General features: G+C 67.9%; 57 protein-coding genes and 1 pseudogene (1 of these 58 cut by a window edge). 36 read left to right on the top strand and 22 right to left on the bottom strand.

Annotated elements, in window-relative coordinates; genetic code table 11:
* The first annotated feature begins 502 nt into the window (after nt 1–502).
* From A3ES_RS0127860 to efeO, 6 genes are all read left to right on the top strand, one after another.
* Entirely contained in the window at nt 503–1,270 is a 768-nt protein-coding gene (locus A3ES_RS0127860) for a polysaccharide deacetylase family protein (RefSeq protein ID WP_020390128.1), read from the top strand.
* A gap of 41 nt (nt 1,271–1,311) precedes the next feature.
* A complete protein-coding gene (gene thpR / locus A3ES_RS0127855) occupies nt 1,312–1,875 on the top strand; it encodes an RNA 2',3'-cyclic phosphodiesterase (protein WP_026163264.1) in 564 nt (187 codons plus the stop codon).
* A 94-nt stretch (nt 1,876–1,969) separates the two neighbouring features.
* The gene (locus A3ES_RS57205; RefSeq protein WP_202806603.1) at nt 1,970–2,131 is read left to right on the top strand and encodes a hypothetical protein; all 162 of its coding nucleotides are present in this window, start codon (nt 1,970–1,972) and stop codon (nt 2,129–2,131) included.
* Nucleotides 2,064–2,414 carry an FTR1 family protein gene (locus tag A3ES_RS55600; protein ID WP_051084824.1) on the top strand — a complete coding sequence of 117 codons (351 nt, stop codon included), beginning with the start codon at nt 2,064–2,066 and terminating at the stop codon, nt 2,412–2,414. Before A3ES_RS57205 ends, A3ES_RS55600 begins: the two co-directional genes overlap by 68 nt.
* Nucleotides 2,415–2,466: 52 nt before the next feature.
* Nucleotides 2,467–2,673: a hypothetical protein gene (locus A3ES_RS55595; protein WP_020390126.1), complete on the top strand. Its 207-nt coding sequence runs from the start codon at nt 2,467–2,469 to the stop codon at nt 2,671–2,673.
* 66 nt (nt 2,674–2,739) lie between these two features.
* Complete coding sequence (efeO, locus tag A3ES_RS48715; protein ID WP_020390125.1) at nt 2,740–3,471, top strand: iron uptake system protein EfeO; 732 nt, start codon at nt 2,740–2,742, stop codon at nt 3,469–3,471.
* An 89-nt stretch (nt 3,472–3,560) separates the two neighbouring features.
* Here efeO and A3ES_RS56305 read toward each other — a convergent pair.
* The 5 genes and pseudogenes from A3ES_RS56305 to A3ES_RS0127820 form a co-directional block, all read right to left on the bottom strand.
* Nucleotides 3,561–3,797 (bottom strand): annotated as a pseudogene (locus A3ES_RS56305) (ABC transporter permease subunit); the annotation flags it as partial.
* Nucleotides 3,798–3,968: 171 nt separating this feature from the next.
* Entirely contained in the window at nt 3,969–4,160 is a 192-nt protein-coding gene (locus A3ES_RS55590) for a hypothetical protein (protein WP_020390123.1), read from the bottom strand.
* A 21-nt stretch (nt 4,161–4,181) separates the two neighbouring features.
* Complete coding sequence (locus A3ES_RS48705; RefSeq protein WP_026163262.1) at nt 4,182–4,724, bottom strand: extracellular solute-binding protein; 543 nt, start codon at nt 4,722–4,724, stop codon at nt 4,182–4,184.
* Nucleotides 4,724–4,900: a hypothetical protein gene (locus tag A3ES_RS56300; protein WP_020390122.1), complete on the bottom strand. Its 177-nt coding sequence runs from the start codon at nt 4,898–4,900 to the stop codon at nt 4,724–4,726. The genes A3ES_RS48705 and A3ES_RS56300 overlap by 1 nt, the downstream gene beginning before the upstream one ends.
* Before the next feature lie 63 nt (nt 4,901–4,963).
* A complete protein-coding gene (locus tag A3ES_RS0127820; protein ID WP_020390121.1) occupies nt 4,964–5,986 on the bottom strand; it encodes a LacI family DNA-binding transcriptional regulator in 1,023 nt (340 codons plus the stop codon).
* Nucleotides 5,987–6,029: 43 nt separating this feature from the next.
* On the opposite strand from A3ES_RS0127820, the gene A3ES_RS0127815 reads away from it, so the two are divergent.
* The 5 genes from A3ES_RS0127815 to A3ES_RS0127790 all read left to right on the top strand — a co-directional run bounded on the left by A3ES_RS0127815 (nt 6,030) and on the right by A3ES_RS0127790 (nt 11,465).
* Nucleotides 6,030–7,649, top strand: coding sequence for an acyltransferase (locus A3ES_RS0127815; protein ID WP_020390120.1), 1,620 nt, complete (start codon nt 6,030–6,032; stop codon nt 7,647–7,649).
* Between the two features lie 40 nt (nt 7,650–7,689).
* A complete protein-coding gene (locus tag A3ES_RS51610; protein WP_157630777.1) occupies nt 7,690–8,541 on the top strand; it encodes a hypothetical protein in 852 nt (283 codons plus the stop codon).
* Between the two features lie 180 nt (nt 8,542–8,721).
* A complete protein-coding gene (locus A3ES_RS0127800) occupies nt 8,722–9,087 on the top strand; it encodes a hypothetical protein (protein WP_020390117.1) in 366 nt (121 codons plus the stop codon).
* Between the two features lie 51 nt (nt 9,088–9,138).
* Nucleotides 9,139–10,359, top strand: coding sequence for a class I SAM-dependent methyltransferase (locus A3ES_RS0127795; protein ID WP_020390116.1), 1,221 nt, complete (start codon nt 9,139–9,141; stop codon nt 10,357–10,359).
* A 32-nt stretch (nt 10,360–10,391) separates the two neighbouring features.
* Nucleotides 10,392–11,465 (top strand): hypothetical protein, encoded by a 1,074-nt coding sequence (locus tag A3ES_RS0127790; protein ID WP_169501810.1) that lies wholly within the window; start codon nt 10,392–10,394, stop codon nt 11,463–11,465.
* A 9-nt stretch (nt 11,466–11,474) separates the two neighbouring features.
* Here the strand turns inward: A3ES_RS0127790 and serC are convergent, their stop codons facing one another.
* Entirely contained in the window at nt 11,475–12,599 is a 1,125-nt protein-coding gene (serC, locus tag A3ES_RS0127785) for a phosphoserine transaminase (protein WP_020390114.1), read from the bottom strand.
* Between the two features lie 104 nt (nt 12,600–12,703).
* Entirely contained in the window at nt 12,704–13,537 is an 834-nt protein-coding gene (locus tag A3ES_RS0127780; protein WP_020390113.1) for a phytanoyl-CoA dioxygenase family protein, read from the bottom strand.
* Between the two features lie 91 nt (nt 13,538–13,628).
* Here A3ES_RS0127780 and A3ES_RS0127770 point away from each other — a divergent pair, with 91 nt between their 5' ends.
* Nucleotides 13,629–14,438 carry a helix-turn-helix domain-containing protein gene (locus A3ES_RS0127770; protein ID WP_020390112.1) on the top strand — a complete coding sequence of 270 codons (810 nt, stop codon included), beginning with the start codon at nt 13,629–13,631 and terminating at the stop codon, nt 14,436–14,438.
* Here the strand turns inward: A3ES_RS0127770 and A3ES_RS0127765 are convergent.
* The 4 genes from A3ES_RS0127765 to A3ES_RS48695 all read right to left on the bottom strand — a co-directional run bounded on the left by A3ES_RS0127765 (nt 14,389) and on the right by A3ES_RS48695 (nt 16,893).
* Nucleotides 14,389–15,051 (bottom strand): DUF2293 domain-containing protein, encoded by a 663-nt coding sequence (locus A3ES_RS0127765; protein ID WP_020390111.1) that lies wholly within the window; start codon nt 15,049–15,051, stop codon nt 14,389–14,391. The two genes, A3ES_RS0127770 and A3ES_RS0127765, sit on opposite strands and share 50 nt — an antisense overlap.
* Nucleotides 15,048–16,160: a citrate synthase 2 gene (locus A3ES_RS0127760; protein WP_020390110.1), complete on the bottom strand. Its 1,113-nt coding sequence runs from the start codon at nt 16,158–16,160 to the stop codon at nt 15,048–15,050. The genes A3ES_RS0127765 and A3ES_RS0127760 overlap by 4 nt, the downstream gene beginning before the upstream one ends.
* 88 nt (nt 16,161–16,248) lie before the next feature.
* Entirely contained in the window at nt 16,249–16,377 is a 129-nt protein-coding gene (locus tag A3ES_RS54340) for a dsRBD fold-containing protein (RefSeq protein WP_020390109.1), read from the bottom strand.
* Nucleotides 16,378–16,386: 9 nt separating this feature from the next.
* Nucleotides 16,387–16,893 carry a universal stress protein gene (locus A3ES_RS48695; protein ID WP_020390108.1) on the bottom strand — a complete coding sequence of 169 codons (507 nt, stop codon included), beginning with the start codon at nt 16,891–16,893 and terminating at the stop codon, nt 16,387–16,389.
* 155 nt (nt 16,894–17,048) lie between these two features.
* Here A3ES_RS48695 and pdxH point away from each other — a divergent pair, with 155 nt between their 5' ends.
* On the top strand, nt 17,049–17,687 hold the full coding sequence (gene pdxH / locus A3ES_RS0127745) for a pyridoxamine 5'-phosphate oxidase (RefSeq protein ID WP_237745072.1): 639 nt from the start codon (nt 17,049–17,051) through the stop codon (nt 17,685–17,687).
* A gap of 548 nt (nt 17,688–18,235) precedes the next feature.
* Here the strand turns inward: pdxH and A3ES_RS0127740 are convergent.
* Nucleotides 18,236–20,407, bottom strand: coding sequence for an MMPL family transporter (locus A3ES_RS0127740; RefSeq protein ID WP_020390106.1), 2,172 nt, complete (start codon nt 20,405–20,407; stop codon nt 18,236–18,238).
* Nucleotides 20,408–20,513: 106 nt separating this feature from the next.
* On the opposite strand from A3ES_RS0127740, the gene A3ES_RS0127735 reads away from it, so the two are divergent.
* The 4 genes from A3ES_RS0127735 to A3ES_RS0127720 all read left to right on the top strand — a co-directional run bounded on the left by A3ES_RS0127735 (nt 20,514) and on the right by A3ES_RS0127720 (nt 23,406).
* Nucleotides 20,514–21,245 carry a TetR/AcrR family transcriptional regulator gene (locus A3ES_RS0127735; RefSeq protein ID WP_020390105.1) on the top strand — a complete coding sequence of 244 codons (732 nt, stop codon included), beginning with the start codon at nt 20,514–20,516 and terminating at the stop codon, nt 21,243–21,245.
* 266 nt (nt 21,246–21,511) lie between these two features.
* Nucleotides 21,512–21,805, top strand: a complete 294-nt coding sequence (locus tag A3ES_RS0127730) for a hypothetical protein (protein WP_237745070.1) — start codon at nt 21,512–21,514, stop codon at nt 21,803–21,805.
* The gene (locus A3ES_RS0127725) at nt 21,805–22,776 is read left to right on the top strand and encodes an SPFH domain-containing protein (RefSeq protein ID WP_020390103.1); all 972 of its coding nucleotides are present in this window, start codon (nt 21,805–21,807) and stop codon (nt 22,774–22,776) included. Before A3ES_RS0127730 ends, A3ES_RS0127725 begins: the two co-directional genes overlap by 1 nt.
* 3 nt (nt 22,777–22,779) lie before the next feature.
* A complete protein-coding gene (locus tag A3ES_RS0127720; RefSeq protein ID WP_020390102.1) occupies nt 22,780–23,406 on the top strand; it encodes a CGNR zinc finger domain-containing protein in 627 nt (208 codons plus the stop codon).
* 9 nt (nt 23,407–23,415) lie between these two features.
* Here A3ES_RS0127720 and A3ES_RS0127715 read toward each other — a convergent pair whose 3' ends face one another.
* Together A3ES_RS0127715 and A3ES_RS0127710 are read right to left on the bottom strand one after the other, a co-directional pair.
* Nucleotides 23,416–23,829, bottom strand: coding sequence for a hypothetical protein (locus A3ES_RS0127715; protein ID WP_020390101.1), 414 nt, complete (start codon nt 23,827–23,829; stop codon nt 23,416–23,418).
* Nucleotides 23,830–23,890: 61 nt separating this feature from the next.
* Nucleotides 23,891–24,613 carry a hotdog family protein gene (locus A3ES_RS0127710; protein WP_020390100.1) on the bottom strand — a complete coding sequence of 241 codons (723 nt, stop codon included), beginning with the start codon at nt 24,611–24,613 and terminating at the stop codon, nt 23,891–23,893.
* Nucleotides 24,614–24,805: 192 nt separating this feature from the next.
* On the opposite strand from A3ES_RS0127710, the gene A3ES_RS0127705 reads away from it, so the two are divergent.
* The 6 genes from A3ES_RS0127705 to A3ES_RS0127680 all read left to right on the top strand — a co-directional run bounded on the left by A3ES_RS0127705 (nt 24,806) and on the right by A3ES_RS0127680 (nt 30,616).
* Complete coding sequence (locus tag A3ES_RS0127705) at nt 24,806–25,420, top strand: TetR family transcriptional regulator (protein ID WP_020390099.1); 615 nt, start codon at nt 24,806–24,808, stop codon at nt 25,418–25,420.
* An 84-nt stretch (nt 25,421–25,504) separates the two neighbouring features.
* Nucleotides 25,505–26,458: an ROK family protein gene (locus tag A3ES_RS0127700; protein ID WP_237745069.1), complete on the top strand. Its 954-nt coding sequence runs from the start codon at nt 25,505–25,507 to the stop codon at nt 26,456–26,458.
* The gene (gene nagA, locus A3ES_RS0127695) at nt 26,455–27,585 is read left to right on the top strand and encodes an N-acetylglucosamine-6-phosphate deacetylase (protein ID WP_020390097.1); all 1,131 of its coding nucleotides are present in this window, start codon (nt 26,455–26,457) and stop codon (nt 27,583–27,585) included. The genes A3ES_RS0127700 and nagA overlap by 4 nt, the downstream gene beginning before the upstream one ends.
* Nucleotides 27,573–28,493: a 1-phosphofructokinase family hexose kinase gene (locus A3ES_RS0127690; protein WP_020390096.1), complete on the top strand. Its 921-nt coding sequence runs from the start codon at nt 27,573–27,575 to the stop codon at nt 28,491–28,493. Before nagA ends, A3ES_RS0127690 begins: the two co-directional genes overlap by 13 nt.
* 17 nt (nt 28,494–28,510) lie before the next feature.
* The gene (locus A3ES_RS0127685) at nt 28,511–29,347 is read left to right on the top strand and encodes a class II fructose-bisphosphate aldolase (protein WP_020390095.1); all 837 of its coding nucleotides are present in this window, start codon (nt 28,511–28,513) and stop codon (nt 29,345–29,347) included.
* A 6-nt stretch (nt 29,348–29,353) separates the two neighbouring features.
* On the top strand, nt 29,354–30,616 hold the full coding sequence (locus A3ES_RS0127680; protein ID WP_026163259.1) for an APC family permease: 1,263 nt from the start codon (nt 29,354–29,356) through the stop codon (nt 30,614–30,616).
* Here A3ES_RS0127680 and A3ES_RS0127675 read toward each other — a convergent pair.
* From A3ES_RS0127675 to A3ES_RS0127665, 3 genes are read right to left on the bottom strand one after another with little or no spacing between them, the layout of a single operon-like run.
* Entirely contained in the window at nt 30,597–31,643 is a 1,047-nt protein-coding gene (locus A3ES_RS0127675; protein ID WP_020390093.1) for an ABC transporter permease subunit, read from the bottom strand. The two genes, A3ES_RS0127680 and A3ES_RS0127675, sit on opposite strands and share 20 nt — an antisense overlap.
* Nucleotides 31,640–32,530, bottom strand: coding sequence for an ABC transporter ATP-binding protein (locus A3ES_RS0127670; RefSeq protein WP_020390092.1), 891 nt, complete (start codon nt 32,528–32,530; stop codon nt 31,640–31,642). The genes A3ES_RS0127675 and A3ES_RS0127670 overlap by 4 nt, the downstream gene beginning before the upstream one ends.
* Complete coding sequence (locus A3ES_RS0127665; protein WP_020390091.1) at nt 32,527–32,919, bottom strand: GntR family transcriptional regulator; 393 nt, start codon at nt 32,917–32,919, stop codon at nt 32,527–32,529. Before A3ES_RS0127665 ends, A3ES_RS0127670 begins: the two co-directional genes overlap by 4 nt.
* Before the next feature lie 92 nt (nt 32,920–33,011).
* Between A3ES_RS0127665 and A3ES_RS0127660 the strand changes: the two genes are divergently transcribed.
* The 9 genes from A3ES_RS0127660 to A3ES_RS0127620 all read left to right on the top strand — a co-directional run bounded on the left by A3ES_RS0127660 (nt 33,012) and on the right by A3ES_RS0127620 (nt 40,494).
* Entirely contained in the window at nt 33,012–33,725 is a 714-nt protein-coding gene (locus tag A3ES_RS0127660) for an iron-dependent transcriptional repressor DtxR (protein ID WP_020390090.1), read from the top strand.
* A 45-nt stretch (nt 33,726–33,770) separates the two neighbouring features.
* The gene (locus A3ES_RS0127655) at nt 33,771–34,544 is read left to right on the top strand and encodes a class I SAM-dependent methyltransferase (protein WP_020390089.1); all 774 of its coding nucleotides are present in this window, start codon (nt 33,771–33,773) and stop codon (nt 34,542–34,544) included.
* A 13-nt stretch (nt 34,545–34,557) separates the two neighbouring features.
* Entirely contained in the window at nt 34,558–35,928 is a 1,371-nt protein-coding gene (pabB, locus tag A3ES_RS48690) for an aminodeoxychorismate synthase component I (RefSeq protein WP_020390088.1), read from the top strand.
* Nucleotides 35,925–36,617 (top strand): aminotransferase class IV, encoded by a 693-nt coding sequence (locus tag A3ES_RS0127645; protein ID WP_020390087.1) that lies wholly within the window; start codon nt 35,925–35,927, stop codon nt 36,615–36,617. The genes pabB and A3ES_RS0127645 overlap by 4 nt, the downstream gene beginning before the upstream one ends.
* A 174-nt stretch (nt 36,618–36,791) precedes the next feature.
* The gene (locus A3ES_RS0127640) at nt 36,792–37,151 is read left to right on the top strand and encodes a GntR family transcriptional regulator (protein WP_020390086.1); all 360 of its coding nucleotides are present in this window, start codon (nt 36,792–36,794) and stop codon (nt 37,149–37,151) included.
* A complete protein-coding gene (locus A3ES_RS0127635; RefSeq protein WP_020390085.1) occupies nt 37,148–38,041 on the top strand; it encodes an ATP-binding cassette domain-containing protein in 894 nt (297 codons plus the stop codon). The genes A3ES_RS0127640 and A3ES_RS0127635 overlap by 4 nt, the downstream gene beginning before the upstream one ends.
* Nucleotides 38,038–38,793 (top strand): hypothetical protein, encoded by a 756-nt coding sequence (locus A3ES_RS0127630; protein WP_020390084.1) that lies wholly within the window; start codon nt 38,038–38,040, stop codon nt 38,791–38,793. Before A3ES_RS0127635 ends, A3ES_RS0127630 begins: the two co-directional genes overlap by 4 nt.
* A 49-nt stretch (nt 38,794–38,842) precedes the next feature.
* Entirely contained in the window at nt 38,843–39,769 is a 927-nt protein-coding gene (locus tag A3ES_RS0127625; protein ID WP_020390083.1) for an ABC transporter ATP-binding protein, read from the top strand.
* A complete protein-coding gene (locus A3ES_RS0127620) occupies nt 39,766–40,494 on the top strand; it encodes an ABC transporter permease (protein ID WP_020390082.1) in 729 nt (242 codons plus the stop codon). Before A3ES_RS0127625 ends, A3ES_RS0127620 begins: the two co-directional genes overlap by 4 nt.
* Nucleotides 40,495–40,892: 398 nt before the next feature.
* Here A3ES_RS0127620 and A3ES_RS0127615 read toward each other — a convergent pair whose 3' ends face one another.
* From A3ES_RS0127615 to A3ES_RS0127600, 4 genes are all read right to left on the bottom strand, one after another.
* Complete coding sequence (locus A3ES_RS0127615; protein ID WP_202806601.1) at nt 40,893–43,508, bottom strand: glucosidase family protein; 2,616 nt, start codon at nt 43,506–43,508, stop codon at nt 40,893–40,895.
* 17 nt (nt 43,509–43,525) lie between these two features.
* On the bottom strand, nt 43,526–44,536 hold the full coding sequence (locus A3ES_RS0127610; RefSeq protein ID WP_051084823.1) for a LacI family DNA-binding transcriptional regulator: 1,011 nt from the start codon (nt 44,534–44,536) through the stop codon (nt 43,526–43,528).
* Between the two features lie 467 nt (nt 44,537–45,003).
* Nucleotides 45,004–45,789, bottom strand: coding sequence for an LLM class flavin-dependent oxidoreductase (locus A3ES_RS0127605; protein ID WP_026163256.1), 786 nt, complete (start codon nt 45,787–45,789; stop codon nt 45,004–45,006).
* A gap of 31 nt (nt 45,790–45,820) precedes the next feature.
* Nucleotides 45,821–46,561 carry an SDR family NAD(P)-dependent oxidoreductase gene (locus A3ES_RS0127600; protein ID WP_026163255.1) on the bottom strand — a complete coding sequence of 247 codons (741 nt, stop codon included), beginning with the start codon at nt 46,559–46,561 and terminating at the stop codon, nt 45,821–45,823.
* A gap of 179 nt (nt 46,562–46,740) precedes the next feature.
* On the opposite strand from A3ES_RS0127600, the gene A3ES_RS0127595 reads away from it, so the two are divergent.
* The 4 genes from A3ES_RS0127595 to A3ES_RS0127580 are packed head-to-tail and all read left to right on the top strand — an operon-like array spanning nt 46,741 to nt 49,891.
* Entirely contained in the window at nt 46,741–48,201 is a 1,461-nt protein-coding gene (locus A3ES_RS0127595) for an AlkA N-terminal domain-containing protein (protein WP_020390077.1), read from the top strand.
* A 1-nt stretch (nt 48,202) separates the two neighbouring features.
* Nucleotides 48,203–48,775: a GNAT family N-acetyltransferase gene (locus tag A3ES_RS0127590; RefSeq protein ID WP_020390076.1), complete on the top strand. Its 573-nt coding sequence runs from the start codon at nt 48,203–48,205 to the stop codon at nt 48,773–48,775.
* 8 nt (nt 48,776–48,783) lie between these two features.
* Nucleotides 48,784–49,257 carry a methylated-DNA--[protein]-cysteine S-methyltransferase gene (locus tag A3ES_RS0127585; RefSeq protein WP_337587772.1) on the top strand — a complete coding sequence of 158 codons (474 nt, stop codon included), beginning with the start codon at nt 48,784–48,786 and terminating at the stop codon, nt 49,255–49,257.
* Nucleotides 49,258–49,303: 46 nt separating this feature from the next.
* Entirely contained in the window at nt 49,304–49,891 is a 588-nt protein-coding gene (locus tag A3ES_RS0127580) for a YdeI/OmpD-associated family protein (RefSeq protein WP_020390074.1), read from the top strand.
* Nucleotides 49,892–50,005: 114 nt separating this feature from the next.
* Here A3ES_RS0127580 and A3ES_RS0127575 read toward each other — a convergent pair whose 3' ends face one another.
* A protein-coding gene (locus tag A3ES_RS0127575) for a cation:proton antiporter (RefSeq protein WP_237745068.1) crosses the window boundary here: on the bottom strand, nt 50,006–50,955 show its 3' portion. Its footprint extends 262 nt past the window's final position; only the last 950 of its 1,212 coding nucleotides appear in the window; the start codon falls outside the window, past its right edge — the gene reads right to left on this strand; its stop codon occupies nt 50,006–50,008.

Below are 50,955 nucleotides of genomic sequence, written 5' to 3'. Positions count from 1 at the left end.
CTCGTCGGGCACGACCGCATCATCGTCCAGCCCGTCATCGACCTGCACGATCAGATCAACGAGAACTCCTACGAAATTCCCGCCCGACTCCGGGAACGCATCAAGCTCACCTACCCCGTCGAACAGTTCCCCTACGGCCCCGGCGAAACCACCAACCGCACCGANATCGACCACGTCGTGCCGTTCGATCCGGCCGGACCGAAGGGCCAGACCAGCACCGCCAACCTCAGACCTCTCCGCCGCCGCAGTCACCGCGTCAAGACCTTCGCCGGCTGGAAGTCCCGGCCAGTCGACGGCACCGCCACGGAATGGACCACCCGCCACGGCTTCAAGTTCCGCGTCGACCACACCGGCACTCACCCCATCGCCGACGACAACCCATCAGGGTGAGGAGGTTGACGCGTTTTCCCAACTAGATCGGGAGTTGTGGCGTCTCATCTCCTGAAGCTCCTGGAAGAGGGGCTCCGCAGGAGAACGTCCGTCTGATCCATGGGGGAGTGTCATGTCCGGCAAGCTCGGTGCCGTCATCAATACCGGCATCGGTATCTCAGCGGCCTTCGTCGTCGCCGGGGTGGCAGCCTTCGGGTTGGCAGAGGCGGACCACGCATCCGCCAGCGCGCCGAGCAGTGTTGTGTCGCCGACGCCGACGCCGACGCCAGCACCGGCCACGGCGCCGGCTCCTCAGAGCTCAACCAGTACTACGCCCAGCAGCTATCCGACGACGGTTGCCAGTGGCAAGAAGCAGCTGTTCCTCACCTTCGACGACGGCCCTGACCCGGTCTGGACACCGCAGGTCCTGGCCGTACTGGCGAAGTACGACGCCCACGCGACTTTCTTCCAGCTGGGCAGCATGCAGGCGGCACACCCCGGGATCCGCGACCAAGTCCTTGCTGCAGGCAACACAATTGGCAACCACTCGATCTCGCACGCGCAGTTGACCAAGCTCTCGGCGGCCAAGCGCCACCACGAGATCTTCGACGGCCCGCGGTCGAGTTGCTTCCGGCCGCCGTACGGCGCGGCGAACGACAAGGTGCGCGCCGACATCAAGGCAGCCGGCATGGTCCCGGTGCTGTGGGACATCGACACCCTCGACTGGCAACGCCCGGGCAAGCAGGCGATCGTGAACCGCATCCTCACCCAGGCCCACAGCGGCGCCGTGATCCTGATGCACGATGCCGGCGGCGACCGCGGTCAGACCGTCGCTGCCCTCGACCAGGCGCTGGAGACCTTGACGGCTCGGGGCTACACCTTCCCGGCTATGGACTGCTGATCGATTCCAATTCGGTGGACAGTGACCTCTAATCTCGAAGGATGCGACTTTTTGTGGCGGTGGTGCCGCCGGTGGAGGTTGTCGAGCATCTGGCTGAGTTCGCGGACCCGCGGCGGGAGTATCCCGACGAGGACATCCGCTGGTCGGCGGACGAGACCTGGCACATCACGTTGGCGTTTCTGGGCGAAGTACCGGAGTACAAGACCGATGAGCTGGCCGAGCGGCTCGAAGTGGCGGCGAAGCGGCAGAAGCCGTTCGATCTGAGTCTGGGCAGGGCGGGAGCCTTCCCGGGGGTGGCCGATGCGCGGGTGCTGTGGACCGGTGTCCGGGACGAGTCGGACGCGTTGCCGCATCTGGCGATGGTGAGCCGGTCGGCGGCGAACAAGGCGGGAGTGACCGTCGACGGGCGCAAGTTCACCCCGCACCTGACGCTGGCCAGACTTCGCCGGCCGATGGACGTGGTCCGCTGGGTGCGGATCTTCGACACCTATCAGGGCCCGGCCTGGACCGCGGAAAGTGTCCAGCTGATCTCATCGCGTCTCGGCGAGGGGCCGAGCCGCGGAGCGGCGTACGACACAGTGGGCGAATGGGACTTCTTAGGTTAACCTTCGGAAGGTTAGCCGTACCTAATATCTGGAGTTCCCGCCATGCTCGCCAACTACCTGAATCGGTCTTCGTGAAGGCCTCGAAGCGTCGTTGGTGGTCAGCATTCTCGCCACTTTCCTGGTGAAGTCGGGACATCGCGATCGGCTCAAACTGGTCTGGATCGGTGTGGGCGCCGCGGTCGCGCCGGATGGGCCAGGCGCTCGAGATCGGCTCCCGTGCGGTGGTGCTGCTGGCGTTCCTGGCGGTCTTCCGTGAGGGCATCGAGACGGCCTTCATCGTCTACGCGTCGGCGGCGACCGCGACCACGGCGACACCGTTCGTCGGCGTACTGCTCGGCCTGGGCTCCGCGGTCCTGCTGGGCTTCGCCATCTACCGCGGTGCGGTGAAGATCAATCTCGGTGTCTTCTTCAAGTGGACCGGAGCATTGCTGGTCCTGGTCGCGGCCGGCATCTTCGCCTACGGCTTCCACGACCTGCAGGAAGCCAACCTCCTGCCCGGCCTGCACACCCGCCGGACAGCTGGTACGGCGTACTGCTGAAGGGGATCTTCAACTTCAACCCGGCCCCGACCGTGAGTCGATCGCCTGGCTGGTGTATCTCGTGCCGGTACTCGTGCTGTACTTCCGGCCGCTCCCGAGCGGAACCGGCGTGACCCCTCAACCCCGTCCAGGAGACAACGAACCCACCATCGCGGCCCGCCGGGCCACCGCCGTCGGCGCGGTACTGCTGCTGGCCGGTCTGACCGGTTGTGCTGATGACAAGTCGGCTGCCTCCGATGACGGCACCGGCGTGACCTGATCGTGGAGCTGCCGACCGGCAGGTACCAGGCGGTCCGCAAGCCCGGCATGATCGGCGACGGCATCCGTGGCCCTGCTGAAGGAGGCGACCGAGAGCTACCAGCGCTACGTGAACTCGCAAGCAGTCGCTCTGGAGCAGAAGGCGACCGAGTTCGTCACCGCGGTGAAGGCCGACGACGTCGCCAAGGCCAAGGAGCTCTTCCCGGTCTCCCGGACCTACTGGGAGCGGATCGAGCCGGTCGCGGAGTCGTTCGGCGACCTGGACCCGAAGATCGACGCCCGGATCAACGATGTCGAGCCTGGCACCGAGTGGACCGGGTACCACCGGATCGAGCAGGCCCTGTGGGAGAAGAACACTACCGCGGGGATGGCGGAGTACGCCGACCAGCTGCTGGTCGACGTGAAGACCGTTGTCGCCAAGGCCAAGGTTGTGAAGCTCAACCCGCTGCAGCTGGCCAACGGCGCCAAGGAGCTGCTCGACGAGGTCGCCACCGGCAAGATCACCGGTGAGGAGGACCGCTACTCGCACACCGACCTGTGGGACTTCCAGGCCAACGTGCAGGGATCCCAGGCTGCGATCCAGGCGCTCCGGCCGGCCCTGCAGAAGCGGGACGCCGCCCTGGTCACCACGCTGGACACGAACTTCAAGACCGTCTACGCGTCGCTGGACAAGTTCCGTTCCGGTGACGGCTTCAAGCCGTACCTGCCGACCGATGCCGAGCGCAAGGAACTCGGCCGGGTCGTGGACGCGCTGGCCGAGCCGGTCAGCAAGGTCGCCGGAGTGATTGCGAAGAAATGACCGACCAGCGAGGAATCTCCCGTCGCGGTCTGCTGGGGGCGGCCAGCGCTGGCCCGGGTCGTCCTGCCGGCTGCACCCGCGGGCGGCTGCCCGGTCCCGAACAGCACGTACGGCGTGTTGAAGTCGCTGAACGTCCACAGGAACAACACCAGCACGAGCACCAGGTTGACCGGCCGCAGCGACGGCAGGGTGATGTTGCGCCACTGCCGGATCGATCCGGCGCCGTCGACCGACGCCGCCTCGTAGACATCGCGGGGGATGCTCTGCCTGAGCCCGAGGTTGTCGACCAGCACGTGGTTCACCGCTCCGGTGTCGCGCTGGAGCATGAAGTTCCAGGTCAGGATGCCGGCGTACGCGGGCAGTGCGTACGGCACCAGGAACAACGTCCGTACTACGCTGCGCCCCCGGAACGGTGGTTGCAGGGCGACGGCGGCGGCCATCCCGAGACACCAGGAGATCGCCAGCGTGCGAGAAGGCGATCGTGATGCCGAAGGACTTCAACAGGCCTTCGCCCACGGCGCCGACCAGTTCGCGATGAAGAACTTGGTCAGCTTGACGAAGCTCATCCAGATCCCGACCAGCATCGGGACGATGTGGATCAGCAGTTCCAGCAGCACGGCCGGGGCGAGCAGCAAGTACGGAAGCTTGCGGCTCAGCCCCGGGCGGTGCTCCGTTGTGGTGCGGGTCAACTGCTGGCCGCCACTTGATCCTCAGCCGTCTTGAGCGCCGCCTTCACTTCCTCGGCGCTGACCGTGCCACCGGTCGCGATCTTGGCGAACATGGCGTTCATCGCCTTGCCGACGGTGCTCTCGAACTGGTCCTCGGCCGGTACCAGCGGCAGCGGCTTGGACTTGGTGTTGTAGATGGAAGATCGCTGCCTCGGCCGCGTCCGTGGTGAAGACCGGCTTGGCATCCTTGAGTACCGGCAGCGAGGCGAACGGCTTGCCCAGCGTGGTCTGGGTGGTCGCATCCGTCATGTACTTGACGAACTTCAGCGCAGCGTCCTTGTTCTTGGTGTTCTTGAAGATCGACAGGTTGATACCGGCCACGTGGCTGGCCACCTGCTCGCCGCCGGCCGGAGCCGGGAACGGTACGACGCCGTACTCGCCGGCCTTCATCCCGTTGGCGACGATCGAGGAGTCGGCGTTGTTCTGGTTGATCACCATCGCGACCTTCTTGGTCGCGAAGTCGTTCACCGACTTGGTGCCGTTGTCGTACTGCGCGTTCGACGGGTTGGCGACCTTGTCCTGCATCAGGTCGAGGTACCGCAGGACACCCTGCCGTCCTTGTCGAACCAGTCCGCCTTGTTCTGCGCGCCGTTGATGAACGCGAAGTGCACGTTCTCGGTGTAGCTGCCGGCCGCCAGCGCCATTCCCCAGAGCGGGACCGAGGTCGGGATCCGGGTCTGCAGGTCGTTCCAGCCGATCACCTCGAGGTTGACCTTGATGCCGGTGTCCTTGGTGAACTTCTCCAGGACCGGGGGTCAGCTTCGTTACTTCACCGTGACCTGCGCCGTCGAGTCCCGCGCGCGCAGTACTCCGGCCGGCGTCTCCCAGTGCAGCCCAGACTCGCCCGCCGCGATCCGGAAGAGCAGATCAGCCGCCATCCGGCCGCGTTCCATCGTCTGCTGGTCGATCGCGGTGATCCCGGGCAGTGCCAGTTCGCACAGTGGTGAGTCGTCCCAGGCAAGGATCGACAGCTCATCCGGTACTCCGGTGCCGAGCTCCACGGCTACCCGCAAGGCAGCGACGGCCATCAGGTCGTTGCCCAGTACGAGTGCGGTCGGCCGGTTCTTGCTCGCGAGTGCCTTCCTGGTCATCGCCGCGCCGTCCTCGTACCGGTAGCTGCCCTCGAAGTGGGTCACCCGGATGCCGCGCTGCTCGGCCTGCTCCCGCAGCAGCCGGACCCGCAGTTGCTCGTGCACGAAGGTGAACGGCCCGCTGACGTGAACGATGTTCTCGTGTCCCAGCTCGGCCAGGTGGTCGAGCAGCAGCGTGACGGTCTGTTCCGGCGAACTGATCAGCCGCCCGACGCCGTCGTCCGGCGCGTTGGAGCTGACCACCACGCAGGGGACGCCGAGTTCCTTGAGCAGCGGGATCCGGGGGTCGTCGTTGTGCTCGTCGAACAGGATGAACCCGTCCACCCGGCCCTGCTGGCTCCAGCGACGCAGTACGTCGAGGTCTTGGCCTTGCTCGCCGGTGAGCCGGAGCAGTAGCGACGAGTCGACCTCGTTCAGGTACTGCTCGATGCCGACCAGGGTGCGCATGTAGAACGCCTCGGTCGAGATCAGCTCCGGGTCGCGGGCGATCACGATGCCGATCGTCCGGGTCCGGCTCGCGGACAGCGCGACGGCGGCGGAGTTCGGGTGGAACCCGAGTTCGGCGGCCAGGCTGAGCACGCGTTGCCGCGTCTCCTCGCTGACGCCCGACCGGCCGTTCAGTGCGTAGGAGACCGACGCCTTGGAGATGTCCAACCGGCGAGCCAGGTCGCTGATCGTGACACGCTGTCCCCGCATGGGCCGAACGTTAGCAGCGGTCAGTGGTGGATAGCGTTATCCCATGACCTCCTCAGGATCGCCGGCCACCGTCCGCCGTCTCGACTTCCTGCCTTGGGAGTACGCCGGGGGTGCGTCGGCAGAAGAGCGCGAACGGCAGGCGGAGCGCCAGCGCTCGTTGACCGGTACGACGTCGCTCGCGGCGGATGCGTACATCGCGGAGAGCGCGGCGGTGTTCTGTGGTGAACTGCGGATGGGGGAGCGGTCGTATATCGCGGCGCACGCCTACGTGACCGGCGAGGTAAGCATCGGCGCGGACTCGACGATCAACCCGTTCACTGTGGTGCGCGGCAAGATCACGCTTGGTGACGGAGTCCGGATCGGCGCGCACGCCTCACTGCTCGCCTTCAACCACGGCACCGCCCCGGACCAGCCGATCTTCCGCCAACCCCACACCTCCCGGGGTATCACGGTCGGCGACGACGTCTGGATCGGCTCCAACGTCCTGATCCTGGACGGCGTCACGATCGGCTCTCACAGCATTGTCGGTGCGGGCGCGGTCGTCACCAAGAACGTCGACGAATGGTCCGTCGTAGCAGGAAACCCAGCCCGCAAACTCCGCGACCGCCGGGAGGCGTCGTCGAAGTCGGACCTGGCTGGTCGGGCTGCCGCACTTGCGGGGCGCGCCCGGGAGCAGGCGGATGAGCTCCTGAGCAGGTGCTTTGACGGAGAGCAGTTTCTGGATCGGCCTGGGGGTGAGCCTGCGATCCGGCCGTGGTGTGATGCGATCGAATTGTCCGATCTGCTTCTTCGGCGTGCTCCGGCGGGGCACTCGACGGCTGACCTGGTACGCCGGTTGCGCGGGGCCGAGTTGGCTGTTCTCGAAGGGCCGGCGAGCTATCACGTGCTCTGCGCCGGCTATGCGCTTCAGTTGCTGGGTAGTGGCTTCGAGCATCCAATTCCTCTCGACCTGAGCACGGAGCAGTTCGACAAGTTGCCGTGGGCAAGAAATGCCTGGAGTGCGGGTGCGGGGATCGACTCCGTCGGTACCGCGATCGCCCGAAACCTCAAGGATCACGGCGATTCCAGCCAGCTCTTCCCGCTGATGGGATGGCTGACCGCCCGCGCCGATCCGGAGACCGGCATGTGGGGTACGCCGCACCCCGACGACGGCTGGCTCCAAGTCGTCAACGGGTTCTACCGCCTGACGCGCGGCACCTACGCGCAGTACGGGCTCCCGCTGCCTTACCCAGAAGCCGCGATCCGTACGCTGCTGTCCCACTCCCAGGATCATCGCGTCTTCACCGGCGACGGCTTCAACGCCTGTAACGTTCTCGACGTCATCCACCCGCTCTGGCTGGCCGGAAAGCAAACCGGCTTCGGTCGCGTCGAGGGCCGTCGCTGGGCAGAGCGGATGCTCGACGCCATCCTCGACCGCTGGGTCGACGGCGCCGGCTTCGCGTTCGCGCCCGACGGCACCGACGACCGCGCGATCCCCGGCCTGCAAGGAACTGAGATGTGGCTGGCGATCATCTGGCTACTGACCGACTACCTCGGCTTCTCCGACGTCCTCGGCTACCACCCCCGCGGCGTCCACCGCCCGGAGCCACTGATCGCAGTAGCGTCCATTAACCTGGGCCGGTGGACCCCCGGACCCGACGGCTCGTCACCTCGCTCGTACTAGCGGCGCTAGTCGCGATCGTGGTGATCGCGGCGCTGGTTCGATGAACAGCCCCCGGTCGCCGTACTTGATGCGCGCCGGGCTGGTCCGCAACGTCCGGACCGGGGAGCACCTGACCACCTTCGTGGTGTCGGGCGTCTCGACCGTCCTGATCACCCGGCTGATCCTCGGGCTCAGCGGCTATCCGCAGATCGGCGGCAAGGGCCTGCACATCGCCCATGTCCTGCCCGGCGGCCTGCTGATGCTGCTGGCGATCTACCTGCTGCTCTCGTACGTCGGCCCGGTGGTGCGGCCGGCCGCGGCGCTGGTGGGCGGCGTCGGCTTCGGGCTGTTCATCGACGAGGTCGGCAAGTTCGTCACCTCGGACAACAACTACTTCTACCAACCGACCGCGGCGATCGTGTACGTCGTGTTCGTGCTGATCGTGCTCGGCTCCCGGTTCGTCAACAACCGGCGGCCGATGGACGAGCGGGAGCAGTTGGCCAACGTGGTCGACCACGCGGTCGAGGGGGTCGCCGGTGGGATGTCCCGGCGCCGGCGGGCTCAGGCGTCCGAGCAGCTCCGGGCGGTGGGTCAGGATGTCGTCGGGCGGCCGGAGGCTCGTGCGCTGCTCGCCGCCTGCCCATCGGATGAGGTGGAGCTCATCGCGCCGGTGGATGCCGCGTGGCGGGCGATGCGGCGGGGATTCGATCGGTTGGCGACGCATCCGCTCGCTCCGGCCGTGGCGGTCGGAGTACTGGCGGTGCAGGCACTTGGTGCGCCTGCGATCGCGGCTGGGATCCGGTTGGATGAGGGGCGGCTGCTGACGGATCTGCCGGTACTGGGGGTGGCTGCCGGGAGTCTGTTGTCGGCAACGTTCACGGTGCGAGGTGGATTGCGGCTGTCGGCGGGATGACGCTCGACCTGGTGCTGCTGGGCCTGCTCGGCGCTGAAGCCGAGCGGTTGCAGCGGCAGGGTTTTCCACAGGCTGCGAAATCGGTCGGCTGATTGGCGGTGGTTCACGGCATCTTCTCTGGTGAGGGCACGGACGCGGCTGCAGTGGCCGGGCGGCCCGCCGACACTAAGGAGATTGACCATGGTCCGGGTGATGCTCGAGGACGCCGACTACTGCGACGTCCCGTCCGACCTGATGACGTTCGACGAAGGCGTCATCGTGTTCTGGCGCGACGGCGAAGAGGTCGGCCGTCACCGCCAGGTCCGCATCCGCGCGCTCGAACTCCCCGCCGCCCGCTCGTTCGGCCGCCGGATCGAAGAAGCCCGCAAGACCTACCCCAACGCCTACCGCAGCTGGACCACCGAACAGGAGGAGACCCTCACCGACCTCTTCCACAAAGGCGCCGGCCGAGACGAACTGGTCCAAGCCCTCGGCCGCCAGCCAGGCGGCATCGAAACCCGCCTCCGAGCCCTCAACCTCCTCACCGAAGAAGAAAAACTCAGATAGCCCGGCGAGACCGTTTTGTGATCTCGTGCGGGGGTCGGGGACAATGGCGCGATGCAGGGTGAGCAGGAAGCTGATGAGCAGGCGCGGGCTGTGGTTCGGGCTGTGCTGCTGGAGGCTGATGGGCTGGTGCGGGCGGTCGGGTCTGGGCGGCGGCGCGGGGCGGAGGCGCCGGAGTATCAGCGGGTCGAGCTGCGGTATGTCGATCTGAAAGGCGTCCGGCATCTGCAGGTGAGCGAGTTCGACGAGCGGCAGGCTCACACCCGCAACGTGGCGGCTGCGGACGCCGGGCCGGTGGTCGACGAGTTGCTCCACGTGCCGTACGGGAATTGGCATGTGGAGACGACGACCGAGACCTTGCGGATGCGGTACACCAAGAAGGGCAAGTCGCTGCTGCACCGCCAAGCGGACAGCCGCGAGCAGGAGACTGCGCACGACCGGGTGAAGCAGCGGGTGCTCGATCCGGCCGCGCCGTTCCTGGTCGAGCTCGGGATCAGCGACCACCAGGGCCGGGTCAAGCCGTCGCGGCAGTCGAAGTACAAGCAGATCGAGGAGTTCTGCAAGCTACTGGAGCCGGCTCTGGAAGAGGCACTGGCGGCGGGGCGGATCAAGTCCGGGCGGCCGCTGCAGGTGGTCGACCTCGGGTGTGGGAATGCCTATCTCACGCTGGCCGCGTATCACCTGCTGAGCGCGGCCGGGCATGACGTGCGGATGACCGGTATCGACCACAACCCGCAGGCCCGCGAGCGCAACACCAAGCGGGTGGCGTCGCTGGGCTGGCAGGACCACCTGCGGTTCGTCGACGCGACCATCGCCGACGCGCAGCTCGACACCCAGCCGGACGTCGTACTCGCGCTGCACGCCTGCGACACGGCGACCGACGACGCGCTGGCCCGGGCGGTCGGCTGGGAGGCGCCGCTGATCCTCGCGGCACCTTGCTGCCATCACGACATCCAAAAACAACTCAAGAGCGTCGAACCACCGGCGCCTTATGCACTTCTCACAAGATATGGCATCGTTCGTGAGCGGTTCGCCGACGTTCTGACGGATTCACTCAGGGCGGCGGTGCTGCGACAGGTCGGATACCGGGTAGAGGTGGTGCAGTTCGTGGACAGTGAGCACACGCCGCGCAATCTGCTGCTCCGTGCTGCCCGGACGGGGGCGACGGCCGGCCCGGAGGTGCGGTCGGAGTACGAGGCGATGACCAGGGAGTGGCAGGTTGAGCCACGCCTGGCGACGCTGGTTCTTGCCCCCGACCGCGAGGCGGTGCTTTGAGCTTGTTGCGCAATGCCCTGACCCTGACTGCCGTGACCCTACTGAGCCTGGCCGGAGCCGCGGTCCCGGCCGGTCCGGCCACGGCAGCGGATCCGACGCCGGGAGCGCCGAAGAAGCTGTTCTCGATCGATGACCCGCGCGTGGACGAGTCCTCGGGGCTGGCCAAGAGCAGGAAGTACGACGGCATCTGGTGGACGGTGAACGACTCCGGTGACACGGCCCGGGTGTTCGGTGTCGACGCCACCGGCAAGGTGCGGGTCCAGCTCAAGTTCAAGGCGCCGGTCAAGGACGTCGAGGCGATCGGGGTGGACTCCGAAGGGACCATCTACATCGCCGACATCGGCGACAACACCCGCAACCGCGACATGATCGAGGTCTACACCATCCCCGAGCCGGCCCAGCTCGAGGACGAGGAGAACGTCAAGTTCCACCGGTACGACTTCGAGTATCCCGACGGTGCCCACGACGCCGAGACGCTGCTGATCGAGCCGCAGACCAACCGGCTGTACTTCGTCACGAAGGTGAAGTCGAAGCCGGGCGCCTTCTACGCGGCGCCCGAGTCCGCGTCCCGGGAGGGCACCAACAAGCTGACCAAGCTCGCTGACGCCCCGTCCTCGCCGTACGGCGTGACGGACGGGACCTTCATGCCGGACGGCAAGACCGTCGTACTGCGGACCTACATCGACGTCGCCACCGTGACGTGGGGCGAGACCCCGACGCTGGTGGCCCGGACCGGTACTCCGGTCGCGCAGGGCGAATCGGTCGCGGTGGGGCCGGCGGGTACCGACATCCTGGTCGGCAGCGAGGGCAAGAACTCGCCCGTCTACCAGATGGCGCCGCCGGGCAAGAAGGCGGTCGCGAAGCCGCCGAAGGCCTCGACGCCGGCGGCGACGCCGAAGCCGGCCGCGACCGGTAGTTCGACCGAGCCGAAGAAGAACCACAGCCTGCGCTGGATCATCGTTGGCGCCGCCTTGCTGGCGCTCATCATCACCTTCGTCACGTTCCCGGCCGGCCGCCGCGAACGCCTCGACCGAATGGCCGAGAACGCCCGCCTGACCGGCCAGCCCCCGCCCAACCCCCACGGCCGCCGCCGCTCCAACGTCTGACAGCAGGCCTCAGCGCAGCTTCTCGACCGTGTAGTCGATCGCCTGGGTGAGCTTCTCGACGTCGTCGGGGTCGACCGCCGGGAACATCGCGACCCGGAGCTGGTTGCGGCCCAGCTTGCGGTACGGCTCGGTGTCGACGATGCCGTTGGCGCGCAGCACCTTGGCGACCGCCGCCGCGTCGATCGAGTCGTCCAGGTCGATGGTGCCGATCACCAGCGACCGGGCGTCCGCGTCCTCGACGTACGGCGTCGCGTAGTCGGACTTCTCGGCCCAGGTGTAGAGCCGGTTGCTGGAGTCGGTCGTGCGCCCGACGCTCCAGTCCAGGCCGCCCTGGCTGTTGATCCAGTCGGTCTGCTCGGCCATCAGGAACAGCGTCGCCAGCGACGGCGTGTTGTACGTCTGGTTCTTGCTGGAGTTGTCGATCGCCGTGGCCAGATCCAGGAAGGCGGGGATCCACCGGCCGGAGGCGGTGATCTCCTCGACCCGGGCCAGCGCGGCCGGGGACAGCAGCGCGATCCACAGGCCGCCGTCCGAGGCGAAGCACTTCTGCGGCGCGAAGTAGTAGACATCGACCTCGTTGAGGTCGACCGGCAGGCCACCGGCGCCGGAGGTGGCGTCGATCGCGACCAGCGCACCCTCATCGGCGCCCTCGACCCGCTTGATCGGCGCCATCACACCGGTCGAGGTCTCGTTGTGCGGCCACGCGTACAGGTCCACGCCGACCTCGGCGACCGCGGCCGGGCGGGTGCCCGGGTCGGCCTTGATCACGGTCGGCTCGCCGAGGTGCGGTGCCAGCTGGGCGGCCTTGGCGAACTTCGACGAGAACTCACCGAAGCTCAGGTGCTGGCTCTTCTCCCGGATCAGGCCGAAGGTGGCGATGTCCCAGAACGCGGTCGAGCCGCCGTTACCGAGCACGACCTGGTAGCCGTCGGGAAGCTGGAAGAGGTCGGAGACGCCCTGCTGGACGCGAGCCACCAGGTTCCTCACCGGGGCCTGGCGGTGCGAGGTGCCGAGCAGCTTGACGCCTTCGGTGGCCAGGGCCGCGACGGCCTCCGGGCGCACCTTCGACGGACCGGCACCGAACCGGCCATCGGCGGGCTTGAGCTCTGCGGGGATCACAATGTCGCTGGTCACCAGCGGTTCCCTTCGTCGTCTGGCGGAAATCCTTGCCGACGACGCTGTCAGCAGCTCCAGTCTTCCATATCGACCCGCGGCGCCCACCGCGGGTCTCAGCGGCGCTACTCGTGCTTGCGGCTGATCGTCTCGTGCCCAGTCAGTACTGCGACCGGCCCGTCCGCCGTGCTGACCCACTCGCCACAAGCACCGCCGCCCTCGGCCACCCCGAGCTCCAGGGGAGTGCCGTCCATCCGCAGCGCCGGGTGGTAGTACTCCGCGACCTGCTCGGCCGCCCCCTCGATGTAGTGGCCGATCAGTGCCCGCCGGAACCGGTCAGAGCTGACGTTGGGCGCGCTGCCATGCACCAGTGCGCCATGGAAGAACAGCACGTCGCCCGGCTCCATTTCGACCGGTACTGCGGCGTCCGGCTCCGGCAGTGGCACGGTGACGTCCGTGAAGCTCACCTTGGTGTCTGCCTTCTCCGTGCACAGGATCGGCCAGCGGTGACTACCAGGCACGACCTCTAGACAGCCGTTCTCCACGTCGACCTTGTCGAGCGCCATCCACGCCGCCACGCAGGTCCCCGGCTCGGCCTTCAGATAGAAGTTGTCCTGGTGCAGCGCCTGCCCACGAGACCCGGGCGGCTTGAAGTAGATCATCGTCTGTACTGCGTACGGCGACCGCCCGAGCAGCCCCGTCATCACCTCGTCGAGGCGGTTGTCGACCAGCCACTGCAGCGTCAGCTCGTCCCACCGGTGCATCTGCGCCATCCGCGGATACCGCCGCAACGGATCCCGGCTGCCGGCCTGGACACCGACCACGTCACCCGGGTAGGAGCCCCGCTGGCGCAACACCATGTAGTGCTCCCGGAGCTGCTCCACCTCGTCGGCGGCGAACAGGCCACGGACCAGCGTGTACCCCGCAGTGTCGAACTCTTCCTTGAACGAAACGCTCACCGATGTCTCCCCGCTGAGTAAGCTGATACCCAGATTCTCCGCTCCTGAGCCGTGGCGGAGCGACGGGCAATCGACGCAAGGACTTGAGCTTTTGACGCATCGCCCAGTTCTCGCCAACCCGGTCGACCTCCAGCTGCACTCGCCACCGACCTTCTGGCGGTGCGAGCCGAGCTGGTCCTGGGTGTCGCCACCGCTCCAAGACCACCTGCTGTGGTGCGTCCTCGACGGCATCGGCCGCTTGGAGCTCAACGGCAACACCCGTGAGCTGGGCCCCGGCATCTGCGCCGTCTTCGCTCCGGGAGACGCCCCCACGGCAAGCCACGATCCACGCCGCCGCCTGCTGGTCTTCGGGATGCACTTCGCCGTCAGCCCGACGGGCGTAGTACCGGGGGAGCGCTGGGCTGAGATACCTGATCGGGTGCTACTCGGTGCCCTCGCCCGCAGCTCAGACACGGCGTTCCGACGCGGTGATCCGCTGGGCCTCAGACAGGCCGAGCTGTGCCTGGAGCAACTACTGGGGTTGATCTGGGAGGCGGCGCATAGCCCACGGAGGACGGCAGTCGACACAGCGATCGAGGAGGTCGCCCAGAGCATCCGGCAGGACCCGGGCCGCGACTGGAGTGTCCAGGAGCTGGCGGCCGCAGCCGCACTGTCCCGTGCGCAGTTCACCCGCCGCTTCATCGCCCAGCACGGCATAGCACCCGCGCAGTACGTGATCCAGGCACGCATCGACCGCGCCCACCAGCTCCTCGCCGAGACGGGTATGTCCGTCACCCAAATAGCCGCCGCCCTCGGCTACACCGACGTCCCCTACTTCAGCCGCCAGTACAAACAACGCACCGGCCACTCCCCTAGTGAGGACCGCGCCACTGGTCGAGCACCTCGTCAACCTGCGCCCTGATCCGCTGCCGAGCCTCAGCACGAGGCACGCCGGCCATCAGCAACTCGTCGTACGGCGTGTCCAGGTGGCGGATGGACGCCACCACCGCGAGAGTGACGGCGCTCTCCTCCAGAGCCCGCCCGGCGGCTGACCGGCCGACGCGCCCACTGCTGCGGGTGCCGGCATGCTTGGCGATCTCCTCGGCACGGTCGGCGCTGCAGTTGGGGAACAGCCGGGCGATCTCAGCGGCCATCCGCTGCTGGAAGGAGACATCCTCGACCTCCCGTTTCCCGCGAGCGCGCTCCCGCTGCCGCGCCCGGACATCCTCGTCGGCCAGGCACTGCTCCTCGGCGAGTTCCAGCGCGGGCGGCTCAACGAGCACGCCCTGCCGCTCGTACCGTTTGCGAGCCCGGCTCCAGCGGACCACGACAGCCGATAGCGTGCTCGCCTTGCGGGCCCGCCGGGTCAAGGCGGTGTTGCCGGACGGCAGGAAAACCAGGTGGTCCAGGTCAACGCATTCGAGGCAATGCGGCGCATCGTCCTCGAGCCGCATCAGTTCCGCCTCGGTCGTCCCACAGTCAGCGCAGGTGAACGCCTTCGTCGGCGAGATCACCAGCAGATCGTCGGCTTTCATGTCCAGGCGTCGTTCCAGCCTTCGATGGAGGTGGCGGGGCGGGTGGAAGGGCCGGAATAGATGGCTGAGGGGCGGATCAGGCGGCCGGTGCGCTTCTGCTCGAGGACGTGGGCGCTCCAGCCCGCAGTACGGGCGCAGGTGAACATCGAGGTGAACATCGGCGGCGGGACCTCGGCGAAGTCGAGCACGATCGCGGCCCAGAACTCGACGTTGGTCTCCAGCACCCGGTCCGGCCGGCGTTCGCGCAGCTCGGCCAGTGCGGCCTGCTCCAGCGCCTTGGCGACCTCGTAGCGCGGTGCGTCCAGCTCCTGCGCCGTACGCCGAAGTACGCGGGCGCGGGGGTCCTCGGCCCGGTAGACGCGGTGGCCGAAGCCCATCAGGCGTTCGCCGGAGTCCAGCAGGCCCTTCACGTACGAGCGGGCGTCGCCACTCTTCTCGACACCCTCGATCATCGTCAGTACGCGAGCCGGTGCGCCACCGTGCAGCGGGCCGGACATCGCGCCGACCGCACCCGACAGGGCGGCGGCCACGTCGGCGCCGGTGGAGGCGATCACCCGGGCGGTGAAGGTGGAGGCGTTCATGCCGTGCTCGGCGGCGGAGGTCCAGTAGGCGTCGACCGCCTTGACGTGCTTGGGATCGGGCTCGCCGCGCCAGCGGATCATGAACCGCTCGGTGATGGTGCTCGCCTTGTCGACCTCGCGCTGCGGCACCATCGGCTGGCCGATGCCACGGGCGGCCTGGGCGACGTACGACAGCGCCATCACCGCCGCGCGGGCCAGATCGTCGCGGGCCTGGACGTCGTCGATGTCGTAGAGCTGACGCAGGCCCCAGGCGGGTGCGAGCATCGCCAGCGCGGACTGTACGTCGACCCGGACGTCACCAGTGTGCACGGGGAGCGGGAAGGGTTCGGCGGGCGGCAGACCCGGGGTGAACGCGCCGTCGACGAGCAGACCCCAGACGTTCTCGAACGGCACCCGGCCGACCAGATCCTCGATGTCCACCCCGCGATAGCGAAGCGCCGAACCTTCCTTGTCCGGCTCAGCGATCTGGGTGTCGAACGCGACGACACCTTCTAGACCGTGCTGAACTTCGGTTTGCGGATCTGACATCCCTGGAGACTCCCTTGTCCGACGTAGGCGCTCAGGCAGCATAGTTCTCCGCCTCGCCACACGGACAGATCTGTGACCGGTTCGGCGTTTACGCTCGACGTACTCCGCCACCCTCCAGTTTCTCCACGTCGCTGATGTTCAGCCGGGCTTCGGCATTGGTCTCCCGGTCTGCCTCGGTGATCTGGATCTCGACCGTCCAACGTTTCGTGATGGACATGAAAGCTCCTCAGAACATCGGTCCCGAGCCCGGCGAGGTCGCGTCGCGCCGGGTACGCACCCGCTTGAGCTCGCGCTCGACATGCCGCGGATCGGGCAGGATCACCACGGGGCAGGTCGCGTGCCGGATGACGTGCTGGCTGGTCGAGCCCACCAGCGTGTCGTGGATGGCGCCATGACCGTGGCTACCGAGGACCAGCAGCTCCGCGTCGAGCCCTGCGAAGCAAAGCCGTTCGCTGGGCCGCCCCTCGACGGCCAGGCGTTCCGTATCGGGCGGATCGTCGAGCTCCGAGAGGGCCTCGTCCATGACCCGGTTCAGCATCGATTCGGCGCGCTGCCGGGCTTCTTGCGGGCTGGTGGTCGAGACGCCGGTCTCCAGCCCGTCCCACCACCACACCGCGACCGCGCGCAGCCGGCGGTTCCTGCGACGCGCCTCGTCGAGTGCCCAGTCGAGCGCTCTTCGTCCAGCGGGGGAACCGTCCACGCCGCAGACGATGACATGTTCCCGTGCGTCCATCGGGTGCACCTCCCAAAGGCTGTTTCCTCCAGCGTGCGCCTGCCCAGCGTGGGAGTCCAGACGCCGGCCTGCCCGCCAGCGGGGGACGGCTTTCCCGGCTGCCTCCGGGAAGGCCTGGCGCGCCGTGAAGAGGTGAGCCTCGTAGGCTCGGCCCTGTGGATCTTGGAGAGATGCGGAAGACGTACGGGCTGGGCGAGTTGCTCGAGAGCCAGCTGGATCCCGATCCGGTGAAGCAGTTCGGGGTGTGGCTGGCGCAGGTCACCGAGGCCGGACTGCACGAGCCGAACGCGATGGTGCTGGCGACCGTCGACCGTGACGGGAAGCCGTCCGCGCGAACCGTGCTGCTGAAGGGTCTCGACGAGCGCGGGTTCGTCTTCTACACCAACCAGCAGTCCCGCAAGGCCGACGACCTCGCCGCCAACCCGGCCTGCGCACTGGTCTTCCCGTGGCACGCGATGGAACGCCAGGTCCGGATCGAAGGCACCGCGAGCAAGCTGCCGGCGGAGGAGGTCGACGCGTACTTCGCCAGCCGTCCGCGCGGCTCACAGCTCGGTGCCTGGGCCTCCCAGCAGAGCCAGCCGGTGGAGTCCCGCGAGGAGCTCGACCTGCAGTACGCCTCGTACGAACGGCAGTGGCCGGAGGGCACCGAGATCGCGACGCCATATTTCTGGGGCGGATACCGGATCGAGCCGGTAGCGTTCGAGTTCTGGCAGGGCCGCACCGAGCGGCTCCACGATCGCCTGCAGTACCTGCGGTCCGGCGACGCGTGGCAGGTCCAGCGCCTGCAGCCTTGAGTCGTGAGGAGTTTTTGTTGTCTGAGGCAATCGATCGGGTCCCGTCCGGCCTTCGCCCGCTCGCGGACGGGGTGATCGCGGCCGCCGCGAAGGACCCGACGCCGACGCCCGGGAGGTGCTTGCGCAAGGCAAGGAGTTCGCCGCGCAGGCCGGCCCGTTGCTGGTCGCCTTCACCGGCGAACACGTCGGTGAGCCGCGGCTGCTGATCGCTCTCTACGGTCCGCCGGTCAACCACATGGACCTCAAGTTCATCGGCCTGAGCGAACTCGACCAGCGGGTCGAGGACCGCTTCTGGGTCTGGATCCACTATGTCGCAGTGAAGATCGGCCGCGGTGAACTGTTCGAGGCGATCGAAGCGCTCAGCGCGATCCGGGGTGTCTCGATCGTGCCGCTGATCGTCAGTGGACGGACCGACCGCCCGGCCGGAGTACGCCGGATCGAGCAACTCGCACCTGAGCTGGTTCCGCAGCTGAAGCAGACCGTCGCCGCCCCTGATCGCGCCCGCCAGACCTGGTACGCCGTACCGAGGCCGAGCGGGCCGTCGTCGACTACGTCGTCAAGCTCACCTGATCGGTCCGGTCTGGTTCATCGACACCTGGTTCGGTCTCGCGGAATCCGTGCTGCTGCCACCACCGGGCCAGCGGTGCGGGTGCCCACCAGTTGGCGCGACCGAGCAACCGCATCGTTGCCGGTACCAACAAAGCGCGGACGACGGTCGCGTCGATGGCGATCGCGATCACCAGCCCGATGCCGATCATCTTGACGAAGACGATGCCCGAGGTGGCGAACGCGCCCACCACGATGATCAGCAGCAACGCGGCGCTGGTGATGATGCCGCCGGTGCGTTGCAGGCCGAGGGCAACGGCCTGGCTGTTGTCGCCGGTCCGGTCGTACTCCTCCCGGATCCGGCTGAGCAGGAACACCTCGTAGTCCATCGACAACCCGAACAGCACGGCGAACAGCAGTACCGGGTTGGTCGCGTCGAGGAACCCGGCCGGGGTGAAGTCGAGCAGCCCGGACAGGTTGCCGTCCTGGAAGATCCACACCATCGCACCGAACGACGCCGACAACGACAACACGTTCATCAGCAAGGCCTTGGCCGGCAGCACAACGGAGCCGAAGGCAACGAACAGCAGGACGAAAGTCACCAGCACGATGAACCCGGCCATCCACGGTGCTCGCTCACCCAGCACGTGGAGCAGGTCGACGAGGGCCGCGGTGTCGCCACCTGCTTCGATCGAAACCCCTGGCGGCGGCTCCACCGCACGAACAGCCGTCACGACGTCACGAGCGGGTAGCTCCTGCGAGGTGTAGTGGGTGTGCACGACGACAGACGCAATGCCGTCCTTGAAGCCGGCCAACTGCACCCCCGTGACGTCCTTCACCTGCTGAAGCTCAGCGATATAGGGCGCGAGCACATCGGCGGATGACGCCTGAGCAGCGATCAATACATCGGAACCGCCCGCGCCGGCGAAGTCGCTCTGCAGCACCTCAGTGACGGTCCGGCTGTCCGCTCCGGCCGGCAACGCCCGGTGGTCGACCCCACCCAATTGTGCTTGCAGGAAAGGGATTCCCAGGACGAGCAGCAACGGAACCAGCACGACGACGTACCGGATCGGGCGGCGCATCACGCTGTGCGCCAGCTTGTACCAGCCGCCGTGCTCGCTGGAGCCGAGGCCTCCGCCACGCTTGAGGAAGGGGATCCGCAGGCTGTTCACCCGATGGCCGAGCACCGCCAGCAGCGCGGGCAAGGCGGTCAGGGCCGCGATCATCGCGACCAGGACGGCGGCGGCACCGCCGTACGCCATCGAGCGCAGGAACATCACCGGGAACAGCACCAGGCTGGAGATCGCCACCCCGACGGTGACGCCGGAGAACGCGACGGTCCGGCCGGCCGTGCGCATCGTCACCGACAGTGCCGTCTCGACATCGTTGCCGAGCGCAAGTTGTTCGCGGAACCGGGTGACGATGAACAACGCGTAGTCGATCGCCAGCCCGAGGCCGATCATGGTCACGATGTTGATCGAGAAGACCGACACGTCGGTGAAGGTGGTCAGCGCGCGCAGGACGACGAAGGCGCCGAGGATCGCCAGACCGCCGACGAACAAAGGCAGGCTGGCCGCGACCAGGCCGCCGAACACCACCACCAGCAGGATCAGCACGATCGGCAGCGAGATGGTCTCGGCCTGGACGATGTCGTGCTCGGTCTGGGTGTTCACCTCGTCGAACACGGCGACTTCGCCACCGACCTTGACGTCCAGCCCGGCGGGGGCGCTGCGGACCTGATCCGCGATCTTGTGGAAGGTGGCCAGCCGCTCCTCGGGATCGGCGCCGGCCAGCGTCAGTACGGCGTACGTGGAGTGCTGGTCCTTCGACACGAACGCGGGGGATCTGGTGTTCCAGAAGGTCTTCGTGCCGAGCACTTCGGTTGCCGGCAGCGTGGACAGGTGTGCTTCGACGGCTTGGCGTAAGGCTGGATCGGCGACGGTCTGCGAGTCGCTGCGGTAGAGCACGATCACGTCGGTGCCGGTCCGGCCGACGGTCTGCTCGATCGTCCGGACGGCGCGGTACGCCTCGGTGTCGGGGGCCTCGAAGCCGCCGTTCGCGAGCGACCCGAAGACGCCGGTGCCCCAGGCGACCGCGGCGATCACGAACGCGCCGGTCAGCGCCAGTACCAGGCGGCGGCGCCGGTAGGTGAACCTGCCGAGTGTCTCGAACACGAAGCCCTCCCGCGGGCGTAAATTGAACAGTGGTCGCCGGAGTGAACACCGTTAACAGTTAACGGTGTAAACTCTAAGCGGCCCTAGGGTGTGCCTGTCAAGGAGGATGTTCGTGAATCTCAAGACGGGGGAGACCCGGCGCGACCGGCAGCGGGCCGCGACGGTCGCCGAGATCAAGGCCGCGGCGCGCAAGTTGCTGCTCGAGGGCGGTGCGTCGGCGGTCGGCCTGCGCGCGGTCGCCCGCGAGCTCGGTCTCAGCGCCCCCGCGCTCTACCGGTACTTCGGCAGCCACGAAGACTTGATCTCCGCCCTGATCGCCGACCTGTACGACGAACTCACGGACACGCTGATCGCCTTGCGCGACGGCGACCCGGAGGCGGATCTCGGCGGCAAGCTGTTCCTGATCGCCGGTGGACTGCGCGACTGGGCGCTGGCCCACCCGGCCGAGTTCGGGCTGCTCTTCGGCGCCCCGGTGCCGAACCCGCTGGCCGGCGATCACGACCTGACGCCAGGCCACCAGGCGGCGATGCGGTTCGGCGCGGTCTTCAAAGACCTGGTCGCCCAGGTCTATCGCCAGCAGCCGTTCCCGCATCCGTCCGACGAGGCGCTCGGGGCGGAGCTCGTCGCGCAGTTGCAGCAGAAGTCCGAGTTCTTCGACGGGATGCCGGCCGGGGCCGTGTACCTCTCGCTGACCTACTGGACGCGGCTCTACGGGCTGATCTGCATGGAGGTCTTCGGCCAGTTGCACTGGGCGCTCGAGGACGCCGGTGCTTACTTCCAGGCGCAGCTCTTCGAGATCGGCGAGGCACTCGGCCTGGACTGCCCGCTTCCAGAATAAAGGAGACCCGCGGGCGCTTCCGGAGACACGGCCGGGTGGCCGAACTCAGGGTCAGGCGGACTTTCCTGACTACCCGCGGATCCGGTGGCAGACGTCGTACTGACTAGCCACTTGCCCACTTGTCAAACAGTGGGTGGCGGGTTAGCCCGCCGCCACCTCACGAGTCCGAATGCAAGTCATGCGTTGGACCACCTCCCTTCGCGTGTACAAGAAACCTACGTCGCCTCGATGCCGGGTTCAACCAGTTTTCGAAGACAATGGGGACCATGGTGTTCAGGCTCGGATTACCCGTCATCTTGCTGCTGGTCGGAACCGCCTGGTTCGCGTGGTCGTCGTACCGCCGGGCCGCCCTCGCGGAGCGCGCCGTGACCGAGTTGACCGGCGAGAGCTTGGCGCTGGTTCAGGAGGTCCGGCGGCTGGAGAAGGCGGTCGCGGCTGCGGAGCAGGGCCTGCGTACGCTCAGCTCGCATCCGTCGGTGCCGCGCGACGTCGCGGTCACCGCCGATCTGACCCTCGCCGACATCCGGCGATTGACCGAAGGCAAGGAGCTCGAGAGCTGATGGCAAAGCTGGCCAACGCGACCGCGACCACACAGAATCGGTTGGTCAGGGGTGGAAGCAAGAAGGGCAAAGTAATCGGTGTCCTGATCGCGATCGTGGTGTTGCTGATCATCTTGTTCAACCTGTTCAACTTCGCCAGCACCGACGCGAACCGGATCGGGCTGCACTACGGCGGCGGCGTGATCGAGGACAAGAAGTTCAAGTCGATCGTCCCGCCGGGCTCGACGAACAAGCTGGTCGGCCCCGGGGACAAGATCTACAGCTACCCGATCGACCAGCGGTCCTACATCATCGGCGGCGCCGGCGCGGACACCGAGAACGCCGACGAGGTGACGGTGGTCAGCAAGGACAACGTCCGGCTCGGCGTACGGGTGCAGGTCTACTTCACCCTGAACCGCGACAAGGCCGTGATCCAGTCGTTCCACGAGCGGATCGGCCTGAAGACCGAGGCCTACGAGGACGACGGCTGGTCCACGATGCTGCAGTCGTACTTCCGGCCGCAGATCGACCGCGCGCTGGCGGCCGTTGGTACCAACTACGCCTGGGCCGAGCTCTACAACAATGAGGCGAAGAAGGCTGCGTTCCAGACTGCCGCGGCCAAGGAGTTCACCCGGCTGCTGCCGGCAGCGGTCGGTGGCGACTACTTCTGCGGCCCGTCGTACACCGGCAACAACGGCTGCGGCGAGCTGTCATTCACGATCCAGAAGCCGACCCCGCTGGACAAGGGCATCATCGACGGCCTCGAGGCCAAGCAGCGCGCCGAGCTCGCCCGGCAGGCCCAGGAGCAGAAGAACCAGCAGGTCAACGTCGAGCTGCAGTCGGTCAAGCAGCAGGTCGCGATGCTCGGTGCGAACGGCTACCTGCTGAAAACCGCGATCGAGTCGGGCAAGATCCAGTTCATGGTCATCCCGCAGAACGGCAACGTCAGCATCCCGATCCCGACCCAGGCGCCGACCACGACGCCCCGCTGACCGTTGTCCGCGCTGCCGTCCCACCTCGAGCTGGTCCAGGGCGTCGTGCTGCCGAAACCGGTTGGCGCGGATCCCGTCCTGGACTTCCTCAACACGCGCTCGGACTTCGCCGGCCGGGGCCCGGCGGTGAACGACTGGCTCACGTCGTACGAGGCCTTCGTGATCTGGAACGGGTACGTCGGGCTGCTGTCTGACGCGAGCGTGTTCCGGCTGATCGAGCAGGCGTCCGTCAAGCCGACGGACGCCGCTCGGCGGCTGGATGCGGTTCGGGAGTTCAGGGCTGACCTGTACGACGTACTGACGGATGAGGCGGCAATCGGGTCGTTCGAGGCTGTTGCGCGGGCCGTGGGTCGCGCTGGCGGGCGTCGTCGTTTGAACGCGGTGCCGGCTGAGGGGCTTGGCGTGGGGGCGTCATGGGAGTTGCCGGAGGATCTGGGGCTGCCGCTGGATCAGCTGGCGTTGCTTGGGGCGGAGCTGCTGACGGGGGCGTCGCGCGATCACGTTCGGGTGTGTCCGGGGGATAACTGCGGGTGGTTGTTTCTGGATCCGCGGGGGCGCCGCCGGTGGTGCTCCATGTCCACTTGCGGCAACCGCGCAAAGGTGCGGGCTCACGCTGCCCGCACGCGCTAGCACTACTCCCTACAACAACGGCATCCGTCGCAGCGCCTTCTGGCGTGACACCTTCGGTCGCATCCCCGATGACACCTCCACGACCTTCTCCCGCCAAGCCCGCAGCAGCGTCAGCAACTCCTCAGCCGGTACCACGTCACACAAATCGTCATCCTCGACGCCAAACTCGTACCGCGCCTCCACCAGCCCATCGCGCATCTGCAGATACGTACAGCACCCCGAAGCAAGCGGTTCCTTGCCGCCATCTTCCAGGCGGTACTCCAGATACTTCACCGCGCGATCGATCCAGTACGTCGACCACGGTGGATGCGTGCTGATGCAGTCCGCGAGGGCTTCTCGCAGGACCGGTAGGTCGTCGGTGAGGAGGAGTTCCACCGAGCAACCGGGAATGACGACGAACTCGTACTTCACGGGCAACCACATCCCTCTCGACCCACCATTGCCGGTGGAGCGGGAGCGCACAAGACCGCGTTGCCTACAACCATCAGTTGAACAGGGCCGGATCGACCAGGATCCAGGTATGCCGGGCGCGGGCAAGGACACGCCCGTCTGAGTCGTACAGCGTGCTCGCCGTATGCGTCTTCCGCCCGTCTTCGCCCAGCATCCGGCCCATCACCACACAGGGCTCACCCGGTTGAGGCCGCGCGTCGATGCAGGCGCTCATCTGGCCGAGGACCGACGGGCGCCCGTCGAGGTCGATCGACCAGCCGCCCGGGCAGTCGAGCGCCGACCAGAGGAATACCGGGTCGATCAGCCCGTCAGCGCCGACCAGATCGGCCGCGGGGTGCCAAGTGCACGCCGTCCGGCCGTCGCCCAGCGGGCCGGGCTTCAACTGCAGCCCTTCCGGGTTCTCAGGACCACAGACGAAGCACCCCGGGAACGGGTGGTCGACCAGACCCTTGTACTTCGCTTCGGCGGCCAGCGCTTCATCCGGCTGCACCGGGTCGATCGTGGCGTCGTCGAGCGTGTCGGCGGGAACGGCCACTGCCTCCGCGATCGGTGCGTCAGACGTCAGCCGGGCGGACGCGGGGCCGGCCGTCAGTTCCAGGTCGAGCTCCATCGGCGGCGGCAGCAGCAACCGCACGCGCGGCACCGTGCCGTCGGCGGCCTGCGCGGCGAGCGCAGTACCGACCAGGCCCGCGACATAGCCCCCGTTGCCTGATTGGGCGGGCCCCCTGAAACGCGGTGCGATCCGCAACGTGGTCATGGCTGACGACCCTAACCGGCGCCGATTGTGCGCCGGAGAGCGGGGATTCCCGTGATTTCTGAGCATCTTTCAAGATTTACGGCCCTGACCACTCTCATTCAAACGTCCGTTTGAACTATGCTGACTCCAGGCTACGGCGCGTGAGCAGGTGGGGTGCCTGAGCGAGCGGTGGCCGGGGGGAAGGAGAACTCTGTGGAGATACCCGTGGAATCAACCCGGGAGAGGTTGCTCAACATCGCCGAGCAGCGGTTCGGCGAGGGTGGTTACGAAGGGACCTCGCTGCGCGCCATCACGGTCGCGGCGGCCGCCAACATCGCGGCGGTGAACTACCACTTCGGCTCGAAGGAAGCGCTGCTGCGAGCGGCGGTGGCGCGCGCGATGGCACCGGTCAACACCGAGCGCCGGCGCCGGCTGGACCAGTTGGAGGCGAAGGGGGATCCGGCCGCCGAGCAACTGATCCGTGCCTTCATCGAGCCGGGGCTTGATCTCGTACTGCGCCGCGGCGAGCGCGGGCCGGTGGTGGCCCGGTTCATCGGGCGGGTCGCGTTCGACCCGAGTCAGCGGATCCGCGAGCTGTACGCGGCCGAGTCCGATCCGGTCGAGGCGCGGTATCTGGCCGCCCTGCAGGCCGCGTTGCCGAGGTCCACGCCGGAGGCGGTCGCGTTCGGCTACGTGAACATGCTCGGGCTGCTCGCTTTGCACCAGTCCCAGGCACTCGGTCTCGAGGTCGGCGAGGATCCGGCCAAGCTGGCGGAGAACCTGATCGCCTTCCTGGTAGCCGCTTTCGACCGTGGACTGCGCGACTGAACCGGCTAAGTGGTCTCCTCGAAGTTGTCCAGAAAATGCTCACGGATGTTCGAACCGGTAGGTAACGCTGCATAATGGCGCTCCGTGGACCCCTGTGAAGTCGTGGTTGCCGTCGATCTCGGTGGAACCCGGATGAAGTGCGGCCTGGTCGCCGCCGACGGTGCCGTGCTGCACCGGGAGACCAGGCCGACACCCCGAGGCGCCGGCGGCCGCGCCGTGCTCGATTCTCTGCTGGAAACCGTGGTCGAGCTCGAGCAGAAGGCCGCCGCCGACGGGCATCGCGTCCGCGCGGTCGGCGTTGTCGTCCCGGGCATCATCGACGCCGAGAACGGCACGGTCGGTGCGGAGAACCTGGCCTGGGTCGGTACGCCGGTGCTCGCCGAACTGAAGGCCGCCGTCGGGCCCGATCAGCAGGTCCTGCTGGCCCACGATGTGCGCGCGGGCGGTTACGCAGAGTTCCGCCAAGGAGCACTCACCGGTACGACGAACTCGCTTTTCCTCCCGCTCGGCACCGGGATCGCGGCCGCCATGGTGGTCGACGGCTCGCTCGTCAGCGGCGACGGGTACGCCGGGGAACTGGGCCACACCAGATTCGTCCACGGCGACGCCGCCGAGCAGTGTGCCTGCGGCCAATGGGGATGCCTGGAGACAGTGGCCTCCGCGGCCGCGCTCGCCCGCCGGTACGGCGTACGGACTGGTCGCGTGGTCGACGGAGCGCGTGAGGTGCTCGTGTTGCTTGCGCAGGGGGATGCTGATGCCGCTGCGGTGTGGAGTGACGCGCTGACCGCGTTGGTCGATGCGCTGGTTCTCTACACGACCCTGGTCGCGCCCACGCGGATCGCCGTCGGCGGTGGGCTGGTCGGGGCCGGTGAGACGTTGCTGGCGCCGTTGCGCGAAGGTGTTCATGCGCGGCTGACCTTCCAGCGCGAGCCGGAGATCGTGGCCGCCGTACTGGGCGAAGAGGCCGGCTGTCTCGGTGCCGCGCTGATGGCCTGGGACCAGGTGGCTGCCGACGAGAGCGGAGAAGAGACGCCATGACGACGTATCGGGTGGCCCGGCTGGTCACACCGGACGATGTGCTCGAGAACGCCTGGCTGCAGGTGTCCGGCGGCGACATCCTGTCCTTCGGCCGGCGATCCGACGGGATGCCCGCGGACGGTCAGCGGCCGGAGGACCTCGGTGACGTCACCGTCGTGCCCGGGTTCGTCGACATCCACACCCACGGCGGCGGCGGCTCGACGTACTCGACCACTGATCCCGAGGAAGTGCGCAAGGTCGCGGCCTTCCACGCCAAGCACGGCACCACGACGACGATGGCCAGCCTGGTCACCGGGCCGCTGGACGACCTGGTTTCGCAGACGGCCTGTCTGGCGGACCTCGTGACCGACGGCGTCATCGCCGGGGTGCACCTGGAAGGGCCGTTCCTGTCGGCCGCGCGGTGCGGGGCACACGAGCCCACGCTGCTGCGCGATCCGGTCGAGGGGGACGTGGCCAAGGTGCTCAGCGATGCGGTGAAAATGGTGACGATCGCTCCGGAGTTGCCGAGCGGGCTGGACGCGATCCGTCAGGTCGTCGATGCCGGCGTGGTCGCCGCGCTCGGGCACACCGACGCGACGTACGAGCAGATGATCGCGGGTGCCGACGCTGGTGCGACGGTGGCGACGCACCTGTTCAACGGGATGCGGCCGTTCCACCACCGGGACCCCGGTCCGGTGGGTGCCGCGCTCAACGATCCGCGGCTGCTGCTCGAAGTGATCAACGACGGTATGCATCTCGACCCGCAGGTGGTCCGGGTCGCGCTGGCCGCTGCTGGAGTGAATCGGATCGCGCTGATCACCGACGCGATGGTCGCGACCGGGATGCCCAACGGGCGTTACATGCTGGGCACTCTTGAAGTGGACGTGAAGGACGGGCTGGCGACGCTTGCCCACGGCTCCCATTCGATTGCCGGCAGCACCTTGACGATGGATGTTGCCTACCGCAACGCGGTCAAGGCCGGCGTCTCGTTGGTGGACGCGTCGCGGATGGCGTCGACGACACCGGCCGAGGCGTTCGGCTGGTACACGGTCGGTGGGATCGAGACCGGCAAGCGGGCCGATCTGGTCGTCCTGGACGAGGACTATCTGGTCCAGAAGGTGATGCGGGACGGCAGATGGCTGGACTGATCGGGACCGTCACGCTCAACCTGGCGCTGGATGTCACGTACGGCGTCGAGGAACTCGTGGTCGGCGGCAGTCATCGCGTCACCGAGACCCGGCAACGGGCCGGCGGCAAGGGGGTGAACGTCGCCCGGGTGGCCGCGACGCTCGGGCACCAGGTGCTCGCGCTCGGGTTCGTCGGCGGGGTAACCGGTGAGATCGTCGCCGAAGAGCTGTTCGACGCCGGGCTGACCGCGTTGCTGACCCCGATCCGCGGCGAGACCCGGCGGACCGTTGCCATCGTCAACGGTGTCGACGGCGACGCCACCATCTTCAACGAGGCCGGGCCTTCGGTGTCGGCCGACGAGTGGCGCGCCTTCCACGACCGGATGCCCTGGGCGAAGCTGGACGTGCTCGCCTGCTCGGGGAGTCTGCCGCCTGGATTGCCTGCTGATGCGTATGCGGAGTTGGCCGTTCGCGCCCGGCATCACGACGTACTGTCGGTGATCGATGTTGGTGGTGAAGCGCTGGTAGCAGCCGCGAAGGCGGGTGCGGTGGTTCGCTCGAACGCTGCCGAGCTTCGTGAAGCGCTGGGGGACCTCAGCGTCGAAGCGGGCGCGCGGCGACTAGTGGCGGCCGGCGCGATTGCCGCGGTGATCACGGATGGCGCCCGCGGAATGGTTGCTGCTAGCAATCAAGGAGCTTGGCGCGCACTGCCCGTCGAACAAGTCGCAGGCAACCCGACCGGCGCAGGCGATGCCTGTACTGCGGTCGTCGCGGCTGCCATCGCGGGATCATCCGAACCCGATTGGCCTTTGGTGCTCAAGTCCGCCGTGGCTGCATCCGCCGCAGCCGTGCTGACACCCGTTGCCGGGGACATCGACCTCGAAGCGTACCGCCGGTGGCAGCCGCTGGTCACCGTACAAAGCCTTTAGAACAAGGGAGTTTCACCATGCCGCTCGTTTCCGGGGCTGAGGTTGTGCTGGGTGCCGCCAAGGACGGTCGTGGCGTCGGCGCGTTCAACGTGATCCAGCTGGAGCACGCGACCGCGCTGATCGCCGGCGCCGAGCAGGTCGGCGCGCCGATCATCCTGCAGATCAGCGAGAACGCCGTGAAGTACCACGGCGCGCTCAAGCCGATCGCCGTCGCCACCCTGGCCGCCGCGGCCGCTGCGACGGTGCCGGTCGTCGTGCACCTCGACCACGCGATGGACCGCGAGCTCGTCACCGAGGCGGTCTCGCTCGGCTTCACGTCGGTGATGTACGACGCGTCGAAGCTCGACTACGCCGACAACGTGGCGGCCACTGTCGAGGTGACGAACTTCTGCCACGACCATGGGGTCTTCGTCGAGGCCGAGATCGGCGAGGTCGGCGGCAAGGACGGCGTACACGCTCCGGGGGCGCGGACCCGGCCGGATGAAGCGCTCGCCTTTGCGGAGGCGACCGGAGTCGACGCGCTGGCCGTCGCGGTCGGGTCGTCGCACGCGATGACCGAGCGGACCGCGGAACTCGACTTCGAGCTGATCGGCGCGCTGAGGTCCGCAGTACCGGTTCCGCTGGTGCTGCACGGGTCGTCCGGAGTCGCGGATGCCGACCTGACCCGCGCGGTCGAGGCCGGCATGACGAAGGTCAACATCGCGACCCACCTCAACAACGTCTTCACCGCCACCGTCCGCCAGGTCCTGACCGACCAGCCGAGCCTCGTCGACACCCGCAAATACCTCGGCCCCGCGCGTACTGCGGTCGCCGCCGAGGTGGCACGCCTCCTGACCCTGCTGAAGGCCGTCTAGAAGGTGGTGACTGAGAACAACAACTTCCAGCCGGCGCTCGCTCGTCGGCTGGGAGTCGGAGACGCTGCCGTCATCGGGCTTGGCTCGATGGTCGGGGCCGGTGTCTTCGCGGTCTGGGCGCCTGCCGCCAAGGCCGCAGGCGCTCTTTTGCTGGTCTCCTTGGTGATCGCCGCATTCGTTGCCTACTGCAATGCGGCGGCCTCCGCCCAGCTCGCGGCGGCTTATCCAGTCTCCGGTGGAACCTATGCGTATGGCCGGGAGCGGCTCGGGCCGTGGTGGGGCTACACGGCCGGCTGCGCCTTCGTTCTTGGGAAGACCGCGTCGTGTGCCGCGATGGCGCTCACCTTCGCGACGTACGCAGTACCGGGGCATGAGTGGGCGCGGCGGCTGATCGCGTTGGCTGCTGTGATCGCGCTGGCGGCCGTGAACTATCGCGGCATCACCAGAACCGCGGCCCTGACCCGGATCCTGGTCGCCTGCACGCTCGTGGTCCTTGCCGTCGTCGTGATCCTGTTGCTCACGAGCCCGACGGAGCGCGTCACCGACTGGACCGCCGACACCAGCCCGTACGGCGTGCTGCAGGCTGCCGGTCTGCTCTTCTTCGCCTTCGCCGGCTATGCCCGGATCGCCACCATGGGCGAGGAGGTCCGCGATCCGGCCCGGACCATCCCGCGCGCCATCCTGATCGCGCTCTTCGGTGCCGTGGGCATCTATCTCGTGATCGCCGTCAGCCTTTTGCTTGCCCTCGGCCCGGATCGGATCGCCTCGTCGCCGGCGCCGCTGGCCGCCGCGGTTCAAGCGGCCGACGCCGCCTGGGCCGAACCGGTCGTCCGAGTAGGCGCCGCGCTCGCTAGCCTCGGTGCGCTGCTCGCGTTGATCACCGGCATCGGCCGTACGTCGCTCGCGATGGCTCGCAACAAGGATCTGCCGTCCTGGCTGGCCGCGGTGCATCCGCGCTTCCAGGTGCCACACCACGCGGAGATCGCGCTGGCGGCCGTCGTCGGCGTACTGGTCCTGACGACCGATCTCCGCGGCGTGATCGGCTTCTCGTCCTTCGGAGTCCTGCTGTACTACGCGATCGCCAACGCCTCGGCCTACACGCAACCGGCCGGGCAGCGGCGGTGGCCGCGATTCCTCAACATCCTCGGTCTGGCGGGATGCGTCGTCCTCGCGGTCACCTTGCCGCTGACCTCGGCCGTCACCTGCGCGGTACTGCTGGCGCTGGCTTTGCTCGCCCGGTGGGTGAGGCTCAGGTCAGGTCGCGCCTGATCCGCCAGAAGCAGAAGCCGGTCAGACCCGCCGCCAGCAAGAGGAAGATCCCGGCCTCGCGCCACTGCAGATCCCAGAACCGGTTGGCGGGGTGGTAGGTGATCTTTTGCCGGTAGCCCTCATCGGCGAGGCGCTGGAAGCAGTTGGCGAGGGTCGGCCGCGACGGATCGGGGGCGACGTTCGGGGGCGGCGGGCCACACTTCGCCAGCCACTGCGGCAACGTCTTCGGTGCCTGGCCGGCCGAGTTCACTGTCTGCTCGGAGAGCTTCCAGAAGCCTTCACCGGGGAGCTTCGCCTCGATCTGCGTCACCTCCGCGGTGTCCTCCGGACCGCTCAACATGAAGCCGCGCATATTCTCGGTCGTGACGACGATGGTGGTCTCGACCGGTGTCATCAGGTGCGGCCGCAGCAGCAGCGGTGACAGCACCTCCACCGCGATCACGGCCGCGAGAGTGATTGCGATCGCGACCACGGTCCGGCGTACCACGAGGCCGACGGCGACGCCCAGGGCGAACGCGAACGCCGCATAGCCGATCGGCACCACGCCGCGGGCTCCGAAGACCGGCGGCAGCAGTCGCGGCACGTTGAAGACGCCGGAGGCCTGGCCGGTGCCGATGGCGTCGTCGATCGGGTCGGCCCACCAGGTCACCGCGAGGCTGAGCAAGCCGGTGACCGCCATCGCGCCCACGCCGGTGATCGCCAGCTTGGCGACCAGCCAGCGGGTCCGGGTGATGCTCTGGTTCCAGACCAGCCGGTGGGTACCGGCTTCCAGTTCGCGGGCGATCAGCGGCGCGCCCCAGAACGCGCCGATGACTGGGGGAGCGGCGTACACGAGGACCTGGCCGACGACGTACAGATAGCCGTTGATCCGCTCCAGCGCGATCTGCTTGAGGAACTCGCCGGCATACCGGTCGTAGTCGTCCGACAAGCCAGGGCCGGTCACTGCCAGGAAGACGGCGAGGACTGCGACGGCGGCGCCGACCATCAACGCCTGCAGGCGGAACTGCCGCCAGGTGAGCCAGATCATCGCTGTACCTCCAGCAGTGGGCGGTTGTTCTGCGGCGCTGAGGTGGAGCGGCCCATGTAGGCGAGCACGATGTCCTCGAGGGTGAGTTGGGAGACCGTCCAGGCTGGGTCGAGGACTGGCTCGTCGGTGCGGATCAGATAGGTCGACTGGCGATCGGTGTGGCTGACCGAGACGACGTGCTGGTTCTGCGGCATGGACTTCTCCTCGCGGCGCGGGCCGACCAGGCGGTAGTGCGTCGCGAGCAACGTGTCGATGTCACCGCTGACCTGGACCCGTGAGTCGACCAGGACGACCAGGTAGTCGCAGGACCGCTCGACGTCGGAGACGAGGTGCGAGGAGAGGATGACACTGAGCTCGTGCTCAGTGACGGCCTCCATCAGGTCCTGGAGGAACTCGCGCCGGGCCAGCGGATCGAGCGCGGCGACGGGCTCGTCGAGGATGAGCAGTTCGGGACGTTTGGCGACGCCGAGCGTCAGCGCTAGCTGGGCGCGCTGACCGCCGGACAGTTTGCCCGCGCGCTGCTTCAGGTCCAGCCCGAGCTGCTGGATGCGTGCTTGGGCGAGCGAATCGTCCCAGCCCGGGTTGAGCCGGGCGCCGAGTTTGAGGTGATCGGCGATGCTCAGCCGCGCGTACGTCGGGGTGTCCTGCGCGACGAACCCGATCTTGTTCTGCTGCGTGGTGCCGGCCGGGTTGCCGAGCATCTCGATCTGGCCGGCGGTCGGCGTGAGCATGCCGACGGCAAGGTTCAGCAGCGTGCTTTTGCCGGCGCCGTTCGGGCCGACCAGGCCGACCACGCGGCCGGCCGGGACGTCGAGAGTGCAGTCGGTCAGCGCCCAGCGACGGCCGTACTTCTTGCCCAGTCCCTGGGCTTTCAGCGCGGTGGTCATGCTATGTCCTCCTGAGCGGCGGTCCGAAAGGTTGTCATGAACAACGCCTCGATGCTCTCGTCGTCCAGTCCTGCTTTGCGGGCCTTGGTCAGCCAGCGGTTCAGGTCCTGCCGGAGCGGCCCGTGGGCGGCGAGGCTGTGGTCGGTCAGCGTCCGGGTGACGAAGGTCCCGCGCCCCGGCCGTGCCGCGACGAGGCTCTCGTGCTCGAGCTCGCGATACGCCTTGAGCACCGTGTTCGGATTGATCGCCAGCTGCCCGACCACGTCCTTCACGGTCGGCAACTGATCCCCCTCCCGCAGCAGCCCCAGCCGCAAAGCGTTCTTCACCTGCTGAACGATCTGCTGGTACGGCGAAACCCCCGACCGCCCATCCAGATGGAATTCGATCATCCTTAACCCCATTCATCTAGTTAACTAGTACAATACCCTCCTGAGCAAGAAGATCAAGCCCGATGGGATAAGGCTTGCCTCAGTAGGTGAGAATGGATGTCGTGAGCGAGCTGATCGATACCACCGAGATGTACCTGCGGACCGTCTACGAGCTGGAAGAAGAAGGCATCCTGCCGCTGCGCGCGCGGATCGCCGAACGGTTGCACCAGTCCGGCCCCACGGTCAGTCAGACGGTGGCCCGGATGGAGCGCGACGGGCTCGTCACGGTCGAGGGCGACCGTCATCTCGAGCTCACCGCGGTCGGCCGGATGCAGGCGACCCGGGTGATGCGCAAGCACCGCCTGGCCGAGCGGCTGCTGGTCGACGTGATCGGGCTGGAGTGGGAGGACGTGCACGCCGAGGCCTGCCGCTGGGAGCACGTGATGAGCGACGCCGTCGAGCTGCGGCTGCTCAAGATCCTCGACAACCCGACCGAGTCGCCGTACGGCAACCCGATCCCGGGCCTGGAGGAGCTGCAGAAGGACGGTCAGGCGACCGCGATCGGCGAGTTCCGGATGGGTGTGGAACCGCTCGACAAGGTGCTCGACCAGGCCACCGGCGACAGTGTCCGGGTGCTGGTGCGGCGGATCGCCGAGCCGGTGCAGACCGACGACGACGCGATGTCGGTACTGCGCCGCGCGGGCGCGCTGCCCGGCCGTGAGGTCGACTCGACGCTGGACGCGGAGGGTGTGCTGGTCGGCAGCCGCGAGGCCGGCGGCGTGATCAGCGACGAGACCGCAGGTCATATCTTCGTCAGCTTGGTCTAAGCCGATGCTGTACTGAGAGTGGTCAGGCAGTAACGTCTGTCGGCGATGCCTGAGAACGATATCGACTGGCCGGGGTACCTGCGGGAGTTCCACACCGCAACCCCGGGCAGCACTGAAGCCCTGTTGTCACGAGCGGTGGCCGGGGACCACACGCCCTACCGGTGGCTGGTCCGCGCGGTCTCCGGCGAGGCGCGACGCGTCCTCGACCTGGCCTGCGGCAACGGCCCGGTCGCCCGCGAGCTGTACGGGCGGTGGGTGGTCAGCGTCGACAACAACGCGGCTCAGGTCGCCGGTGCGCCCGGTCCGAAGGTTCAGGCGGACGCGCTGCACCTGCCGTTCGCCAACGAGGCCTTCGACGTGGTCACCTGTTCGATGGGACTTGCGGTGCTGCAGCCGCTGCCCGATGTACTGGCCGAGGCCGCTCGCGTACTGCGACGCGGCGGCGTGCTGGCCGCGACAGTCCCGGCTGTCCGGCCGTTGCGCCGGAGTGACCTCCGCACGCTCACCAGCCTGACGACGCGGCTGCGCTCGACGCCGCAGTTCCCCGCCGGTGGTGAAATCAAGGACCTGAAGGACCAGCTCCGGGCAGCGGGCTTCGACGTGATGGAGAGCCAGCGCGAGCGGTACGCGTACACAGTGCGCACACTCGACGACGCCCGCCGCCTGGTCGGAGCGCTCTACCTGCCCGGTACGTCGGACTCCCGCCGCGAGGCCGCCGCCGTCTGGCTGTCCGAACGCGGCGAGACGAAGGACGGCCTCGAGGTGGCCATCCCGGTCCGCCGCATTACGGCCATGCGCACCAAGGTCGCCTTGCAGTAGGTATCTTCATGCTGTGTCTGCTCTGACCTGGTCTGTTCGTGCGCTTGATCATGCGCTGGACGGCGAGGAGATCTACCGTGAGCTGCTGGCGGACGAGCCGGCCGCCTTCTGGCTGGACGGCAGCCTGACCGACCGGGAGGCCCGTCGCGTCTCAGTCCTCGGGACGTCGGCCGGTCCCGACGCGGAGGTCATCGCCCGGGATGTCGGCGACGGTGACGTCTTCGCCGAGCTCCAGCAGCTGTTGAGCGCGAGGTCAGCCCAGCTGGACGCAGTACCGGCTGAGCTGCGGGACGTCTTCAGTGGCGGTTATGTCGGGTACTTCGGTTATGAGCTGAAGGTGCTTACCGGTGGGGTCGCCGCGCACGAAGCGCCGACTCCGGATGCCTTGTGGATCTGGGCCAACCGCTTCGTCGTGATCGACCACGACGAGAACCGCACCTGGCTCGTCGCCGTGCACACCCCCGGAGACGCCACTGCGAGCGCCTGGCTGGACCGAGCGCGGACCGCAGCCGCCACTTGGTATATGGGCTGGCGGGATGCGCCCGCGATCGCCGCGCTCGACCTCGAAGCGCATCTTGAGCAGGATCGCGCCACCTACCTGGCCGGGATCGACGCCTGCATGGCCGCCCTCGAGGCCGGGGAGACCTACGAGGTCTGCCTGACGAACCGCGTCCGGCTGCCCGCGATCGCCGACCCGTTCGAGTTCTACCTGTGGCAACGCCAGAGCAACCCCGCGCCGTACTCCGCCTTCCTCCGGTACGGCGAACTCGCGGTGGCGAGCTCCTCGCCCGAGCGGTTCCTGACCGTGGACGGCGAGGGCTGGGCCGAGTGCCGGCCGATCAAGGGCACCGCGCCCCGCTCGGCCGACCCGGCGCAGGACCAGCTGGTCGCCAAGGCGCTGGCCGAGGACGAGAAGACGCGCGCCGAGAACCTGATGATCGTCGACCTGATCCGCAACGATCTCGGCCGGGTCAGCGAACCGGGCACCGTCCAGGTCCCGCAGTTGATGGCGGTCGAGAGCTACCAGACCATGCACCAGCTCGTCACGACGGTCCGGGGCCGGCTGCGGGCCGGGCTGGACGCGGTCGACGCAGTACGGGCGTGTTTCCCGCCGGGGTCGATGACGGGGGCGCCGAAGATCCGCACGATGGAGCTGCTCGACGAGCTCGAATGGTCGGCGCGCGGGGTGTACTCGGGGGTGCTCGGCTATCTGACGGTGGACGGCCGGGCCGATCTGAGTGTGGTGATCCGGACCGCGGTGATGACGCGGGAGGGGACCGTGGTGGGGGCCGGTGGGGCGATCGTGCTCGACTCGGACCCGGTCGCGGAGTACGACGAAATGGTGCTCAAGGCAACAGCAACGATCCAGGGGCGGACGGCATGACTTCCTTGCAGGTGGCGGATTCCTTCTTGGTTGCCAATGGCAAGGTCAGGGGTCTCGACCTGCACCGGCGACGGTTCACGACGTCCTGTGCGGCGCTGGGAGTCGAGGCGGGCGAGTACTTCGACGACCAGGTGGGCCGGTGGCCGGCGTTCGGCCGATGGTTCCCGCGGTTCGAGCTGAGCGACGGCGTGCTGGGCGTCCAGCTGCGCCCGGCGCCGACGCAGGGGGACCGGATCCGCGTCTCGGTACGGCGTGATCCGCGCACCCAGCCGCGCGTGAAGGGGCCCGATCTGGAGGTGCTCGGGGAGTTGCGGGCCGAGGCGGCTGCCGCCGAACGCTCCGACGAGGTGCTCCTGGTCGATCAGGACGGCATCGCGTTGGAAGGCGCCTACTCGGCCCTTGTCTGGTGGGAAGACGGCACCTTCTGTGTGCCACCGGCGACTCTGCCGATCCTGCCGTCCGTCACCGCCGAACTCCTTCGCCGGCTGGCCACCGACCGCGGTACGGAGATCGCCGAACGCACCCGCACAGCGGACGACCTGGCCGACGCGGACGAAGTCTGGCTGGTCAACGCGCTGCACGGCATCCGCCCGGTCCATGCCTGGCACAGCGGCCCGATCGACCCGCTGCCACTCTCCACCGCCCCTAGCTGGCAGCAGTCCCTGATCGGTCTCGCGAAGCCGCTCTAGCCCAACTCGGTGAAGAGCGTCAGCTGAACCCCGCCGGGTGCTTCGAGTCGGGCGTTGAGTGAGTTCCAGGGGGTCCGGGTCGTCAGTCACGGTTGTACGGTACCCAGCCTGGGTGCTACGGTTCGTTGGTCAAGTAATGAACCTATGAACCGAAGAACCGCGAGAGGAGCCACGGTGTTCGACGATCGCAGCCCGATCTACCTCCAGATCGCGGACCAGATCAAGAACGACATCGTCACGGGTGCCCTCGCCGAGGACGAGCAGGTCATGTCGACGAATCAGTACGCGGCGTTCTACCGGATCAACCCCGCCACCGCGGCCAAGGGTTTTGCCCAGCTGGTCGACGAGGGCGTGCTCTACAAGAAACGCGGGATCGGCATGTTCGTCAGCCCGAAGGCCCGCGAGCTGCTCCGCACCGGCCGGCGCGAGTCGTTCTTCGCCGAAGTGGTCGATCCGATGATCCGCGAGGCCAAGGCGATCGGCGTACCGCTGACCGAGATTGTCCAGCACCTAGAAAAGGACGGTGAGCAGTGAGCGGCCTGGGAGTGAGGACCGAGAACCTGAGCGTCAGGTTCGGCGGCGTACCGGCCCTGGACGGGCTCGACCTGCGGCTCGCGCCGGACAAGATCCACGGTCTGCTGGGCCGCAACGGTTCCGGCAAGAGCACGTTGGCCGCGGTCCTGGCCGGCTTCCGGCGGCCCGACGACGGGCGGGTGCTGATCGACGGCATGGTGCCGTTCGAGAATGCCGTCGTGACGAGCAGGGTCTGCCTGATCCGCGAGTCGGGGGACCTGGTCGACTCCGCCCCCGTCAAGCACGTGCTCGGGCTGGCGAGCGGCCTGCGGCCGTACTGGAACGACGACCTGGCCGGTGAGCTGCTGGACAAGTTCGAAGTACCGACCAAGAAGCGGGTGCAGAAGCTGTCCCGTGGCAAGAAGTCGGCGCTCGGTGTCGTGCTGGGAATCGCCAGCCGGGCACCGCTGACGATCTTCGACGAGAGCTACCTGGGCATGGACGTGCCGTCGCGCAACCTCTTCTACGACGCACTGCTCGCCGACTACACCGAAGTACCGCGGACGATCGTGTTGTCGACCCATCTGGTCAGCGAGGTCAGCGCGCTGCTCGAAGAGGTCGTCATCCTCGACAACGGCCGCCTGGTCACCCAGTCGCCGGTCGACTCGCTGCGCGGTCGTGGCGCCTCGATCGTCGGCCCGGCCGCCGCGGTCGACGAGCTGACCGCGGATCTCGCAGTACTGGCCGAGCAGCGTCTCGGCGGCACCAAGTCCACCACCGTGCTCGGCGACCTGGATGGCGCGCTGCTCGCGAAGGCGCGATCGGCCGGCCTGGAGATCGGCCCGGTCGGTCTGCAGGAGCTCTTCGTCCACCTGACCGGCACGACGCATGTGAAGGAGAGCTCCCGATGACCGCCATCACAGCCCTGCCGGGCTCAGCCACCTCGACCGGCCGGCTGCAGCGGGTGGTGATGTCGATGATGTTCGGGCTACGGCCGATGATCGCCGGCTACTGGCTGGTCATGCTGGTGACCTTCCTGATCGGCGGGCTGATCGCGCAACTGATCGGCAGCGGGATCGACCACAGCATCTGGGACTACGGCACCCAGTCGCCGAAGTACTTCTCGGCGGCGATCGGCATCACCCTGACGCCGGCGCTGTTCTCGCTGATGATCGCGCACGGCGTGACCCGGCGGATGTTCGCCCTGGCCGGCAGCATCATCCTCGTCGGCGCGGCCACCGCGACCGCGGTGATCTGGGTGCTGGCCTATCAGGTGGAGCACGCCATCTACGCCTCGGCCGGGCTGGATCAGACGCTGTCCAACCCGCACCTGTTCACCAAGACCTCCCAGGTCGGGCTCGTCTTCACCGAGTTCTTCCTGCTGATCCTCGCGCACGAAGTCGCCGGCTGGCTGATCGGAATCGGCTTCTACCGGTTCGGCTTCTTCAAGGGCCTTCTGCTGCTACCGCTCGGCCTCGTGCCGGCGGCTGCCGCGGAGCTCCTGCTGGTCGCCCAATGGCTCGCCGACGCCTTGCGCAGTACCGGCTACCACCGTCCATCTCTGGCGATCGGCGTCCCAGGGGTCCTGGCAGTCAGCGTCCTCGGCCTGTACTGCGCCTATTTGCTCCTCCGCCCGATGGGCCTCAAGCCCGTCAAGGGCTGACCGACACTCCAAACCTTCAAGCCCTTTTAGTACCTAGGGAGGCTCCGCCATGCCCGAAAACAACCTTGTTGAAGTCAGTCACCTGCGTAAGACCTACGGCGCGACCGTCGCCGTCGATGATGTTTCGCTGACCGTCCGCCCAGGCGAGATCTTCGGCATCCTCGGCCCGAACGGCGCGGGCAAGACCACCACGGTCGAATCGATCGCCGGACTCCGTACGCCGGACGCCGGCACGGTCCGCGTCGCCGGCCTCGACCCGCGCAAGCGGCGTACCGAGATCACCTCGCTGATCGGCGTCCAGTTGCAGGCGAGCGAGTTGCCGGAGCGGATCAAGGCCTGGGAGGCGCTGGAGCTGTATGCGTCGTTCTACCCGGACCCGGCCGACCCCGCGGAGTTGCTCGAGCGGCTCGGGCTGACCGCGGTACGGGACACCGCGTTCGCCAAGCTGTCCGGCGGGCAGAAGCAGCGGTTGTCGATCGCGCTCGCGCTGATCGGCAACCCGAAGATCGCCATTCTGGACGAGCTGACCACCGGCCTCGACCCGCAGGCCCGGCGCGACACCTGGGAACTGGTCAAGCAGATCCGTGACTCGGGCGTGACGATCATCCTGGTCACCCACTTCATGGAGGAGGCCGAGTATCTCTGCGACCGGATCGCGATTATCGACAACGGCTTGGTCGTTGCCCTGGACACGCCGGCCGGGCTGGTCGACTCCGCCCGGGTCGAGCAGCGGATCAGCTTCCGGGTCCCCGGCTCGCTGGACGACTCCGTCCTGAAAGCCCTGCCCGCGGTCGACTCGGTGGCTCGCGACGGCGACCGCATCGTTGTCACCGGCAACGATGACCTGCTGGTCGAGGTCGTCGTCGAACTCGCGGCCCGTGGCCAGGCGCCCCGCGACCTGCACACCGAACAAACCACCCTGGACGACGCCTTCCTGGCGCTGGCCGGACGACACCTCGAAGGAGCGGACCGATGAGCCAGACCCTCACCCTGACCAGGATCGAGAGCAAGCTGTTCGTGCGCGAGTGGACCACGCTGTTCTTCGTCTTCGTGCTGCCGATCGGCTTGCTGACCATCTTCTCGCTGATGGACGACGGCAGCGGGTCGAGCGACGGCATCCCGGCCAGCTTCCTGCCCACGATGGCGATCGGGATCGGGGTCGGCATCCTCGGGATGACGACCCTGCCGATGATCCTGGCGGGCTACCGAGAGAAGGGCGTCCTGCGCCGGATGTCGACGACACCGGTCCGGCCGGTCAAGCTGTTGATCGCGCAACTGCTGCTGCACCTGGCCGCCGGGGTGGTCGTGATCGCGCTGATCGTCGGCCTCGGCACGCTCGCCTTCGGCTTCGAACTGCCCGGTTCGCCGGTGCCGTTCGTACTGTCCGCCCTGCTCTACACGGTCGCGCAGCTGGCGATCGGCGTTCTGATCGCCGGCCTGGTCCCGACCGCCAAGGGCGCGAGCATCGTCGGCAACATCCTGTTCTTCCCGAGCATGTTCTTCGCCGGCGTCTGGACCCCGGGCGACCTGATGCCGGAGTCCATCCGCTGGCTCCGCGACATCACCCCGATGGGCGCGGGCATGACCAGCATGCAGGACGCCTGGGCCGGCCAGTGGCCTGGTCTCGTCCACCTCGCCGCGCTGGTGACAGCGACCGTGGCCTGCGTCGTTCTGGCCGCACGCTTCTTCCGCTGGGAGTGACAGTTATGCACAGGGGGTGTGTATAACATCGGCAGTTTCTGTGGATTGTTGCTCACGCACTGTGGACGACACGCGGAAGGTCGCGAATTGCCGGATTCTCTTGGTCAGAAAGGGTTGTGCGGCACGTGGCCCGGGAGGTAGAAATGTCGACACGCTGTTCTCTCGGGAACGGCGGGTCGGACGGAAACCGAGGCCCCTAGCGGTGGGGATCCCCACTGAGGTAGACCGGTGACGGGGTCTGCCGGACCCGACGGACCCGTTCGGGAGGCTGGAGACGTCACCTTCCTTCAGCTATACGTGGGCCCCTCCGACTCATACTCGGAGGGGCTCACTTCTTTTGCGCAAAACGGAACCGGCCGGTGCACCAAGTGGGTGCACCGGCCGGTTCGTCCAAGCGATCAGTGCAGGGTGATCCGCACCGCCGCCTTCGGGCCGCGTGCCGTCACGTGCACCTCGGTGCCACGCGCCGTCGTGACCACCTGGTACTGCGTTGCGCGGCCGTCGAGCGCGACCGCGCGCACCTTGGCGCCCACCGGCAGGACGGCGCCGACGGTGAAGGTTGCCGTCAGCCCCTTGACCTGGATGTCGGTCCGAAGCTCCTTGTTCACAAGGGATGCCGAGACGTCAACGGAGCCGCGTCCGAGCCGGATGTTGCTCCCAGCCACCTTTTGCTGGCCGCCGGGAATCTGCGGAACGACGGCCACCTTCCCGTGTCCCAGGTCCGGGTCGACGCCGAGCTGCTGATGCACGACCGGCCACAGTACGCCGTACGTGCCCCACGCCTGCAGCGCCATCGAGCGGTCGGTGAAGGAGCGGTTGATGTTCGCGGGCGAGTCGGGCGACGGTGCGATCTCCGGCATCGCGCCCGGCGTCTCCCAGACCTTCGGGTCCAGCTGGATCCGGGCGTTGCCGGTGGTGTAGACCTGCTGCTGGTTCTTGCCGAGCCGTCCGAAGTTGCCCTCGGCAACTGCCATGATGGAGGTGTTGAGCGAGAAGATGGCGCGCTCACTCTTCACGGCCGAGACCACCTCGTCGCACTTGGCGCCAGGATTGCCCGCGGGATCCGAAGTCGGTCCGGTGCCGGTGTGGAACAGGCCGAATTCCCCTGTGTAGCAAGGCTTCTCCCGCTGGTCGAGAGCGATCTTGGCATGCTCGGCCGAGGCCAGGGGAGAGGTCGGCTGGCCCGGGCGGACCAGCTCGGCTTCCATCGGGGTGACGCCGGTCCAGTGCCGCTGGAAGATCGGCGTGTTGTCGTTCGCGGGGTTCGCCGGGTCGTCGACCGAGTCCGCGTACCCGAAGGCCTCGCTGACCCACCACTGCGTCTCGAACCGCTTCTCGAGGTCGGTCGCCTTGGCCGTCGCCCACTGTTGGGTCGCCCGGTCGCGGCGGGACGCCGCCAGGTCGGCCAGGTCGCGCAGCCCGCGCGCGAGGTACACGGTGCTGTCGAGCTTCTCCGACCCCATGCCGCTACGCTCGACGTTCGCGAGTCCCTCGAGCCAGCCGTCGCCGTCCTTGTCCAACTCGCGATAGACGTACTTGAGGTTGCGCACGCTGAAGTCGTACAGCTCGTCGCGGAACCGGTTGTCACCAGTCCAGCGCCACAGCAGCGCGACGATGCTGGGGAACTTCACCGTCTCGTCGGTGTTGCCCGCGCTCGCGTTCGACCCGAAGTACACGTCTCCGGTCGGCATCACCTCGTGCGCGACCTTGCCGCTGCGGTTGTTGAGGAGGTCGCTCACGTCGCGCAACGCCCGCAGATGGGTCTTCACCGTGTCGAACTGGCCGGCCGCGACGGCGGCGTACGAGGTGTACTCGCCGTCGGTGGCGAACAGCCACGGATAGTCGGGGAAGCCGGCGCCGAACCAGCGGGCGACGTCGACGGTGCCGACGGGTGCGGGGTACGACTTGCCCTCGTTGACGTCGCGGATCCGCAGGTTGTGCGCCTCCTGGACGGAGTCGGCGAGATTCTGCTTGCTCCACTCGACACTTTGCTGCAGTAGCCGGTCACCAGGCAGGTCCACTGCGGTCATCTCGTCGATCGCGGCACGGCTATGCTTCTTTGCCTGCAGCAACTTTTCCGGGTTGCTGATGGCCCGCTTGTACTCGCGCTGGGCCGCGGCCTTGCCCTCGTCGGACCCCGCGACCGCGAACCATACGGTCGTCGTTCGGCCTGGTGCGAGGTTGACGTTGTAAGTGAGCCGGCCACCGGTGCCCTTACCGAAAGCGGAGTCGTCGCAGTGGGCGGGCGCAGTACCGTCGGCCGGGCAGATGACTGCGGGGTCTTGTGGTCCTCGGTGGTTCGCGCCGAGCGCGTGGGTAGCCGGCTGGAGGGATGATCCGACGATGGCGTTGTAGTCGTGCGCCGCGGAGTTGGGCACTGGCGGGGTGCCCTGATCGCGGAACTGCAACGTGCCATCGGCGTACGAGCCGGTGTCGGGCAGGTTGGTCTGGCCGGCGTGCGGGGTCGTCCAGCCCCACGGGTACGCCGGCATGAGCTCGGAGTGCGCGTCGACGTCGAGCTTGACCGTCTTGGCCGTGCTGGATTTGAGGGTCAGGCCGACGACCGTCGCGCGGACGCCGTCGGGGACGAAGTCGGTGCGCTCGACGCTGACGTCGCTCGGGTAACTGATCCGCTGGTAGCCGTGGCCACTCGTGTACTTCGCGGCGGCGACATCCTTGCCGAGCCACGCGCCGTCGACCCCGAACCAGATGCCGTCGAGCAGTTTCAGCGGGGGAGTCCAGATCCCGCCCATCTCGCCGCGCGTGTGCCATCCGGTGGCGGGGTAGAGCCCGGTCTCGGCGCCCATCGCGTAGGCACGATCGCCGACCACCAGGGACCGTCGATCGGCCAGCCGGGTGGACTCGGACAACTCGCTGGTGGTCGCGGGTTGTCCTGCTGAGGCGATGGAGGGGATCCCGCTGATCGCGAGGACCGTGGCTGCGGCGAGTAGGCCGGCCCCACCGGCATACCGTCTTGTGGTTGGCCTTCTGGTTCGTCTGACAGGGCGGGTCATGACGTGCTTCCTCCTTATCAGCCAGGGGCTGAGCTGCCCCTGACTACTAGTTCGGGTTGCAGGAGCCGTTCGGTGGAACCGGCCGGGGCCGGGGCGGTGAGGATGTCGATCAGCTCGGTGGCGATCTGGTCCATCGGCTGCCGGATGCTGGTCAGCGCGGGGGAGACCACCGACGCGAGCGGCGAGTCGTCGAACCCGGTGACGGCGATGTCGACGCCGGCGGTGAGCCCACGCCGGGTGAGTTCGCGCAGGGCGCCGAGCGCGAGAATGTCGCTGATGGCAACGATCGCGTCGATGCCGGGGTCGGCGTCGAGCAGTTCCGCGGTACCACGGGCGCCGGCGTCGATGGTGTCTTCCTGGCAACGGAAGGCCAGCTCGTGGTTGCTCGGGAGACCCAGTTCGCGGCAGCTGGTCTGCCAGCCGCTCAGCCGGTCCTCGGCGAGTCCGGAGGTCTTCGGCCAGCTGAGGAAACCGATCCGCCGGCGGCCCGTCTCGTGCAGATGGCGGACCGCGGCTGCACAACCACCGGCGCCGTCGACGTCGACCCACGGGCCCGGCTGAGTGGACTCCTTCCAGACCCGGCCGAACGAGACGAACGGAATCAGCTGCTCCTTCAGCCAGCCGTGCCGCGGATCGTGGGTCTCGGTCTGCGAGAGCACGAACCCGTCCACGAGACGGCGGGCGTGCAGGTCTTCGTAGACCGGCATGCCCTCGACCCCGACCGGAGCGGTGAACAGCAGAATGTGCCGGCCGCTGCTCTCCGCCGAGGCGCAGAGCGCGTGCAGGAACTGGTCCATCACCAGATGCGCCTGCCCGTTGGGCCAGCTGGGGACGCAGTACCCGATCAGCTCGACGGCGCTCGTCCGCAGGCTGCGCGCGTTACGATTGGGCCGGTAGTTGAGCAGTTCGATCGACCGGGTCACCCGCTGGAGGGTGGCCGCCCGTAGCCGGTGAGGCGCGTTCAGAGCGTTGGAGACGGTCTGAACCGACACCTCCGCATGAGCGGCAACTTGCTTCAACGTAGCCACGACGTACCCCCTCGCATCACCCGGAGACCGGCGTTTTAACGTTCAAACGCACCCGCAGTCTCGCCGCCAACCCCCTTCCCTGTCAACGTCTCGCCCCCGCCGACCCGCAGGCAGAGGCATGGAAGCCGAAGGCGCACACGGCCGCGCACGCACGCCCCGCCCCCGACCTTTCGGCCGCGAGCCCACATGTGGTGGGCTCGGACCCCTAACGGCGACCTTGAACAAGGTCCACCCTGTTCAAGGTCACCACAAGGTGTTCAAGCCCACCACCGGTGGGCTCGGTACACCTAGCCGGCGAAGACGGGCCGGGACAGCGCCCATTCAGGTCGGGTACGCCGGGTTGCGAGGTACCGATGGCCGGTTCTGTTACCGATGGCGCGCTGTATAGCAGGCTATTGGTGGGATAAGGCGCTATCGCAGCAGACCGAGAGCGCCGCGGTCCGTTCAGCTGCGGGGGAGGTCAGGAGTCAGTGAAGGCGGGGTGGGCCGGCGCGCAGGGCTTGGTGAGCGTCTGCGAGGGGGCCAGGCGCGATCCAGCGGCCCCACCAGGTGGCGCCGGCCTCGGCGAAGGCGCCGGGGTCACCGTTGCTGACCTTGATGTCGAAGTTGCCCTGGCCTCGGTCGGCGCGGAGTGCGCGGACGTCTTCGGGGGTTGTTTGCTGGGGTGCTGTGGTGGTGCCTTTGTAGGCACAGCTGCCGTCCCAGCGGAGGATCCGCCGGCGGACGGAGGGGACCAGGAAGTTGCCGCCGACCCAGATCGGAATGCGGGGTTGCTGAAGAGGTCTCGCAGTCATCTGAGCACCGTCGAGTTGGTAGTGCTGACCCGCGTAGTGCACAGGCTCACCAGTCCACAGCGCGTCGATGACCTCCAGCGACTCATCCAGCTTCTCGGCCAGCACACGCGGTTCACCTGTCAGGAAAGGATCACCAGGGTCGCCGATCCCCACCCCGAAGATCATCCGCCCGCCCGATAGGTGATCCAAGGCAACGGCTTCGGCGGCCAGCTTCCAGGGATGGCGACGCGGCACCGGCGTCACCGTAGTACCGAGCTTGAGCGTCGAGGTCGCGCACGCCATTGCCGCCAGACAGATCCACGGATCGTACGCCGGTTGCGCGGCCTCGCCTTGGTAGATGAGGTAGTCCTCCAGGAAGACCGCGTCCCATCCGCAGTCCTCCGCCATCCGTGCGAGCTCGGCCAGGCCGCGTGGGTCGCGGCCTGGCCCTACTGCTCCGAACGTCAATGAGAAGCGCATCCTGCCAAGCTAGTCAGCAGGTCCGACAGTTTTAGGCCGCGTGGCCGCCGTCGACGCTCAGTTCGGTGCCGGTGACGTAGGCGCCGCCCGGGCCGGCGAGGTAGCGGACGGCTGCTGCGACGTCGTGAACCGTGCCGAAGCGGTCGAGCGCGAGGAACGCTCGCTGCGGTGCGGCGAAAGGTCCGTCGGCAGGGTTCATCGAGGTGTCGATCGGGCCGGGCTGTACGACGTTCGAGGTGATCCCGCGAGCGCCGAGGTCCCTGGCCAGGCCCTTGTTCATCCCGACCACCGCTGACTTGCTCATCGTGTAGAGGCTCATGCCCGGGCCGGTATTGCGGTCCGCGATGCAGCTGCCGATGTGGATCATCCGACCGCCGTCGGCCAGGACTGCCGCCGCGGCCTGCGCTGCGACGTACACGCCGCGCACGTTGATCGCGAGCACCCGGTCGAGGTCCTCGAGCGTGACGTCGCCGATCACGCCCATCGCGCCGATGCCCGCGTTGTTGACGAAGATGTCGAGCCCGCCTAGTACTTCGTACGCCCGGGTGACCGCCGCCGTCACGGCACTCGCATCCGCCGAGTCAGCCTTGATAGCGAACCCACGCCGCCCGGCGGCCTCGATCTCCTTGACTACTGCGGCCGCATCCTCAGGCGAGTTGTTGTAGGTGAGGGCGACATCGGCGCCCTGCTCAGCCAGCGCGATCGCCACCGCGGCCCCGATCCCACGGCTGCCGCCGGTCACCAATGCCATCTTCCCAGTAAGTTCAGTCATAGCTTCAGCCTTCCCGCCCGAGCCCGGCCAGGCTGGCGGAAATACGACCCGGGATCCTCAGGTCGTATTTCCGCTACTGCGGGCGTTGAGGGGCGGCGTACCTCGATGTCGCAAATTCGCTAGAAACTGTCGGTGGGGCCGGGGATGCTGGGGATGTGTATGAATGCGTCGAGCGGTGCGTGCGAGCGGTTCAGTCGAAGGACGCCCGGTTCGACGGGTGGTTCTTCACTGCAGTCCTGACCACCAAGATCTACTGCCGGCCGAGCTGCCCGGTGGTGCCGCCCAAGGTTGAGAACATGCGGTTCTACCCGAGCGCCGCCGCTGCCCAGCAGGCCGGGTTCCGCGCCTGCAAGCGCTGCCGTCCGGATGCCAGCCCGGGGTCGCCCGAGTGGAATCACCGGGCCGACCTGGTCGCGCGGGCGATGCGCTTGATCGGCGACGGCGTGGTCGACCGCGACGGCGTACCGGGGCTGGCGACGCAGCTCGGCTACAGCGTTCGCCAGGTGCAGCGGCAGTTGCAGGCCGAGCTCGGTGCGGGGCCGCTCGCGCTGGCCAGGGCGCAGCGGGCCCAGACCGCGCGGCTGCTGATCGAGACCAGTTCGCTGCAGATGGCCGATGTCGCTTTCGCCGCAGGATTCTCCAGTGTGCGGACGTTCAACGAGACGGTGCAGGAGGTCTTCGCGCTCTCGCCGAGCGAGCTGCGCACGCGCTCCAAACGCGGGAACGCGACCGCAGCCCCGGGCACGATCTCGTTGCGGCTGCCGTTCCGTCAGCCGTTGACGCCCGACAACCTCTTCGGGCACCTGATCGCGACCGGCGTGCCAGGTGTGGAGGAATGGCATGGCGGCGCCTACCGCCGGACGCTGCGGCTGCCGCACGGGCACGGCGTCGTCGCGCTCCGGCCGATGCCAGACCACATCGCTTGCCAGTTGTCCCTCACCGACCAGCGCGACCTGGCGATCGCGATCAGCCGCTGCCGCCGGATGCTCGACCTCGATGCGGATCCGACCGCCGTCGACGACCGGCTGCGGACCGACCCTGTGCTCGCACCGCTGATCGACAAGGCACCAGGCCGGCGGGTGCCGCACACCGTCGACGGCGCGGAGTTCGCAGTACGGGCCGTGCTTGGGCAGCAGGTGTCGACGGCCGCGGCGCGGACTCACGCCAGCCGGCTCGTCCAGGCTTATGGCGAGCCCATCGAGGATCCGGCCGGTGGATTGACTCACCTGTTCCCGACGATGGAGGCGCTGGCCGGGCTTGATCCCGAGACGCTCGCGTTCCCGAAGTCCCGGCGTACGACGTTGACCACGCTGGTCGCCACGCTCGCGGCCGGGGAGATCGACCTCGGCGCCGGCAGCGACTGGGACAAGGCGCGCGAGCAGCTCGCGGCGTTGCCCGGTATCGGTCCGTGGACGGTCGAGTCGATCGCGATGCGCGCGCTCGGTGATCCGGACGCCTTCGTGGCCAGCGATCTGGGCATCAAGTACGCCGCTCGCGAGCTGGGGTTGCCGGAGGCCCCTAAAGTACTGACGGAGCATGCCCGGGCCTGGCGGCCGTGGCGCGCGTACGCCGTGCAGTATCTGTGGGCGACCGGAGACCACGCCATCAACAAGATCCCTGCCGTCGAGAGTGCGGAGTGACATGACTCAGCCGAACCACCGCCCCGAGCTGGCCACCGACCGTCTGCTGCTCCGGCAGTGGAAGGACAGCGACTACGAGCCGTTCGCGGCGATGAACGCGGACCCGGCCGTGATGGAGCACTTCCCGGCACTGACGACGCGGGCGGACAGTGACGCCCTGATCGAGCGGAGCAAAGCGAGGTTCGCCGAGCGGGGCTTCGGGCTGTGGGCTGTCGAAGTACGGGAGACCGGGCAGTTCATCGGCTTCACCGGGTTGTCGGTGCCGAGCTTCGAGGCGCACTTCATGCCGGCCGTCGAGATCGGCTGGCGTCTGGCAAAGGATGCCTGGGGCAACGGTTATGCGTCCGAGGCGGCGCGGGCCTCGCTGGCCTATGCGTTCGGGCCGGCTGGACTTGAGGAACTGGTCTCGTTCACGACGACCACGAACAAACCCTCCCAGCGGGTGATGGAGCGGATCGGCATGACGCACGACCAGGCCGGCGACTTCGACCACCCGAGGTTGGCTGCGGGCCATCCGTTGCAGCGACACGTGCTCTACCGGATCATCAGTGCGCAGTGGGCGGCATCGCAGTGACTCACGCGGTGATCGAGAGCCCGCTCGGGTCGCTCACGCTGGTGGCCGCGGACACGGGGGAGCTGGCCGGGCTGTACATGGAGCAGCAGCGGCATCGCCCGCCGCAGGAGATCTTCGGGCTGCGCGACGACTCGATCCTGCCCGAGGTCGAGCAACAGTTGAAGGAGTACTTCGCGGGCGAGCGCACCACCTTCGACGTACCGCTGAAGCTGACCGGCACGCCCTTCCAGCAGCGGGTCTGGGAGGCGTTGCAGGACATCCCTTACGGCGAGGTCACGACGTACGGGCAACTCGCCGCCACCCTCGGCCTGGTCCCGGGTGCGTCCCGGGCGGTCGGCCTCGCCAACGGGAAGAACCCGGTCAGCATCATCGTGCCGTGCCATCGCGTCATCGGCTCGACGGGAAGCCTGACCGGGTACGGCGGCGGGCTGGACCGCAAGCAGCGGTTGCTCGACCACGAGCGGTCCGACGTACTCTTCTGAACAAAGTGCTCAGTGGATGAGCACTTATCGGGAGCATGCTCTGGGTATGAGCACAAAGCAGGTAGTCACCGATGACGAGGCGTTCGACCCGGCGACGGTCGGGGAGTGGCGCGAGTGGCTGGCGCAGCACGGGCGGACCGAGCGCGCGGTGTGGGTGGTTGTCCACCGCAAGGGCGAGACCGGGATCAACCTGGCCGAGGCGGTCGAGCACGCGCTCTGCTTCGGGTGGATCGACAGCAAGACGTTGCGCCGCGACGACTCCAGCACCTACCAGACCTTCACGCCGCGCAACCCACGCAGTACCTGGAGCCAGGTCAACCGCGACCGCGTCGAGAAACTGCTCGCCGCCGGGCTGATGGAGGCTGCGGGTCAGGAGTTGCTCGATCTAGCTCATCGCACTGGCACCTGGGACTGCCTGGCCGAGGCCCAGAATGGCGTGATCCCGGCCGACCTGCAGGCGGAGCTCGACGGGTGTGAGGAGGCCGCGAAGCACTTCGCAGCCTTCTCGCCGTCGTCCAAGCGCCGGATCCTCGAGTGGATCGCCCTGGCCAAGCGCCCCGAAACCCGCGCCCACCGCATCACCCAGACGGTCACCCTCGCCGCGGTCAACCAACGCGCGAATCACCCCCGCTGACCGGACCGCCATCACACACCAAGGCCTGCTGATCGGGGGAGATCGCACCCATTCACGCTCAGCTTCGCCCGTTCGGTGGCGCAGAGAGGAAGTTGGTGTGTGGTGGCGGTCCGGTCAACCGCGAGTGTTGGCCGTGTCGTCCAGCCGCTCCGCTGCGGGAGGGGCGACGGGCTCAGGATCTTTGGGGAGGTTGGTCAGTCTGCGGGCGGCCGGTTCGGTGAAGCGAGCGGCGATCGGGCCGAGGATGACGAGGATCAGCACGTACGCCGTCGCCAGCGGGCCGAGTCGCGGTTCGACCCCGACCGCCAGGCCGGCGATCACGATCGAGAACTCGCCACGCGCCACCAACGTGCCACCGGCTCGCCAGCGGCCCGCGGATTTCACGCCGGCCCGGCGGGCGGCGTACCAGCCTGTCGCGATCTTGGTCAGCGAGGTCAGTACGGCGAGCGCCAGTGCGATCCCCAGTACGGGCGGGATGTCGGCCGGGTCGGTGCTCAGCCCGAAGAAGACGAAGAACACCGCGGCGAACAGGTCCCGCAGCGGGCTGAGCAGATTGCGCGCGCCCTTGGCGACCTCACCCGACAATGCGATCCCGACGAGGAAGGCGCCGACCGCCGCCGACACCTGCAGCTTTGCCGCGATGCCCGCGACGAGCAGCGTCAGCCCGAGCACGACGAGCAGCAGCATCTCCGGGTTGTCCGAGGAGACGGCCCGGCTGATCACCCGTCCGTAGCGCAGGGCAACGAACAGCACGACGCTCACCGTGCCGAGGGAGATCAGCAACGTGATGCTGCCACCGGCCAGGCCCACGCCGGCCAGCAGCGCGGTCAGGATCGGCAGATAGACCGCCATCGACAGGTCTTCGAGGACCAGGATCCCGAGCACGACCGGCGTCTCGCGGTTGCCCAGCCGGCCCAGATCGCCGACCACCTTGGCGATCACGCCCGACGACGAGATCCAGGTGACACCGGCCAGCGCGACGGCCGCGACCGGTCCCCAGCCCAGCAGCAATGCGACGGCCGCGCCCGGCAATGCGTTCAGCAGGAAGTCGACGACGCCGGACA

Source organism: Kribbella catacumbae DSM 19601 (genome assembly GCF_000372465.1).
Taxonomy (GTDB): domain Bacteria; phylum Actinomycetota; class Actinomycetes; order Propionibacteriales; family Kribbellaceae; genus Kribbella; species Kribbella catacumbae.
Note: the sequence above shows the minus strand (reverse complement) of the source record. Positions and strands in the feature narration are given on the sequence as shown.

Excerpts from the sequence above, each read along its gene's own strand:
- A3ES_RS0127860 (WP_020390128.1), top strand. The coding sequence starts at position 503 with ATGTCCGGCAAGCTCGGTGCCGTCATCAATACCGGCATCGGTATCTCA.
- thpR (WP_026163264.1), top strand. The coding sequence starts at position 1,312 with ATGCGACTTTTTGTGGCGGTGGTGCCGCCGGTGGAGGTTGTCGAGCAT.
- A3ES_RS55600 (WP_051084824.1), top strand. The coding sequence starts at position 2,064 with ATGGGCCAGGCGCTCGAGATCGGCTCCCGTGCGGTGGTGCTGCTGGCG.
- A3ES_RS48705 (WP_026163262.1), bottom strand. The coding sequence starts at position 4,724 with ATGCAGGACAAGGTCGCCAACCCGTCGAACGCGCAGTACGACAACGGC.
- A3ES_RS0127820 (WP_020390121.1), bottom strand. The coding sequence starts at position 5,986 with ATGCGGGGACAGCGTGTCACGATCAGCGACCTGGCTCGCCGGTTGGAC.
- A3ES_RS0127815 (WP_020390120.1), top strand. The coding sequence starts at position 6,030 with ATGACCTCCTCAGGATCGCCGGCCACCGTCCGCCGTCTCGACTTCCTG.
- A3ES_RS51610 (WP_157630777.1), top strand. The coding sequence starts at position 7,690 with ATGAACAGCCCCCGGTCGCCGTACTTGATGCGCGCCGGGCTGGTCCGC.
- A3ES_RS0127800 (WP_020390117.1), top strand. The coding sequence starts at position 8,722 with ATGGTCCGGGTGATGCTCGAGGACGCCGACTACTGCGACGTCCCGTCC.
- A3ES_RS0127795 (WP_020390116.1), top strand. The coding sequence starts at position 9,139 with ATGCAGGGTGAGCAGGAAGCTGATGAGCAGGCGCGGGCTGTGGTTCGG.
- A3ES_RS0127765 (WP_020390111.1), bottom strand. The coding sequence starts at position 15,051 with ATGAAAGCCGACGATCTGCTGGTGATCTCGCCGACGAAGGCGTTCACC.
- A3ES_RS0127760 (WP_020390110.1), bottom strand. The coding sequence starts at position 16,160 with ATGTCAGATCCGCAAACCGAAGTTCAGCACGGTCTAGAAGGTGTCGTC.
- A3ES_RS54340 (WP_020390109.1), bottom strand. The coding sequence starts at position 16,377 with ATGTCCATCACGAAACGTTGGACGGTCGAGATCCAGATCACCGAGGCA.
- A3ES_RS48695 (WP_020390108.1), bottom strand. The coding sequence starts at position 16,893 with ATGGACGCACGGGAACATGTCATCGTCTGCGGCGTGGACGGTTCCCCC.
- A3ES_RS0127735 (WP_020390105.1), top strand. The coding sequence starts at position 20,514 with ATGTTCGTGAATCTCAAGACGGGGGAGACCCGGCGCGACCGGCAGCGG.
- A3ES_RS0127730 (WP_237745070.1), top strand. The coding sequence starts at position 21,512 with ATGGTGTTCAGGCTCGGATTACCCGTCATCTTGCTGCTGGTCGGAACC.
- A3ES_RS0127725 (WP_020390103.1), top strand. The coding sequence starts at position 21,805 with ATGGCAAAGCTGGCCAACGCGACCGCGACCACACAGAATCGGTTGGTC.
- A3ES_RS0127715 (WP_020390101.1), bottom strand. The coding sequence starts at position 23,829 with ATGTGGTTGCCCGTGAAGTACGAGTTCGTCGTCATTCCCGGTTGCTCG.
- A3ES_RS0127710 (WP_020390100.1), bottom strand. The coding sequence starts at position 24,613 with ATGACCACGTTGCGGATCGCACCGCGTTTCAGGGGGCCCGCCCAATCA.
- nagA (WP_020390097.1), top strand. The coding sequence starts at position 26,455 with ATGACGACGTATCGGGTGGCCCGGCTGGTCACACCGGACGATGTGCTC.
- A3ES_RS0127690 (WP_020390096.1), top strand. The coding sequence starts at position 27,573 with ATGGCTGGACTGATCGGGACCGTCACGCTCAACCTGGCGCTGGATGTC.
- A3ES_RS0127685 (WP_020390095.1), top strand. The coding sequence starts at position 28,511 with ATGCCGCTCGTTTCCGGGGCTGAGGTTGTGCTGGGTGCCGCCAAGGAC.
- A3ES_RS0127675 (WP_020390093.1), bottom strand. The coding sequence starts at position 31,643 with ATGATCTGGCTCACCTGGCGGCAGTTCCGCCTGCAGGCGTTGATGGTC.
- A3ES_RS0127670 (WP_020390092.1), bottom strand. The coding sequence starts at position 32,530 with ATGACCACCGCGCTGAAAGCCCAGGGACTGGGCAAGAAGTACGGCCGT.
- A3ES_RS0127665 (WP_020390091.1), bottom strand. The coding sequence starts at position 32,919 with ATGATCGAATTCCATCTGGATGGGCGGTCGGGGGTTTCGCCGTACCAG.
- A3ES_RS0127660 (WP_020390090.1), top strand. The coding sequence starts at position 33,012 with ATGGATGTCGTGAGCGAGCTGATCGATACCACCGAGATGTACCTGCGG.
- A3ES_RS0127655 (WP_020390089.1), top strand. The coding sequence starts at position 33,771 with ATGCCTGAGAACGATATCGACTGGCCGGGGTACCTGCGGGAGTTCCAC.
- A3ES_RS0127645 (WP_020390087.1), top strand. The coding sequence starts at position 35,925 with ATGACTTCCTTGCAGGTGGCGGATTCCTTCTTGGTTGCCAATGGCAAG.
- A3ES_RS0127630 (WP_020390084.1), top strand. The coding sequence starts at position 38,038 with ATGACCGCCATCACAGCCCTGCCGGGCTCAGCCACCTCGACCGGCCGG.
- A3ES_RS0127625 (WP_020390083.1), top strand. The coding sequence starts at position 38,843 with ATGCCCGAAAACAACCTTGTTGAAGTCAGTCACCTGCGTAAGACCTAC.
- A3ES_RS0127620 (WP_020390082.1), top strand. The coding sequence starts at position 39,766 with ATGAGCCAGACCCTCACCCTGACCAGGATCGAGAGCAAGCTGTTCGTG.
- A3ES_RS0127615 (WP_202806601.1), bottom strand. The coding sequence starts at position 43,508 with ATGACCCGCCCTGTCAGACGAACCAGAAGGCCAACCACAAGACGGTAT.
- A3ES_RS0127605 (WP_026163256.1), bottom strand. The coding sequence starts at position 45,789 with ATGCGCTTCTCATTGACGTTCGGAGCAGTAGGGCCAGGCCGCGACCCA.
- A3ES_RS0127600 (WP_026163255.1), bottom strand. The coding sequence starts at position 46,561 with ATGACTGAACTTACTGGGAAGATGGCATTGGTGACCGGCGGCAGCCGT.
- A3ES_RS0127590 (WP_020390076.1), top strand. The coding sequence starts at position 48,203 with ATGACTCAGCCGAACCACCGCCCCGAGCTGGCCACCGACCGTCTGCTG.
- A3ES_RS0127580 (WP_020390074.1), top strand. The coding sequence starts at position 49,304 with ATGAGCACAAAGCAGGTAGTCACCGATGACGAGGCGTTCGACCCGGCG.